The sequence below is a fragment of the Jatrophihabitans fulvus genome (assembly GCF_054781375.1).
Genome location: NZ_BAAGUN010000009.1, coordinates 1 through 57,150, shown reverse-complemented (window position 1 = coordinate 57,150; position 57,150 = coordinate 1). Strand labels below are relative to the sequence as shown.

At 73.4% G+C, this 57,150-nt stretch carries 55 protein-coding genes and 1 pseudogene (1 of these 56 only partly in view); 21 read left to right on the top strand and 35 right to left on the bottom strand.

Annotation, left to right across the window (positions count from 1 at the left end; translation table 11 throughout):
* Positions 1–1,188, top strand: partial view of an MFS transporter gene (locus ACYVP9_RS22930; RefSeq protein WP_460607311.1) — the 3' portion only. The gene continues 417 nt to the left of window position 1, outside the view; the window shows 1,188 of its 1,605 coding nt (coding positions 418–1,605); its start codon lies beyond the left edge, outside the window; the stop codon is at positions 1,186–1,188.
* 53 nt (positions 1,189–1,241) lie between these two features.
* On the opposite strand, the gene ACYVP9_RS22925 is transcribed toward ACYVP9_RS22930, so the two are convergent.
* From ACYVP9_RS22925 to ACYVP9_RS22880, 10 genes are all read right to left on the bottom strand, one after another.
* Positions 1,242–3,242 (bottom strand): S9 family peptidase, encoded by a 2,001-nt coding sequence (locus tag ACYVP9_RS22925; RefSeq protein ID WP_460607310.1) that lies wholly within the window; start codon positions 3,240–3,242, stop codon positions 1,242–1,244.
* Positions 3,239–5,392: an FUSC family protein gene (locus ACYVP9_RS22920; RefSeq protein ID WP_460607309.1), complete on the bottom strand. Its 2,154-nt coding sequence runs from the start codon at positions 5,390–5,392 to the stop codon at positions 3,239–3,241. The genes ACYVP9_RS22925 and ACYVP9_RS22920 overlap by 4 nt, the downstream gene beginning before the upstream one ends.
* 7 nt (positions 5,393–5,399) lie before the next feature.
* Entirely contained in the window at positions 5,400–6,512 is a 1,113-nt protein-coding gene (rlmN, locus tag ACYVP9_RS22915) for a 23S rRNA (adenine(2503)-C(2))-methyltransferase RlmN (RefSeq protein WP_460607308.1), read from the bottom strand.
* A complete protein-coding gene (locus ACYVP9_RS22910; protein ID WP_460607307.1) occupies positions 6,509–7,084 on the bottom strand; it encodes a hypothetical protein in 576 nt (191 codons plus the stop codon). Before ACYVP9_RS22910 ends, rlmN begins: the two co-directional genes overlap by 4 nt.
* Positions 7,081–8,088: a phosphatidate cytidylyltransferase gene (locus tag ACYVP9_RS22905; protein WP_460607306.1), complete on the bottom strand. Its 1,008-nt coding sequence runs from the start codon at positions 8,086–8,088 to the stop codon at positions 7,081–7,083. The genes ACYVP9_RS22910 and ACYVP9_RS22905 overlap by 4 nt, the downstream gene beginning before the upstream one ends.
* A 20-nt stretch (positions 8,089–8,108) precedes the next feature.
* Positions 8,109–8,666: a ribosome-recycling factor gene (gene frr, locus ACYVP9_RS22900; RefSeq protein WP_460607305.1), complete on the bottom strand. Its 558-nt coding sequence runs from the start codon at positions 8,664–8,666 to the stop codon at positions 8,109–8,111.
* Positions 8,667–8,698: 32 nt separating this feature from the next.
* Entirely contained in the window at positions 8,699–9,520 is an 822-nt protein-coding gene (gene pyrH / locus ACYVP9_RS22895) for a uridine monophosphate kinase (RefSeq protein ID WP_460607304.1), read from the bottom strand.
* 66 nt (positions 9,521–9,586) lie between these two features.
* Entirely contained in the window at positions 9,587–10,405 is an 819-nt protein-coding gene (gene tsf / locus ACYVP9_RS22890; protein WP_460607303.1) for a translation elongation factor Ts, read from the bottom strand.
* A 32-nt stretch (positions 10,406–10,437) separates the two neighbouring features.
* Positions 10,438–11,307: a small ribosomal subunit protein uS2 gene (rpsB, locus tag ACYVP9_RS22885; protein ID WP_460607302.1), complete on the bottom strand. Its 870-nt coding sequence runs from the start codon at positions 11,305–11,307 to the stop codon at positions 10,438–10,440.
* Between the two features lie 232 nt (positions 11,308–11,539).
* Complete coding sequence (locus ACYVP9_RS22880; protein ID WP_460607301.1) at positions 11,540–14,641, bottom strand: helix-turn-helix transcriptional regulator; 3,102 nt, start codon at positions 14,639–14,641, stop codon at positions 11,540–11,542.
* A 169-nt stretch (positions 14,642–14,810) separates the two neighbouring features.
* Here ACYVP9_RS22880 and ACYVP9_RS22875 point away from each other — a divergent pair, with 169 nt between their 5' ends.
* A complete protein-coding gene (locus ACYVP9_RS22875; RefSeq protein WP_460607300.1) occupies positions 14,811–15,371 on the top strand; it encodes a peptidoglycan DD-metalloendopeptidase family protein in 561 nt (186 codons plus the stop codon).
* 44 nt (positions 15,372–15,415) lie between these two features.
* Here the strand turns inward: ACYVP9_RS22875 and ACYVP9_RS22870 are convergent, their stop codons facing one another.
* From ACYVP9_RS22870 to ACYVP9_RS22795, 16 genes and pseudogenes are all read right to left on the bottom strand, one after another.
* Positions 15,416–16,426: a tyrosine recombinase XerC gene (locus ACYVP9_RS22870; protein ID WP_460607299.1), complete on the bottom strand. Its 1,011-nt coding sequence runs from the start codon at positions 16,424–16,426 to the stop codon at positions 15,416–15,418.
* Between the two features lie 627 nt (positions 16,427–17,053).
* Entirely contained in the window at positions 17,054–18,322 is a 1,269-nt protein-coding gene (locus tag ACYVP9_RS22865) for a DNA-processing protein DprA (protein WP_460607298.1), read from the bottom strand.
* On the bottom strand, positions 18,319–19,848 hold the full coding sequence (locus ACYVP9_RS22860) for a YifB family Mg chelatase-like AAA ATPase (protein ID WP_460607297.1): 1,530 nt from the start codon (positions 19,846–19,848) through the stop codon (positions 18,319–18,321). The genes ACYVP9_RS22865 and ACYVP9_RS22860 overlap by 4 nt, the downstream gene beginning before the upstream one ends.
* Before the next feature lie 13 nt (positions 19,849–19,861).
* Positions 19,862–20,233, bottom strand: a complete 372-nt coding sequence (locus ACYVP9_RS22855) for a YraN family protein (protein WP_460607296.1) — start codon at positions 20,231–20,233, stop codon at positions 19,862–19,864.
* 93 nt (positions 20,234–20,326) lie between these two features.
* Positions 20,327–20,623 carry a hypothetical protein gene (locus ACYVP9_RS22850; protein ID WP_460607357.1) on the bottom strand — a complete coding sequence of 99 codons (297 nt, stop codon included), beginning with the start codon at positions 20,621–20,623 and terminating at the stop codon, positions 20,327–20,329.
* A gap of 18 nt (positions 20,624–20,641) precedes the next feature.
* Positions 20,642–20,791 (bottom strand): annotated as a pseudogene (locus ACYVP9_RS22845) (transposase); the annotation flags it as partial.
* Positions 20,792–20,814: 23 nt separating this feature from the next.
* Positions 20,815–21,138, bottom strand: a complete 324-nt coding sequence (locus ACYVP9_RS22840) for a DUF2469 domain-containing protein (protein WP_460607295.1) — start codon at positions 21,136–21,138, stop codon at positions 20,815–20,817.
* 50 nt (positions 21,139–21,188) lie between these two features.
* Positions 21,189–21,920: a ribonuclease HII gene (locus ACYVP9_RS22835; RefSeq protein WP_460607353.1), complete on the bottom strand. Its 732-nt coding sequence runs from the start codon at positions 21,918–21,920 to the stop codon at positions 21,189–21,191.
* 60 nt (positions 21,921–21,980) lie between these two features.
* On the bottom strand, positions 21,981–23,069 hold the full coding sequence (lepB, locus tag ACYVP9_RS22830; protein WP_460607294.1) for a S26 family signal peptidase: 1,089 nt from the start codon (positions 23,067–23,069) through the stop codon (positions 21,981–21,983).
* Positions 23,070–23,126: 57 nt separating this feature from the next.
* Entirely contained in the window at positions 23,127–23,483 is a 357-nt protein-coding gene (gene rplS / locus ACYVP9_RS22825) for a 50S ribosomal protein L19 (RefSeq protein ID WP_460607293.1), read from the bottom strand.
* A 133-nt stretch (positions 23,484–23,616) separates the two neighbouring features.
* Positions 23,617–24,315: a tRNA (guanosine(37)-N1)-methyltransferase TrmD gene (trmD, locus tag ACYVP9_RS22820; protein ID WP_460607352.1), complete on the bottom strand. Its 699-nt coding sequence runs from the start codon at positions 24,313–24,315 to the stop codon at positions 23,617–23,619.
* 8 nt (positions 24,316–24,323) lie between these two features.
* Positions 24,324–24,848, bottom strand: coding sequence for a ribosome maturation factor RimM (gene rimM / locus ACYVP9_RS22815; protein ID WP_460607292.1), 525 nt, complete (start codon positions 24,846–24,848; stop codon positions 24,324–24,326).
* The gene (locus ACYVP9_RS22810) at positions 24,832–25,068 is read right to left on the bottom strand and encodes an RNA-binding protein (RefSeq protein WP_460607291.1); all 237 of its coding nucleotides are present in this window, start codon (positions 25,066–25,068) and stop codon (positions 24,832–24,834) included. Before ACYVP9_RS22810 ends, rimM begins: the two co-directional genes overlap by 17 nt.
* A gap of 1 nt (position 25,069) precedes the next feature.
* The gene (rpsP, locus tag ACYVP9_RS22805; protein ID WP_460607351.1) at positions 25,070–25,558 is read right to left on the bottom strand and encodes a 30S ribosomal protein S16; all 489 of its coding nucleotides are present in this window, start codon (positions 25,556–25,558) and stop codon (positions 25,070–25,072) included.
* A 146-nt stretch (positions 25,559–25,704) separates the two neighbouring features.
* A complete protein-coding gene (locus ACYVP9_RS22800; RefSeq protein ID WP_460607290.1) occupies positions 25,705–27,102 on the bottom strand; it encodes an MFS transporter in 1,398 nt (465 codons plus the stop codon).
* A 12-nt stretch (positions 27,103–27,114) separates the two neighbouring features.
* Positions 27,115–28,200 carry an amidohydrolase family protein gene (locus ACYVP9_RS22795; RefSeq protein ID WP_460607289.1) on the bottom strand — a complete coding sequence of 362 codons (1,086 nt, stop codon included), beginning with the start codon at positions 28,198–28,200 and terminating at the stop codon, positions 27,115–27,117.
* 46 nt (positions 28,201–28,246) lie between these two features.
* On the opposite strand from ACYVP9_RS22795, the gene ACYVP9_RS22790 reads away from it, so the two are divergent.
* A complete protein-coding gene (locus ACYVP9_RS22790) occupies positions 28,247–28,579 on the top strand; it encodes a TfoX/Sxy family protein (RefSeq protein WP_460607288.1) in 333 nt (110 codons plus the stop codon).
* Between the two features lie 15 nt (positions 28,580–28,594).
* Here ACYVP9_RS22790 and ACYVP9_RS22785 read toward each other — a convergent pair whose 3' ends face one another.
* A complete protein-coding gene (locus tag ACYVP9_RS22785; protein ID WP_460607287.1) occupies positions 28,595–29,380 on the bottom strand; it encodes a DeoR/GlpR family DNA-binding transcription regulator in 786 nt (261 codons plus the stop codon).
* 298 nt (positions 29,381–29,678) lie between these two features.
* Here ACYVP9_RS22785 and ACYVP9_RS22780 point away from each other — a divergent pair, with 298 nt between their 5' ends.
* From ACYVP9_RS22780 to ACYVP9_RS22755, 6 genes are read left to right on the top strand one after another with little or no spacing between them, the layout of a single operon-like run.
* Positions 29,679–30,362, top strand: coding sequence for an HAD family hydrolase (locus ACYVP9_RS22780; RefSeq protein WP_460607286.1), 684 nt, complete (start codon positions 29,679–29,681; stop codon positions 30,360–30,362).
* On the top strand, positions 30,359–31,579 hold the full coding sequence (locus ACYVP9_RS22775) for a sedoheptulose 7-phosphate cyclase (RefSeq protein ID WP_460607285.1): 1,221 nt from the start codon (positions 30,359–30,361) through the stop codon (positions 31,577–31,579). The genes ACYVP9_RS22780 and ACYVP9_RS22775 overlap by 4 nt, the downstream gene beginning before the upstream one ends.
* Positions 31,576–32,400: an O-methyltransferase gene (locus ACYVP9_RS22770; RefSeq protein WP_460607284.1), complete on the top strand. Its 825-nt coding sequence runs from the start codon at positions 31,576–31,578 to the stop codon at positions 32,398–32,400. Before ACYVP9_RS22775 ends, ACYVP9_RS22770 begins: the two co-directional genes overlap by 4 nt.
* Positions 32,397–33,176, top strand: a complete 780-nt coding sequence (locus tag ACYVP9_RS22765; protein WP_460607283.1) for a TauD/TfdA dioxygenase family protein — start codon at positions 32,397–32,399, stop codon at positions 33,174–33,176. Before ACYVP9_RS22770 ends, ACYVP9_RS22765 begins: the two co-directional genes overlap by 4 nt.
* Positions 33,173–34,501 (top strand): ATP-grasp domain-containing protein, encoded by a 1,329-nt coding sequence (locus ACYVP9_RS22760; protein WP_460607282.1) that lies wholly within the window; start codon positions 33,173–33,175, stop codon positions 34,499–34,501. Before ACYVP9_RS22765 ends, ACYVP9_RS22760 begins: the two co-directional genes overlap by 4 nt.
* A complete protein-coding gene (locus tag ACYVP9_RS22755; protein WP_460607281.1) occupies positions 34,501–35,544 on the top strand; it encodes a D-alanine--D-alanine ligase family protein in 1,044 nt (347 codons plus the stop codon). Before ACYVP9_RS22760 ends, ACYVP9_RS22755 begins: the two co-directional genes overlap by 1 nt.
* Here the strand turns inward: ACYVP9_RS22755 and ACYVP9_RS22750 are convergent.
* Both ACYVP9_RS22750 and thrS read right to left on the bottom strand, forming a co-directional pair.
* Positions 35,541–36,077, bottom strand: a complete 537-nt coding sequence (locus ACYVP9_RS22750; RefSeq protein ID WP_460607280.1) for an HIT family protein — start codon at positions 36,075–36,077, stop codon at positions 35,541–35,543. The genes ACYVP9_RS22755 and ACYVP9_RS22750 overlap by 4 nt on opposite strands.
* Entirely contained in the window at positions 36,074–38,095 is a 2,022-nt protein-coding gene (thrS, locus tag ACYVP9_RS22745; RefSeq protein ID WP_460607279.1) for a threonine--tRNA ligase, read from the bottom strand. Before thrS ends, ACYVP9_RS22750 begins: the two co-directional genes overlap by 4 nt.
* Between thrS and ACYVP9_RS22740 the strand changes: the two genes are divergently transcribed.
* From ACYVP9_RS22740 to ACYVP9_RS22730, 3 genes are read left to right on the top strand one after another with little or no spacing between them, the layout of a single operon-like run.
* Positions 37,985–39,373, top strand: coding sequence for a CapA family protein (locus tag ACYVP9_RS22740; protein ID WP_460607278.1), 1,389 nt, complete (start codon positions 37,985–37,987; stop codon positions 39,371–39,373). The two genes, thrS and ACYVP9_RS22740, sit on opposite strands and share 111 nt — an antisense overlap.
* A gap of 32 nt (positions 39,374–39,405) precedes the next feature.
* Positions 39,406–39,933 (top strand): gamma carbonic anhydrase family protein, encoded by a 528-nt coding sequence (locus ACYVP9_RS22735; RefSeq protein ID WP_460607277.1) that lies wholly within the window; start codon positions 39,406–39,408, stop codon positions 39,931–39,933.
* Positions 39,934–39,961: 28 nt separating this feature from the next.
* The gene (locus tag ACYVP9_RS22730; protein ID WP_460607276.1) at positions 39,962–40,792 is read left to right on the top strand and encodes a phospholipid scramblase-related protein; all 831 of its coding nucleotides are present in this window, start codon (positions 39,962–39,964) and stop codon (positions 40,790–40,792) included.
* Here ACYVP9_RS22730 and ACYVP9_RS22725 read toward each other — a convergent pair.
* The 3 genes from ACYVP9_RS22725 to ACYVP9_RS22715 are packed head-to-tail and all read right to left on the bottom strand — an operon-like array spanning position 40,764 to position 43,000.
* Positions 40,764–41,996: an RNA polymerase sigma factor gene (locus ACYVP9_RS22725; RefSeq protein WP_460607275.1), complete on the bottom strand. Its 1,233-nt coding sequence runs from the start codon at positions 41,994–41,996 to the stop codon at positions 40,764–40,766. The two genes, ACYVP9_RS22730 and ACYVP9_RS22725, sit on opposite strands and share 29 nt — an antisense overlap.
* Complete coding sequence (locus ACYVP9_RS22720) at positions 41,993–42,385, bottom strand: YciI family protein (protein ID WP_460607274.1); 393 nt, start codon at positions 42,383–42,385, stop codon at positions 41,993–41,995. Before ACYVP9_RS22720 ends, ACYVP9_RS22725 begins: the two co-directional genes overlap by 4 nt.
* A gap of 54 nt (positions 42,386–42,439) precedes the next feature.
* Entirely contained in the window at positions 42,440–43,000 is a 561-nt protein-coding gene (locus ACYVP9_RS22715; RefSeq protein ID WP_460607273.1) for a nucleotidyltransferase family protein, read from the bottom strand.
* A gap of 467 nt (positions 43,001–43,467) precedes the next feature.
* On the opposite strand from ACYVP9_RS22715, the gene ACYVP9_RS22710 reads away from it, so the two are divergent.
* The 8 genes from ACYVP9_RS22710 (at position 43,468) to ACYVP9_RS22675 (ending at position 51,964) form a co-directional block, all read left to right on the top strand.
* Complete coding sequence (locus tag ACYVP9_RS22710) at positions 43,468–44,328, top strand: AAA family ATPase (protein WP_460607272.1); 861 nt, start codon at positions 43,468–43,470, stop codon at positions 44,326–44,328.
* On the top strand, positions 44,325–45,452 hold the full coding sequence (locus tag ACYVP9_RS22705) for a vWA domain-containing protein (RefSeq protein WP_460607271.1): 1,128 nt from the start codon (positions 44,325–44,327) through the stop codon (positions 45,450–45,452). The genes ACYVP9_RS22710 and ACYVP9_RS22705 overlap by 4 nt, the downstream gene beginning before the upstream one ends.
* A 22-nt stretch (positions 45,453–45,474) precedes the next feature.
* Positions 45,475–46,092 (top strand): pyridoxamine 5'-phosphate oxidase family protein, encoded by a 618-nt coding sequence (locus tag ACYVP9_RS22700; RefSeq protein ID WP_460607270.1) that lies wholly within the window; start codon positions 45,475–45,477, stop codon positions 46,090–46,092.
* Positions 46,093–46,134: 42 nt separating this feature from the next.
* Positions 46,135–47,259, top strand: coding sequence for an XdhC family protein (locus tag ACYVP9_RS22695; RefSeq protein ID WP_460607269.1), 1,125 nt, complete (start codon positions 46,135–46,137; stop codon positions 47,257–47,259).
* An 86-nt stretch (positions 47,260–47,345) separates the two neighbouring features.
* Positions 47,346–47,819, top strand: a complete 474-nt coding sequence (locus ACYVP9_RS22690; RefSeq protein WP_460607268.1) for a (2Fe-2S)-binding protein — start codon at positions 47,346–47,348, stop codon at positions 47,817–47,819.
* The gene (locus ACYVP9_RS22685; protein ID WP_460607267.1) at positions 47,816–50,263 is read left to right on the top strand and encodes a xanthine dehydrogenase family protein molybdopterin-binding subunit; all 2,448 of its coding nucleotides are present in this window, start codon (positions 47,816–47,818) and stop codon (positions 50,261–50,263) included. Before ACYVP9_RS22690 ends, ACYVP9_RS22685 begins: the two co-directional genes overlap by 4 nt.
* Entirely contained in the window at positions 50,263–51,117 is an 855-nt protein-coding gene (locus tag ACYVP9_RS22680) for an FAD binding domain-containing protein (protein ID WP_460607266.1), read from the top strand. Before ACYVP9_RS22685 ends, ACYVP9_RS22680 begins: the two co-directional genes overlap by 1 nt.
* A 28-nt stretch (positions 51,118–51,145) precedes the next feature.
* Positions 51,146–51,964, top strand: a complete 819-nt coding sequence (locus ACYVP9_RS22675; protein WP_460607265.1) for an SRPBCC family protein — start codon at positions 51,146–51,148, stop codon at positions 51,962–51,964.
* 64 nt (positions 51,965–52,028) lie between these two features.
* Here ACYVP9_RS22675 and ACYVP9_RS22670 read toward each other — a convergent pair whose 3' ends face one another.
* The 3 genes from ACYVP9_RS22670 to ACYVP9_RS22660 are packed head-to-tail and all read right to left on the bottom strand — an operon-like array spanning position 52,029 to position 56,440.
* Positions 52,029–52,835: an HAD family hydrolase gene (locus ACYVP9_RS22670; RefSeq protein ID WP_460607264.1), complete on the bottom strand. Its 807-nt coding sequence runs from the start codon at positions 52,833–52,835 to the stop codon at positions 52,029–52,031.
* On the bottom strand, positions 52,832–55,216 hold the full coding sequence (locus tag ACYVP9_RS22665) for a phosphoribosyltransferase (RefSeq protein ID WP_460607263.1): 2,385 nt from the start codon (positions 55,214–55,216) through the stop codon (positions 52,832–52,834). Before ACYVP9_RS22665 ends, ACYVP9_RS22670 begins: the two co-directional genes overlap by 4 nt.
* Before the next feature lie 15 nt (positions 55,217–55,231).
* Positions 55,232–56,440 carry an HpcH/HpaI aldolase/citrate lyase family protein gene (locus tag ACYVP9_RS22660; RefSeq protein WP_460607262.1) on the bottom strand — a complete coding sequence of 403 codons (1,209 nt, stop codon included), beginning with the start codon at positions 56,438–56,440 and terminating at the stop codon, positions 55,232–55,234.
* Positions 56,441–56,507: 67 nt separating this feature from the next.
* Here ACYVP9_RS22660 and ACYVP9_RS22655 point away from each other — a divergent pair.
* Positions 56,508–57,150, top strand: a 643-nt coding sequence (locus ACYVP9_RS22655; protein ID WP_460607261.1) for a TerD family protein, incomplete at its 3' end; no start/stop codon positions are given.

Genomic DNA, 57,150 nt, shown 5'->3' with positions numbered 1-57,150 from the left:
CTGGCCTCGCTGGCCGGCGGGTTCGCCCAGTCGGAGGCCGAGTTGCTGCTCGCCCGCGCCGTCCAGGGCGTCGGCGGGGCGCTGGCCTCGCCCACCGCACTCGCGCTGCTCATGACCATGTTCCCCGGTGCCCGTGAGCGCACCCGGGCCATCGGTCTCTACACCGCGGTCTCCATCGGCGGCGCCGCGGTCGGCCTGGTGGCCGGCGGCATGCTCACCGAGTGGCTCTCCTGGCGGTGGGTGCTGTTCGTCAACGTGCCGATCGGTGCCGTGCTGCTGCTGTTCGCCCTCCCGTCGCTGCCCGAGACCCCGCGCAACCGGGGCCGCTTCGACCTCGTCGGTGCGCTGACGTCCACGCTGGGCATGGCCTCGCTGGTCTACGGGTTCGTGCACGCGGCGTCCGACGGCTGGTCCGACCCGACGACGCTGGCCGCGTTCGCCGCGGGCGTCGTGCTGATCGCCGGGTTCGTCGTCACCGAGACCCGCGCCGCGTCGCCCATCACCCCGCTGCGGCTGTTCGCCGACCGCACCCGCGCCACCGCCTACGTCGGACGGCTGCTGCTCGTCGCCGCCATGATGGGGATGTTCTTCTTCCTCACGCAGTTCCTGACCGGCGTGCTCGGGTACAGCGACCTGCGCACCGGGTTCGCGTTCCTGCCCATCCCGCTCACGGTGTTCGCGGCCTCGCAGTTCTCGGCCCGCGTGCTCGTCGAGAAGGTGGGCGTGCGCCGGCTCATCCTCATCGGGCTGAGCTTCTCGACCCTCGGCATGGTGTGGCTGACCCAGTTGCACGCCGACAGCGGCTATCCCTCGCTGGTCGCGCCGCTGATCACCTTCGCACTCGGCAACGGGCTGGCGTTCGTGCCGCTGACCACCGCCGCACTCGACGGGGTGGCCCCGCAGGACGCGGGCGCCGCATCCGGTCTCGTGAACGTGATGCAGCAGGTCGGCGGCTCGCTCGGCCTGGCCGTGCTCGTCACCGTCTTCGGCTCGGCCACCCGCGACGCCGCGCGAGACCTGCCGGCCGGCCTCAGCCCCGACGAGGCCGCACGGACGGTCTTCGTCCACGGTGCCGACACCGCGTTCTGGATGTCGGCCGCGTTCCTCGCCGCCACGTTGTTCCTCGTCGCGGTCGTGATGAAGCCGCGCGCGAAGCAGCCGCAACCGCAGTTGGCCCTCGCCGACTGAGCACTGCCCGTCCGGACGGGGCGCGACCTGCAGGTCGCGTCCCGTTCGCGCGTCTACAGCAGGTCGGTCGGAGTCCAGTGCCGGCCCAGGACGTGCTGGGCGCAGAAACCGAGCACGACGTCGTACCAGATCTCGGCGTTCGCGGGACTCAGCACCCAGTGGTTCTCGCCGGTCAGCTGCAGGAAGCGGTGCGGCAGCGTGGTGGGGTCGCCCGCCCACCGTTCGACGAGGTCCCACCACAGCCGCAGGGCCTCGCTGATCGGCACGCGGTAGTCGCGGTTGCCGTGGACGACCAGCATCGGGGACGTGATGTTCTCGCCGCTGTTGTGCGGCGAGTACTGCGCGTACCAGTCGGGGTGATCGGCGAGCCGTCCGAAGATGCCGGTCTTGAAGTCGGCGGCGTCGGTGGTCGCGTGCTGCTGGTCGAGCGCCCACAGTCCCGCGTGGGTGACGATCGCAGCGAACCGGTCGGTGTGCCCGGCGATCCAGTTCGTCATGTAACCGCCGAACGAGGCCCCGAGCAGGGCCACCCGCGCGGCGTCCGTGTCGGGACGGGCCAACACGTGGTCGAGCACCCCCTCGACCTCGCGCCAGACGACGTCGGCGCGGTACGGCCACGCCCGCTCGAGGCAGCCGTCGCCGTAGCCGGTCGACATCGCCGGGTCGGGCAGTACGACCGCCCACCCGTGTGCAACCGCGACCCACGGGTTCCAGCGCCAGCTCCACGCGTTGTAGGAGGCGAACGGGCCGCCGTGGATCCACTGCATCACCGGCACCGGCTCGTGCCCGGCACCCGCGGGTAGGAAGAGCCAACTGTGCACGGGCGTCCCGTCGACGTCGACCCAGAACTCCTCGACCTGCCCCGGCAACGGCGGCGTCGGCGCGGGTGTCGACAGCGGCGTCGCCTCGCCGCTTGCGGTGTCGATGCGCACCGGGAACGGCGCCTCGGTCATCGTCGTGCGCAACGCGTAGAGCGAACCGTCCGGGGACGGGCACAGGCTCGAGTGCACGGCGTCGGACGACAGTTCGCGCACTTCTGCGCTTTCTGCGTCGACCACGACGAGGCCGCCCCGGCCGTGGAGGTCTCCGCTCACGAACAGCGTCGACGAATCGGGCGACCACACCCACTCGGTGGGCATGAGGTCGCCGAGCGCGACGTCGGTCGCGGCACCGTCGAGCGTGTGCAGCTGCAACGTCACCCGTGGCGGGGCCTCGAAAGTGGCCTGCCGCTCCAGCGTGACGGCGACCCGCGACCCGTCCGGGGCGATCCGCGCGCCGGCGTACTCGTGCCCGTCCGGCGCGGTGCGCACGGTGTGCTGTCCGGACGCGAGGTCGACGAGCGCGTAGCAGTCCAGACGGCGGCCCCGCGGTGCCCGGCGGCGCCAGCTCGTCACGGCGGTCGCGCCGTCGGACGTGATCGAGTACGCCGCGGCCTCGAGCTCGGTGCTCGCCTCGGGCGCCAGGTCGACGTGCTCGCCTGCCACCGGGTCGAGCCGCAGCACGCGCGGCGAGCGGTCGCCGAGCTCGTGGTCCCACAACCTGATCGGCATGCCCGTGTGCAGGATCGCGGTGATGCCGCGGTCCTTGCGGACCTTGCGTCGCGCGGCGTCGTCGCCGTGCGGCGTGGTGTACGCGAGCCGGCTGCCGCTCGCGAGCACCGTGCCGGCGGACGACGCCACCACGGGGCCGCCCAGTCCTCCCGGGTGCCGCGTGACCACCCAGGGTTCGCCGGACGGGCCCAGCGCCCACAGCGCCGCGCCGTCCGCGGCGTCGTCCTCGGCCGGGTCCGGTCGCGACGAGGTGAACAGCAGCGTGCCGTCCGGCAGGAAGGCGGGCGACGACTCACCCTCGTCCGACCGGGTCAACCGCACCGGCGCACCGCCGTCCAGCGGGATCTCCCACAGCGCGGAGACGTACGAGGCCCCCTTCGCGTCGGGTTGCTGCCGGACGGCCACCAGGCGCGACCCGTCCGGGGAGAGGGCGAGCGAGGTCAACCGCGGCAGCGCGGTGTAGGCGGCGAGATCGGCGTACGCGTCGGACTGCGGCGGGGTCACCCCTCGACCGTAACCGGGGCGGTGTCACCGTCCGCGCGCTGGCGGCGCAGCTCCGCGGCGAGGGTGTCGAGCGCGTTGGTCACCCGGTCGGTCGACTCGTCGAGCACGGCCAGGGTCTCGGTGTCGACCCGGTCCGCGACCGCGGCGAGCGCCTCGTCCCGCACCGCCCGGAGCCGGCGCAGTGCGACCGGCCGTCCCCGCTCGACCCCGTCGGCCAGCGTGTCCAGACCGCTGCCCACCGCGGCCACGAAGCCCTCGAGCAGCGGCATCGCACCGGCCTCGCGCAGCGGGCGTCGGACGGTGTCGATCTCGAGCACCGCGTGCACGAGCCGGTGGCTGTTCGCGAGCACGGTGCGGCCCAACTCGACCGTTCGCGGCGCCGGTACCGGTTCGGCCACGGCGCGGTCCAGCGACGCCTGGGCGTTCGTCCGAGCGAGCCGGGCGGCGTGGCGGGCGGCCTGCAACCGGGCCCGGTCGGCATCGCTGCCGTCGGCGTCGGCGGCCAGCACGGCGTCGACGTAGTCGCGGTAGGCGCGCAGCAGGGCCGCGCACCGCGCGGGCAGGTACTGCCGTTCCCAGGCGGGCAGCACGAGCACCGCCAGCACCGCGATCGCGCCACCGGCCAGGGTGGCCACGGCGCGGGCGACGACGGTGTCCTGCGCGGGCACGCCCTGCACCTGCAGCAGGACGACGACCAGCGCCGACAGGCTGATCGCGGTCAGCCCGACGTTGCCGGGCCCGGCGAGCCGCATGCCGAACGCCGCCACGCCGATGAGGGCGACGTGCCACCAGTCGCCGCCAGGGACGAAGTGCACGAGCGCCGTCGCGACGAGCAGCCCCACGACCGTGCCCGCGGTGCGCATGACCCCGCGCTGCAGGGTGGCACCGAAGTCCGGGCGCAGCACGACCAGCAGGGTGAGCGCGACCCAGTAGCCGCGGTCGATGCCCAGCAGGCGGACCACCGCGTCACCACCGGCGACCACCACCGCCAGGCGCACCGCGTGCCGCAGCACCGCCGAGTCGGGGGTCAGGTTCGCGCGCACGACGTCGAGCGGGTCGCGCAGGTCGACGGTGTGGTCGCGCCGTCCCTCGATCGCGCCGGTGCCGGTGCTCTCGACGACGGCGCGCAGCTGACCGCCGAGCGCGCGCAACCTGGCCGCGGTCGCCCGGCGGGTGGGCACGCCGGGGGCGTCGGCGCTGTCGACCAACCGGGACTGCGTCGACGCGATGCCCGCACGGGCGCGCGACAGCACCTGCTCGTCCACCGAGCGGCCGGCGGTCAGGGCGTCGGCGAGCTCGTCGAGCACCCCGGCCGCGGTGGCGATGGCGCCACGGGTCAGGCCGGCCAGGATGGGATTGCCCTGGCCGGCCAGCCGTTCGGCGGACGCGACCAGCGCGATCAGTTCGCGGCGGATGCGATCGGCCTCGTCGAGCAGCACCCGGTAGGCCTCGACGCTGGGGCCGTGGTCGTGCCCGAGGCCGTAGAGCACGGCACGGGCGGCGGCCAGGCTGTCGCCCGCGGGTGGTCCGACGACGGTGCCGGGTTGCGCCCGCGCGGCGTGCGCGATGTCGCGGTAGAGGGCGGCGAGGGCGTCCCGCTCGGGACGGTGGCGTCCGAGCGGCCACGCGGCGACGGCGAGCAGCGTCTGTCCCGCACCGCCGGCGAGCACGAGCAATCCGATGTGCACCGCCGCCCCCGGCGGCTCGGGCAGGTGACCGAGCACGAGGGCCGACGCGGTCGTGGCGATGCCGAACTGCGTCGCGCTGGGGCCGGCGGACAGCAGCAGTCCCGCGCCGAGTGCGAGTACGAACAGCAGCACCACCGCGAGCCACGCGGTGCGCGAGCACAGCACGGCGAGCGTGCTGGTGGTCGCCGCCGCGGTCGCGACGCCGAGCATCCGAAGCATGCGCAGCCGGTACGGCCCCGGGCGGTCGGCGAACCCGGTCTGCAGCGCGCCGACGGTGGCCGCGAGCCCGAACCCGGCGTGACCGGCGACGGCGCCGATCGCGAGCGGCGCCGCGATGCCGACGGCGTTGCGGAACGCCACGACCGGGTCCGACTGGGTGCGGTCGAGCTTCAGCGCCTGCCGCAGCAGACCGCCGACGGACGTGCGCGCGAGTGTGGCCCGCGAACCGTCCGTGGTGGTCATCCGTGGGTCAGGGGGTGGCCGCGAGCTGCCCGCAGGCGCCGTCGATGTCACGGCCGCGGGTGTCGCGGACGGTCACCGACACGCCGCGCGAGCGCACCCGCTCGACGAAGGTGCGTTCGACCTGCTTGGGTGACGCGTCCCACGGCGAGCCGGGCGTCGGGTTCAGCGGGATCAGGTTCACGTGCGCGAGGCGGGAGGCGAGCAGGTCGCCGAGCAGATCGGCCCGCCACGGCTGGTCGTTGACGTCGCGGATCATCGCGTACTCGATGGAGTACCGGCGTCCCGTGCGCGCGGCGTACTCGTCGGCGGCGGCCAGCACCTCACCCACCTTCCAGCGGGTGTTCACGGGCACGAGGGTGTCGCGCAACTCGTCGTCCGGCGCGTGCAACGACACCGCGAGCGTCACGTCGAGGTCGGCCGCGGCGAGCTTGACGATGCCCGGAACGAGGCCCACGGTCGACACGGTGACGTTGCGGCGCGACAGGCCGAACCCGTCCGGCACCGGGTCGACGATCCGGTCCAGCGCCGTCCGCAGGCGGGAGAAGTTCGCCAGCGGCTCCCCCATGCCCATGAACACCACGTTCGACAGCCGTCCCGGCTCGCCGAGGCCGCCGTTCGCGGTCGTCGCGGCCGCGGCGCGGATCTGCTCGACGATCTCCGCCGCGGACAGGTTGCGCGTCAGCCCGCCCTGTCCGGTGGCGCAGAACGGGCATGCCATGCCGCAGCCGGCCTGGCTGCTGACGCACACCGTCACCCGTTCGCGGGAGTTCTCCCGCGCCGGGTACTTCATGAGGACGGACTCGACCAGCGCCCCGTCGTGCAACCGCCACAGCGTCTTGCGCGTGAGCCCGTCGTCGGTCTCGCTGCGCTTCACCTCGGTGAGCAGCGGCGGCAGCAACCCGGCGGCGACCGCGTCGCGGCTGCCCGCGGGCAGGTCGCTCATGCGGTGCGGGTCGGACTCGAAGCGGGCGTAGTACTGCCGGGCCAGCTGCTTGGCGCGAAACGGCGGCAGCCCGAGAGCGGCGACGGCCGCGGCACGCCCGGCGGCGTCGAGGTCGGCGAAGTGGGTCGGCGGCATGCCGCGCCGGGGCGCGTCGAACACGAGCGGGAGGGAAGTCATAGCGACTCCATTGTCCCAGGTTCGCCGGCCTCCCCCGACACCACGAGATCGACGCGTTCCCACGGCCGTTCCCGCGCGGCCCAGGCGAGCTCGGACGGGACCCAGTGGTCGCGCCACACCGCCTCGGCGTCCGCCCCGTCACGCTCGCGGGCCCGGCGCCGCCGCACCGGTTCGGACGCCTCCACCCAGACGGTGAGGTCCCAGGGGACGTCCGCCTCGCGCCGCGTCGCCGACACGCCCTCGATCACGACGATCGCGCCGGCGGGGACGACGGCGCTCCCGCGCGGGGCCGCCTCACCCCAGGACCACACCGCGTACCGCGCCGGCGCACCCGCCAGCAGCGGCGTGACGATCTCACGGCGCAGCCGGTTCCAGTCCCACTCGGTGATGCCCACGCCCTGCAGGTCGTCGAGGTGGACGACGCACGCCCGGGCGTGGGCCGCGGCGACGGCGTCGGCCAGGGTGGTCTTGCCGGCGGCGCCGAACCCGTCGACGGCGACGAAGCGCAGGCCGTCGGGCAGCGTGTGCACGGCCGCGATCACGTCCGCCGGACGGGCGCGCCGCGGGGTCACGCCGGGGCGAACAGCGACAGCAGCAGGTAGGCGACGGCCGCGCACGGCAGCAGCGAGTCGAGCCGGTCCATGAGGCCGCCGTGACCGGGCAGCAGCGTGCCCATGTCCTTGACACCGATGTCGCGCTTGATCATCGACTCGCCGAGATCGCCGAGCGTCGCGGTGACGACGATCGCGACGCCGAACAACAGCCCCTGCCACCACTGCTGGTGGAAGGTGAGGGTCAGGAACAGCACGCCCGCCGCCGAGCAGGCGATCACCGATCCGGCGAACCCCTCCCACGTCTTGGCCTTCGAGACGATCGGCGCGAGCGGATGGCGTCCGAACAGCACACCCGCCGCGTACCCGCCGGTGTCGCTGCACACGACCGTGGCGACGAAGGCGATGACGCGGGCGGCCCCGTCGTCCGGGTGGGCGAGCAGCACCGCGAACCCCGCGAGGGTCGGCACGTACAGCAGCACGAACGCCGACGCCGCGGTGTCGCGCGTGTAGCCGTGCGCCCCGTCGCCCAGGCGCCAGACGACCACGGCCAGCGCGGTGACGAGCACGGCGACGACGAGGCCGTTGGTGCCGCGCAACCAGGCCGCCGTCAGCAGTGCGATGGTGCCGACGAGCAGCGGGGTGAGGGTGATGCGGATGGTCGCGGCGCGCAGCGCCTTCCCGAGCTCCCACACCCCGTACAGGGCGGCAGCGCCGACGACGTAGGCGAAGGCCGGGCGGTAGAGGAACAGGCTGGCGACGATGAGCGCGCCCAGGCCCACGCCGACGCCGATCGCGGCGGGCAGGTTGCGGCCGGCCCGGGACTGCTTCGGCTCGGGCGCGAGGGTGCCGTCCGGGCCCGTCGGGCCGTCGACGACCGGGTCGTCGCCCAGCTCGGACGCGGTGACGCGGGACGCCGGCCGCGGGGCCGGACGCGCGGACTCCGTGGTCGGCACCGTCCCGGCGATGCGGCGGGCGCGGGCCGTCGGCGAGGCCGAGGGGGCGTCGGGGGTGTCGGCAGCCATGGTGGACCGCCGCTCGAGGCTCAGACCTCGAGCAGCTCGCTCTCCTTGGCCTTGACCGCGTCGTCGACGGTGCTCGTGTACTTCTGGGTCAGCTTGTCGAGCTCGCCTTCGGCGCGGTGCACGTCGTCCTCGCCGGACTCGCCGTCCTTGACGAGCTTGTCCAGCGCGTCCTTGGCGTGACGGCGGACGGAACGCAGCGACACCTTCGCGTCCTCGCCCTTGCTCTTGGCGACCTTGACGAGGTCGCGGCGACGCTCCTCGGTCAGCTGCGGGAACACGACGCGGATCAGGGTGCCGTCGTTGGTCGGGTTGACGCCGAGGTCGCTGTCGCGGATCGCCTTCTCGATGGCGTTCATCTGGCTGGCGTCGTAGGGCTTGATGACGGCCATGCGCGCCTCGGGCACGTTGACCGTGGCCATCTGCGGGATCGGGGTCGGCGCGCCGTAGTAGTCGACGACGATGCGGGCGAACGCATTGGCGTTCGCGCGGCCGGTGCGGACGCCGGCGAGGTCGTCGCGGGCGACGTGGACGGCCTTCTCCATCTTCTCCTCGGCCTCGAAGAGGATCTCGTCGATCACGGCTGGTCCTTTCGAACGAACGGGGTCGGGATTCAGGCCCCGACGCGGGTGCCGATGGGCTCGCCGTGCACGGCGCGGGCGATGTTCCCGTCGGCGAGCGAGAACACGACGATGGGCAGGTTGTTGTCGCGGCACATCGCGAAGGCGCTGGCGTCGGCGACCTTCAGCCCGCGGTTGAGCACCTCGTCGTAGCTGATCTCGGTGAACTTGGTGGCGTCCGGGTGGATGTTGGGGTCGGCGTCGTAGACGCCGTCGACACCGTTCTTGCCCATCAGCAGCACCTCGCAGCTGATCTCGAGGGCGCGCTGGACCGCGACGGTGTCGGTCGAGAAGTACGGCATGCCGGCGCCCGCGCCGAAGATGACGACGCGGCCCTTCTCGAGGTGCCGCTCGGCGCGGCGCGGGATGTAGGGCTCGGCGACCTGGCCCATCGTGATGGCCGTCTGCACCCGGGTGGGCACGCCCGCCTTCTCCAGGAAGTCCTGCAGCGCCAGGCAGTTCATGACCGTGCCGAGCATGCCCATGTAGTCGGCGCGATCGCGTTCCATGCCGCGCTGCGACAGCTCGGCGCCGCGGAAGAAGTTGCCGCCGCCCACGACGATCGCGACCTGGGTGCCCTCGGCCACGACCTCGGCGATCTGGCGGGCGATGGACGCGACGACGTTCGGGTCGACGCCGATCGAGCCGCCGCCGAACACCTCGCCGGACAGCTTGAGCAGCACCCGGTGGTACCAGCCGCGGGGAGCGTCCGCCGGTTCGGTCGACGCTCCGGTCGGTGCGTCCGTCGATGTGTCGGTCGATGTGTCGGTCGGTGCCGCTGTCGACGACGAAGGGGCCGCCCCGGTCTCGCTCATCCGTGCGGCCCCTCTCGTCGTCGTGCAGTCGTTCGTCAACCTACCTGCGCGGTGTGCGCAGGTGGGTCAGGCGCCCACCTCGAAGTGCGCGAACTTCGTGACGGTGACGCCCGCGTCGTCGAGCAGCGCCTTGACCGACTTCTTGTTGTCGATCACGGACGCCTGCTCGAGCAGGACGTTGTTCTTGTAGTAGCCGTTGACCGTGCCCTCGATGATCTTGGGCAGGGCCTGCTCCGGCTTGCCCTCCTCGCGGGCCTTGGCCTCGGCGACGCGCTTCTCGGTCTCGACCACGTCGGCCGGGACCTCGTCGCGGGTCAGGTAGCCCGGACGCATCGCGGCGACCTGCATCGCGGCGGTGCGGGCGGCGTCGGCGTCCCCGCCCTCGTACTGGACGAGCACGCCGACCTGCGGCGGCAGGTCCTTGGCCTTGCGGTGCAGGTAGGTCGCGACCTGGCCCTCGAGCTTCGCGGCGCGGCGCAGTTCGAGCTTCTCGCCGATGACGGCGGCCAGGCCCTCGACGGCCTCGCCGACGGTCTTGCCGTCCGCAAGCTTCTCGGCCCTGAGGCCGTCGACGTCCGTGGCGGACGAGGCGGCGAAGGCCTTGACGATGCTGGCGGCCAGCGCCTGGAACTGCTCGTTCTTCGCGACGAAGTCGGTCTCGGACGCGAGCTCGACCATGGCGCCGTCCTCGGCGGCCACGAGGCCGTTGCTGGCGGTGCGCTCGGCACCGCGCTTGGCGGCCTTGGCCTCACCCTTGACGCGCAGGACCTCGAGGGCGGCGTCGTAGCCGCCGTCGGCCTCGTCGAGCGCCTTCTTGCACTCCATCATCCCGGCGCCGGTGGCGTCGCGGAGCTTCTTGACGTCTGCGGCGGTGTAGTTCGCCATCTCTTCTTCCCGTTGGTCGGTCGTGGGGTGGGTCAGGAGGACGCGGGCGCGGTGGTGCCGGCCTCGGCGGTGCCCGCGGCGGTGGCGTCTGCGCCGGCGGGCTGCAGCAGGTCGCGCTCCCACTCCGGCATCGGCTCGTCGGCACCCGTGGCCGCGGTGGCGCCGGCGGCACCGGCGTCGGGCTTCTCGTCCCGGCCGGCGTTCGCGGCGGCGGCCGAGCGGGCCACGAGACCCTCGGCGACGGCGTCGGCGACGACGCGGGTCAGCAGCGCGGCGCTGCGGATGGCGTCGTCGTTGCCCGGGATCTTGTAGTCGACCTCGTCGGGGTCGCAGTTGGTGTCGAGGATCGCGACGACCGGGATGCCCAGCTTGCGGGCCTCGCCGACGGCGATGTGCTCCTTCTTGGTGTCGACGATCCACACCGCGCTCGGCACCTTGGTCATCTCGCGGATGCCGCCGAGGGAACGCTCCAGCTTCGCCATCTCGCGCTCGAGCATGAGCTGTTCCTTCTTGGTGGCCACGCCCTGCCAGCCCTCCTGCTGGCGCGACTCCAGGTCCTTCATGCGCTGCAGGCGCTTGAAGACGGTCTGGAAGTTGGTCAGCATGCCGCCCAGCCAGCGCTGGTTCACGTAGGGCATGCCGACGCGGGTGGCCTGCTCGGCGATCGACTCCTGGGCCTGCTTCTTCGTGCCGACGAACAGCACGGTGCCGCCGTGGGCGACCGTCTCCTTGACGAACTCGAACGCGCGGTCGACGTAGGTCAGGGTCTGGTGCAGGTCGATGATGTACAGACCGTTGCGCTCGGTGAGGATGAATCGCTTCATCTTCGGGTTCCAGCGACGGGTCTGGTGGCCGAAGTGGACGCCCGACTCGAGCATCTCCTTCATCGTGACGACGGGCATGCCGACGCACTCCTGATTCTGTTGTGCGCGCGCGGGCGTGCCCGCTGCGCGCGGCCTCGGTTGTTGCGGGACGTGTCGGGTGACGCGCCCGCCCTGGTGCCCGGTGTCGCGACGCGGGAGGCCACGACGGATCGTGGACCGAGGACCGGCCGCCGATCTCCCTCTTGCGTTCGGGAGAAGGACACGCGAAGTCAGCCCGACATGCGGGCTGCGGCGTCAACTGTACCCGCACTCAGGGTGCGGGCTGGAACCCGTCCCGCCGCGCGAGCGCGGCCGCTTCCGCGCGGCTGCGGACACCGAGCTTGCCGAGGATGTTCGAGACGTGGACGCTCGCCGTCTTCTCGCTGATGTACAGCTTGGCCGCGATCTGGCGGTTCGTGCGGCCGTCGACCAGCTCGGCGAGCACGCTGCGCTCGCGGTCGGTGAGCGCACCGAAGCCGGTGGCGTCGGCGGTGGCGCGCCCGCGCCCGACCGAGGACAGCTCGGCCAGCGTCGCCAGCAACGGCGTCGCCCCCAGGCGGGTGGCGACCTCGCGGGCCCGAGCGGCCGGTTCTGCGGCGCCGGCGGTGTCGCCGGTGGCCCGCAGCGCCTCGGCAAGCCGGGCCTGCGCGCGCGCGAGCTGGTAGGCGTAACCGAAGTCGAACGCCTCGACGGTCGCCCGCCAGGCGGCGACCAGCTCCGCGGCCGCAGGCGGCCGCTGCCCGGTGAGCCAGCGCAGGCGCAACACCTCGGCCTCGAGGCGCGCCGACCAGGCGAGACCCTCGCGGCCGAGTTGCCGAGCGACCGGCAGGCCCTCGGCGGCGGACCGGCGCCCGTCGGCCAGCAGCTGCTCGCCCGCGGCGGCGAGCTCGGCGTGCCGGGTGGCCGGGGCGGTCGCCGCGGCGGCGGAGATCGCGGCGACGCCCAGCGCGCTGAGCTGGATGCGGCCGAGGAACCACGGCTCGAGCCACAGCCGGCCGAGCTCGCGGACGGTGTCGGCGATCATGCCGAGCGCCAGCTCGGCGTCGCCCTGCTGCTCGTGGATCTCGAGCCCGGCGTACGCCGCGTACAGCCCGATGCGGCCCTCCTTGAACCAGTGGGGTTCGAGGGTGGGCAGTTCGGCGAGCACGCCCGGGTCGCCCCGCCCGGCGCGGACGGCGAGGGCGGTCGAACGCAGGATCGCCTCGGCCACCGCGGGCGGGTGCTCACCGCGGGTGTCGAGCATGGCCAGCGCCTCGTCCCACTCGCCACGGACGTACTGCAGCGTGCCGGTCATCGCTCGTGCGTGGACGCCGTAGAGCTCCCACTCGCGGCCGGTCTCGACCGCGCGCCGGTGGGTCAGGACGAACGCGTGCTCGGCGTCGTCGAGCCGGCACAACTCGTAGTGCAGGCTCGCGAGCGAGAACCGGCTGCGTACCTCGGACCAGTGGTCGCCCGCGGCCTGCGCCTGTTCGGCGGCAGCGGCGAGGAGGCGGGCGGCCTCGTCGGGCTCGCTGCGGCGCCGCTCGAGCGCGGCCAGGGTCACGCGGGCCTCGGTGATGGCCCGGCGCGAGGCGACCGCGGTGGCCTCGGACACGGCCTCCTGCAGCGTCTTCTCGGCGTCCGCCTCGCGGCCGAGGCCGTACAGGACGCGGCCGCGCTGGGCGAGCAGCCGGGCCCGCAGGGGCGAGGGCGGGCCGTCGGCGATCGCGGCCAGCGCCTGGGCGGACGTGTTCAGGACGTCCTCGCCGTACTCCTGGGCGGTCACGGCGCGCACCGAGGCGTAGAGCAGCATCGCGCGGTCCTCGGCGGGCGCGTCGGGGGGCAGCGCGGCCAGCGCACGCTCGGCCAGCCGGACGGCCCGGCCGGTGAGCCCGCTGGCCTCGGCGGCCTCGACGGCGGCCAGGATCACGCCGGGACCGTCGTCGGGCTCCTCGGGCAGGCGGGGCGCGAGCTCGAGCGCGGCCTCGAAGTGCTGCAGGGCCTCGCGCGGCGCCGCGAGCGCCAGCGCCTCGGCGCCGGCCGCGACGCTGGCGGCGTAGGCGGTGGGCAGGTCGTGCGACGCGGCGGCGTGCCGGGCGAGCTCGGCGGCGCGGTGCTCGGGGTCGGCGGCGAGCGCGGCGGCGTAGGCGGCGTGCAGCCGGACGCGCTCGCCGGGCAACAGGTCGTCGTAGACGGCCTCGGCCAGCAGCGCGTGCCGGAACGTGTAACCGCGGCCGCTGCTCGTCAACTGCAGCACGTAGCGGTCGATGGCCTCGCGCAGGGCGCCGTCGAGGGCCGCCGCGGGCATGCCCGCGGCGGCGGCGAGCATGTCGTGCGAGACCCGCCGGCCGGCGACGGCGGCGACGCGGACGACCTGCCGGGCCTCGTCGGACAGCCGGTCGAGACGCACCAGCAGCAGGTCGGTGAGCTGCCAGGGCAGACCCTCGCGGGAGGCGCCGTCGTCGGCCTGGACGATCGCCGACAACAGCTCCTCGGCGAAGAAGGCGTTGCCGTCGGCGCGCCGGACGATGTCGTCGAGATCGCGCTCGTCGACCTCGGCGACCATCGCGCGCACGAAGGTGCGGACGTCCTCGGACGCCATGGGGTCGAGCGCGACGCGGCTGACCGCGGGCAACCGGGCCCACTCGGCGAGGGTGCGCCGCAGCGGATGGCGCCGATGCAGGTCGTCGGACCGGTAGCTGGCCACGATGGCGAGGCGGTCGCCGTCGAGCCGGGTGAACAGGAAGCCGAGCAGGTCGCGGGTCGCCTGGTCGGCCCAGTGCGCGTCCTCGACGACGAGCGCGACCGGCTGCGTGGCGGCCAGGTGCGCGAGCGCCCCGCGGACGGCGTCGAACAGCTCGCCGCGATCGACGCGGTCGTCGCCGTCGGCCGCGCCGGCACGGCCGCCGCCGTGGTGCGGGAGCAGGCGGACGAGCGCCGGGAAGCGGTCGCCCAGCTCGGCCACCAGCTCGGGCTGCTCGTCGGCCAGCCGGCCGAAGGCCTCGCTGAACGGCAGATAGGGCGGCGGGGTGTCGCCGAGATCGACGCAGTGGCCGATGAGGCTGCGGAACCCCAGGTCGGCCGCGACCCCGACGAGCTCGGCGAGCAGCCGCGTCTTGCCCACCCCGGCGTCGCCACCGACGATCAGCCCGGCCGCACGGCCGTCGGCCGCGGCGCGCAGCGCGGCGCTCAGGTCGGCGAGCTCGGCGGCCCGTCCGACCAGTGGGATGCTCTGGCGCGGCACCCCGTCATCCTCTCGCGTGCCGCCGACAACGCGGGCAGGGTCGGCACCGGGGCCGGGCAACAGTGTCGACAGCAGTGTCGACAGCGGTGTCGACAGCGGTGTCGACAGCGGTGTCGACGTCGCGTCGAGGTCGGGTCCGATGAGGGTCATGGCCGCCAGCCTGCGCGTCTGAGGGTGGGCGGTGCATGGGGAATTCGCCCTACTGCGGTCGCGGCCGGGCGTCAACGCGGACCGGCGGCGGCCTGTGGACGACCGCCGTCCGTCCCCAGGGCCCGCGCGATCCCACCGGACGGTCGGACCGCCGCGGCACTCTCGCCGGATGACCCGGATCCGGTTGCCGCGCCGTGGTGCCCGGTGCCGGATCGCCGTGCTCGTCGCCGTCGCGGCGGTCGCGTCCGGCCCCGCGGCAGCCGCTCCCCCGACGCGTGACCGCGGGGCGCCGGCTGCCGGATCCCGGCGGCCACCGTCCGCCGTCACCTACGTGCCCCCGGTCGCGCCGCCGACGGTGGTGCGGCCGTTCGACCCACCCGCGGGTCCGTACGGCCCGGGGCACCGCGGCGTCGACCTCGCCACCCGCCGGGGGGCGGTGGTCGTCGCGGCAGCCGCCGGCACGGTCACCTTCGCCGGCGCGGTGGCCGGACGGGGCGTGGTGGTCGTCGCCCACGCCGACGGCATCCGCACCGAGTACGAGCCGGTGCGCCCGTCCGTCCGGGCCGGGACGCCGGTCGCGCGCGGCCAGCCGGTGGGCGTGGTGACGGGTTCGCACCGGGGCTGTCCGGCCGGGTGCGTGCACTGGGGTGCCCGGCGGGGCGAGGTGTACCTCGACCCCCTGGAGCTGCTGCGGCCGTTGGGGCCGGTACGGCTGCTGCCGTGGCCGTGAAGCGCTGCGGGGCGACGCGCTGCGGGGGTGGCGGCGGGACGGGTTCAGGCGCGCGGGTGGGCCTGGGTGTAGGTGCGCCGCAGCCGCTCGACCGAGACGTGCGTGTAGAGCTGCGTGGTGGCGAGGTCGGCGTGGCCGAGCAGCTCCTGCACGGTGCGCAGGTCGGCCCCGCCCTCGAGCAGGTGTGTGGCGGCGCTGTGCCGCAGTCCGTGCGGCCCGATGTCGGGGGCACCGGGCACCCCTGCGACCCGTTCGTGCACGACCCGGCGGGCGGCGCGCGCGTCGAGCCGCCGGCCGCGGACGCCCAGCAGCAGCGCGGGGCCCGAGGGTCCGGCCGCCAGCACCGGCCGCCCGCGCTCGAGCCAGTCGGCCAGCGCGTCGTCGGCTGCGAGTCCGAACGGGACGGTGCGCTGCTTGTTGCCCTTGCCCAGCACCCGCAGCACCCGGCGGCGTCGATCGACGTCGTCGACGTCGAGGCCCACGAGTTCGGACACGCGGATACCGGTGGCGTAGAGCAGTTCGAGCACGAGCTGGTCGCGCAGCCCGACCGCTGCCTGCTGCTCCCCCTCGCCGGTGCCGGCGTCGGCGTCGGCGCCGGTGCCGGTGCCGGCACCGGGAACAGCGCCGGCACCGCTGTCGGGGCGGGCGAGCAGCTGTTCGGCCTCGTCGGCCCGCAGCACCGGGGGAAGCGTGCGCGCGGTGCGGGGGCTGACCAGCAACTGTCCCGGGTCGTGCTCGACGAGGCCGGCGCGGTGCGCCCACGCCGAGAAGGTGCGCAGTGACGCCGAGCGCCGGGCAACCGTCGCGCGGGACGCACCGCGGTCGCGCAGTACCGCGAGCCACCCGCGCAGCGATCCCAGCGCGATGTCGGCGGGGCGGCGGCCGCCGAGGCGGGCGAGATGATCGAGATAGCCGACGACGTCGCCGACGTAGGCGCGGACGGTGTGGGCGGACCGGTTGCGCTCGAGCAGCAGGTGACGTTCGAAGTCGTCGACCGCGGCCCCCAGCGCGGGCGGCAGGGCCTCTCGCGAGGCGGCGACGGGGGTCTCGCTCACGACCCGACCGTCCGCGACGGCGGGCGGTGGGTCAAGGCGCCACGCGGAGGACCCCGGCAGATCGCCGCGGGCGGTCCGCGGTGGCGGGGCCCGCGGCCGGGTCCGGTCGGGGTGGGGTTCGACCGGACCCAGCCACGGGGGTCAGGGAGGGCCGCCCGAGTGGGGCGCCGACGGGGCCGGAGGAGAACCACGTCTGCGTGTCGGACGATCCTGGCACTGTCGGGGCGGCCTGGCCGCCGTGATGATTTGTCCGTTCTGCGGGGAGTGTAACCAGATCGCCCACTTCGGGGACAGACGCTCGCGGCGGTCAGCCGCCGTCGCCGGCGCCTCCCTGATGGTGCTGACCCGGCGCCCCGCAGGAATGCGGCACATCGTGTCGCACTGATTGTGACTCTCCGTGACCGCATCCCCCAAGGGACCTGGGTCCCGCACTGCGAGGACGAAAGCGCACCCGCCGCGAGGGACGGTCCGTGGGCACCTGGACCCCACGTGTCGTCCGCCGGACACACGACATGCCGCCACCCGTCCGGCCGTCGGGTCACCGGCACCGCACCCGTCGGCGCGCCGACTGCCCGGTCGCGTGATGTGGCGGTGCGGTCGCGAATTCACGAGGTGTCCACGCGGCCCTCAACCCGTGATGCGGTAGCCGTCGGGAACCTGCTCGACCAGGCCGGCGACCTCGAGCTGGGGCAGCGCGACCAGCACCTCCCGGGCGGTGAGCCCGGACGCGACGACGAGCTCGTCCGGGTGCACCGCGCGGTCGGCGGGGAACCCGTCGAACACGCAGCGTGACCGTTCGTCGACGGTGTCGAGCGCGCGGCGTCGCCGTTCGGCCCGTGCCCGCCGGGTGCCGGAGGATCGTGAGTCGCGGCCGGCGGGCGGACGCCCGGCGCCCTCGCCCGGCGGTTGCGACACCACACCGGGGCTGCTGCCGGCGCCGATGACCTCGAGCACGTCACCTGCGCCGGTCACCAGCACGGCGGGAGCCTGCGCGTCGCGCAGGGCGTCGTGGCAGCCGACCGACAGGGCGGACTCGATCGAGCCCGGCACCGCCATGATCGGGCGGCCGATGCGGCGCGCGTGGTTCAGCGTGTTCGCCGTCCCCGAACGCCGGCCGGCCTCGACCACCACCGTGCCGGCACCGAGCGCGGCGATGAGCCGGTTGCGTTTCAGGAAGCGGTGTCGCGCGGGCGGCGTACCCGGCGGGTGCTCGGACACGAGCAGGCCGCGGTCGGCGACGGCCCCGAAGAGGCGGTCGTGACCGGTCGGATAGGTGATGTCGAGACCACCCGGCGACACCAGCACCGTGTCGCCCCGCACCGCGAGCGCGCCCAGGTGCGCCTCGCGGTCGATGCCCAGCGCGCCGCCGGACACGACGGTCACGCCGCACCCGGCGAGCTCGGAGGCCAACCGCCGCGCCACCGCGGTGCCGTAGGAGGTCGCCGCGCGCGAGCCGACGATCGACACCGACCGGGTGCCGAGAGCGGCGAGGTCGCCCGGCCCGCGGACCCACAGTGCCAGCGGCGGCACCGGTTCGCCGACCTCGCGGTACTTGTGCGGTTCGGCGTCGAGCGTCACGAGACGGCGCACGCCGGCGTGCTCGAGCGCGGCGAGGCCGAAGTGCGGCCACTCGGGCGACTCGGGCACGACGAGGCGCGCACCGACCTCGGCCGCACGCGCCAGCACGGTGGCCGGCTCGACGAGCGCGTACCGGGCCTCCGTCGCTCCCGCGACCCCCGGTGCCAGGCGGTCCCGGCCGCGGATGCGGGCCGCGGCCGCGACCGGGCCCACCTCGCGCACGAGCGACCACACCGCCGGCGAGGCGGGTTCGGCGACGGTGTTCAGGTAGGCCCGCGCGAGCAGGACGGGTTCGTCGACAACCGCTGCTCGGCTCATGCCGCCGCCTCGGCCCGGTCGCCGACGCGCAGCGCGAGCGCCTCGGCCACGTGGCTGCCGTCGGGTACCGCGGCTGCGTCGAGATCGGCGACGGTCCAGGCCGTCCGCAGGACGCGGTCGAAACCGCGGGCGCTGAGGCGGCCGTCGCTCAGGGCGCGCTCGGCGCTCAGCAGCGCCGAGCGGGGCGGGAGCCAGTCGGACGACCGCAGCGCGGCACCGGGGGCGTCGGCGTTCACCGACCAGGGCAGGCCCGCCCACCGCTGCCGGGCCCGTCGACGGGCTGCGGCCACCCGCGCGGCCACCGTGACGGTGTCGACGCGCGGTTCGAGCTCGTCGAAGAACGCCGTGTGCGGCACCGGGTCGACCGTCACCCGGAGGTCGACACGGTCCATGAGCGGTCCGGACATCCGTTGCCGGTAGCGCAGGTGCGCCCGGCTCGAGCACTGGCACTGCGGTCCGGGCTGGGAACACGCACACGGGTTGGCCGCGAGCACGAGCTGGAACCGGGCGGGGTACGACGCGGTGCCGCCGCTGCGTGGCAGGGTCACCCGTCCGGACTCGAGCGGCTGGCGCAGCGCGTCGAGCACCGTCGGGGCGAACTCCGGCGCCTCGTCGAGGAAGAGCACCCCGCGGTGGGCCAGGCTCGCGGCGCCCGGACGGGCCACGCCGGACCCGCCGCCGACGAGCGCGGCGGCCGACGTGGTGTGGTGCGGCGCCTGGAACGGCGGGCGGCGCACGAGGGCCGCGTGCTCGCCGAGCAGGCCGGCGATGGAGTGCACCGCGGACACCTCGAGCGACGCGGCGTCGTCGAGCGGGGGCAGCAGGCCGGGCAACCGCTCGGCGAGCATGGTCTTGCCGGCACCGGGCGCGCCGACCAGGTGCAGGTGGTGCCCGCCGGCGGCCGCGATCTCGAGCGCGCGCTTGGCCGTGGCCTGCCCGGCGACATCGGCGAGGTCGGGGCCGGCACCCGTGCCGGGCACCGGCACGGACTCGGCCGCGGGCAGCGAGGGGCCCTCACCGCGCAGCCAGCGGACGATCTGGCCCAGGTCGTCGGCGGCGCGGACGTCGACGCCGTCGACGAGGGCGGCCTCGGCGGCGTTCTCGGCCGCCACGACCACCCGGCGGACGCCCGCCGCCTGCGCGGCCACGACCGAGGGCAGCACCCCGCGCACCGGACGGACGGCTCCGTCGAGCCCGAGCCCGCCGATCCAGGCCACGCCGCCGACGGCGTCGGCCGGGACCTCCCGGTCGGCGGCGAGCACCGCGAGACCGATCGCCAGGTCGTACCGTGCGCCGGACTTGGGCACGTCCGCGGGCAGCAGCGCGACGGTGACGCGCTGCTGGGGCCAGCGGACCCCCGAGTTGTGGACCGCCGCCCGCAGCCGGTCGCGCGACTCGACCACGCTCTTGTCGGCGCGGCCGGTGAAGGACGTGCCGGGCAGCCCGGCGGAGATGTCGCACTCGACCTCGACCAGCAGGCCCTGGATGCCGTCGAGCGTGACGGCGAGCGTGCGCGCGAAACCCATCAGGACACCCCCATCAGAACGCGCCGGTCAGGTGCTCGACGGTGACCCCGGACCCGTCGCGCGGCCGCAGGACCGCGACGACGTCGAAGCGCACGACGGCGGCGCGGGCGACCCGTTCGTCGCGGTGCGCCTCGAGCCACGCGCCCGCGAGCCGCCGCAGGCGGGCGATCTTGCGAGGGTCGACCGCGGCAGCGGGCACGCCGAACGCGGCGGACGAGCGCGTCTTCACCTCGACGAAGACGAGCGCCTCCCCGTCGCGGGCGACGAGGTCGAGCTCGCCGTGCCGGCACCGCCAGTTGCGCGCGACGATCTCGTAACCGGCGGCGGCCAGGTGCTCGGTGGCCACCTGCTCACCGAAGCGGCCGACCGCATCCTTGACTCGCATGGGTGCCACGGTGCCGGGCCGGCGGCCGGGCGCGCGGGCGCAGCCGTCCGCCTGTGGACGACGGACAACCGGTGGGGTGACAAACCACAGGCGTCAGCGGTAGTCGGCGCTGGGCCCGGTCGGCGGCGTCCGCGACGCGTCCGGCAGCCGGCGGCGCGACGCCACCGGTATCTCGACGACGGCGAGCAGGGCCCGCAGGACGGCGTCCGCGGGCGCGCCGGGCGGTGCCTCGACCCGCCTGCGGGTGGCCCGCACCCGGCGGGCGGCCTCGGTGGTGACGCCGAGCCGCCGGGCGAGCTCGGACGTGCCGAGGTCAGCGGGCATCGCCGCCGCGGCGACCCAGGTCGACAGCGGCAGCCGCGTGCCGGCCAGCAGCGTCCCCGTCAGCACGGAGAACTGCCGGCGGCAGGCGTTGCAGCGCCAGAGCCGTCTGGGCGTGGGAGCACCCGTGCGGGTTCGGCGGGAGCCGCCGGCCGCGGCGAGGAAGACGCACCGACCGCGCTCGCCGCAGTGCGGGCAGGCCGGGGGCGCACCGTCCCACCGCAGCCGCTCGAACAGCTCCCAGACGTCCGCGGGTGGACTCAGCGCTCGAACCCGTCCTTGCCCGGCAGCTCGAGGTCGGGCTTGTCGAGCTCCTCGATGTTGACGTCCTTGAACGTCACCACCCGCACGGTCTTCACGAACCGCGCCGGCCGGTACATGTCCCACACCCACGCATCGCGCATGGTGAGCTCGAAGTAGATCTCGCCGTCGGTGTTGCGGGGCTGCAGGTCGACGTCGTTGGTGAGGTAGAACCGGCGCTCGGTCTCGACGACGTAGCTGAACTGCGCCGCGATGTCCTTGTACTCGCGATAGAGCTGCAGCTCCATGTCGGTCTCGTAGTTCTCGAGATCGTCAGTGCTCATCGGTGCTCATCGGCTCTCATCGGCTCATCGGTCCGTCCTCGTCAGTCGTCTCACGCGACCCCGGCGGCGGGTTCGTCCGCACCGGGGTCGTCCACATTCTCACCCACGGCATCGTCCGGCAGCACGCCGCTGCCCGCGATTCCCATGGCCCGACGGACGTTCACGTAACGCCGCCGGTGCTGGGGGCACGGACCGAGCCGGGTGAGGGCCTCGGAGTGCGCCGCGGTGATGTACCCCTTGTGCCGGTCGAACTCGTAGTCCGGCCACTGCTCGTGCAGCCCGGCCATGATGCGGTCGCGCGTGACCTTGGCCAGGATCGAGGCGGCTGCGATGCAGGCGATCGTCGCGTCGCCCTTCCACACCGCCGTGTTCGGCATGCCCAGCCCCGGAACCGGGAACCCGTCGGTCAGCGCGTAGTCGGCGCGCGGGACGAGCGTCCCGATGGCGCGGCGCATGCCGGCGAGGTTCGCGACGTGCAGGCCGTACGCGTCGATCTCGGCCGCCGGGACGACGACGACCGAGTAGGCGAGCGCGCGGCGCGTGACGCGGGCGAACAGCTTCTCCCGGACGGCCGCGGTCAGCACCTTCGAGTCGTCGAGGCCGTCGATGCGCCGTCCAGGGGGCAGGATGCACGCGGCGACGACCAGCGGGCCGGCGCAGGCGCCGCGGCCGGCCTCGTCCGCGCCGGCGACGAGCCCGTACCCGGCGCGGCCGAGCGCCGATTCGTACCCGCCGAGCGGGCCGTCGCGGCGCACGACGAGCCGGGGCGGACGGAACGTCAGGCCGCCGGGCTCGGGACGCGCGCGGCGGCGGGTGGGGCGGGGTGCGGCCACGGCCACCGCCTACCGGCGCCGCCGGCGGCGCACGAGCAGCACCGGCACGACCGTGGCCAGCGGCGCGACCGCGGGCAGTGCCGGGCCGGCGACCGCGGCAGCGGTCTCGAACGTGGACGGGGTGCCGAGGGTGGTCCACCGCGACGGCGGCCAGGCGATCACGATGGCCTTGCCGATGACGTTGTCGACGGGCACTGTGCTGGACGTCGCGTCGCAGTTGCGATCGTCCGCCGTGCCCTCCTCGTCCGGCGAGCAGTGGTAGCGCGAGTCGGCCGAGTCGGTGCGGTGATCGCCCATCACCCAGAGCCGGTCCTTCGGCACGGTGACCGGACCGAACGGGTCCTGCCGGTTGCCGCCGGGGGCGTAGACGTACGGCTCGTCCAGCGTGCGGTAGGGCCCGTCCTTGCCGGACGTGGAGATCATGACGTGGCCCTGGCCGTCGCCCTTGACGGTCTGCCCGCCAACCGCGATGACCCGCTTGACCAGCACCTGGCCGTCGGGCGGCACGAACCCGATCAGCTGGCCGAAACCGCGCACCGCCCGCACGACCGGGTTGCTCGGCGGGACGCTGGTGTCCTCGGTGTCCCAGCCCTTCGGTGCGTCGAAGACGACGATGTCGCCGGGTTCGGGATCGCGGATGAGGCTGTAGACCGGCTTGTTGACGAGGATGCGGTCACCGCTGCAGCCGGGGCAGCCGTGCAGCGTCCGCTCCATCGAGTCGGACGGGATGTAGAAGGGCTGGATCACGAACGTCTTGACGACGATGGCGATGCCGATCGCGATGGCGACGAGCAGCGGCAGTTCCCACCACGGCGCCTTGCGACGCGGCTGCTCGGCCTTGAGCCGCTTCTTGCGCTGCCGCCGCGACTCGACGGACGCAGCCGCGCCCGTGTCGGGTGCGGTGCCGTCGGGTGCGGTGCCGTCGGCTTGGGACCCGGCGCTGGCGCGTCCGTCGGACGGCGTCGCGGCCGTGTCACCGCCTGCCTCGGAGCCGGAGGGGGCACCGGACGACGGGGCCTGGGACGACGGGGCCTGCTGCGGTGCCGGCGGGTCCTCGGACGGGCGTTCACCGCGTCCGGCCTCGCGATCGTCCGTCACTCGCCCTTACCTGCTCGCTCGGCTACCGGTGTGGACCGCGGCGGACCGCGGCCGGGTTCAGCGCGAGACGGTCTCGCGCTTCTCCTTGATCTTGGCAGCCTTGCCGCGCAGGTCGCGCAGGTAGTAGAGCTTGGCGCGGCGGACGTCGCCGCGGGTGACGACCTCGATCTTGTCGATGACCGGGGTGTGCACCGGGAAGGTGCGCTCGACACCGACGCCGAAGCTGACCTTGCGGACGGTGAAGGTCTCGCGGATGCCGCCGCCCTGGCGACGGATGACGACGCCCTGGAAGACCTGGATGCGGGAGCGGCTGCCCTCGATGACCCGGACGTGCACCTTCAGCGAGTCGCCGGGACGGAAGTCCGGGACGTCGTCGCGCAGGGAAGCGGCATCGAGGGTGTCCAGGGTGTTCATGTCGAAGTCATCGCTCTCGTCGGCTTGCATGGTCTCGGGTCGGCCCCGGCGCGCGCATCGGGCACCACTGGGCAACCCCACGATGATGCCACACCGCCCGGGACGACCCGAAATCCCCGTGCGGCGGGGGCGCTCAGCCCAGCAGGTCCGGGCGTCGCGCGGCGGTGCGGCGCAGGCCCTGCTCCCGCCGCCACGCGGTGATGGCGGCGTGGTGGCCCGACAGCAGCACCGGCGGCACGTCGAGACCGCGCCACGACGCCGGTTTGGTGTAGGCGGGCGCCTCGAGCAGCCCGTCCGCACCTTCGGCGAAGGAATCGTCGACGGCCGAGCGCGCGTTGCCGAGCACGCCCGGCAGCAGCCGTCCGACGGCCTCGGCGATGACGAGCACCGCCACCTCCCCCCCGGCGAGCACGTAGTCGCCGATGGAGACCTCCTCGACCGGCATGCGCCGGGCGGCGTACTCGGCGACCCGGGCGTCGATGCCCTCGTAGCGGCCGCAGGCGAACAGCAACCACGGTTCGCGCGCCCAGCGGGCGGCGGTGGCCTGGGTGAAGGGTCGCCCGGCGGGGCTGGGGACGATCAGCCGCGGCTGCGGACGGGCGTCCGGGGGCGCGACCGCGTCGAGCGCGCGCGCCCACGGCTCGGGCTTCATGACCATGCCCGGTCCCCCGCCGTACGGGGTGTCGTCGACGGTGCGGTGCACGTCGTCGGTCCAGGTGCGCAGGTCGTGCACTCCGAGCTGGACCTGGCCGCGCGCGATCGCCCGTCCGATCAGGGACTCGTGCAGCGGGGCGAGATAGCCCGGGAAGATCGTGACGACGTCGAGCCGCAGATCGGGGCTCACAGGTCGAACAGGCCGGGCGGCGGGTCGATGGTGACGTGCCCCCCGCGGACGTCGACCTCGGGGACGACCGCGGCGACGAACGGCACGAGCCGCTCGGTGCCGGCGACGTCGAGCACGAGGTAGGTGGCGCCGCCGGCGTGCAGCACGTCGGTGACGGGCCCGAGCTCGTCCCCGGCGACGGTGCGGACGGCGAGACCGACGAGGTCGGTGTCGTAGAACTCGTCGGGGTCCTCGAGCTGCGGGCGGTCGGACGCGGCGATGAGCAGGCGCACGCCCCGCAGGGCCTCGCCGTCCTCACGTCGCTCGCACCCCTCGAAGCGGACGACCTGCTTGCCGCTCGAGACGGCGTGCTCGGCGACGGTGAGGGGCCCCGCGTCGCCGGGTTCGGTGGCGAGCACCGAACCCGGCGCGAAGCGTTCCTCGGGGGCGTCGGTCCACGGTTCGACGAACACGTGGCCCTTCACGCCGCGGGCGGGTCCGACCCGCCCGACCGCGATGAGCTCGTTACCGCCGGTCGACATCGACGACGTCGACGCGGATGCCCTTGCCGCCGACCCCGGTGACGACCTGCCGCAGCGCCTTGGCGGTGCGGCCGTTGCGGCCGATCACGCGGCCGAGGTCCTCGGGGTTGACGCGGATCTCCAGCCGGCGTCCCCGCCGGTTGTCGACCAGGTCGACCCGGACGTCGTCGGGGTGGTCGACGATGCCGCGCACGAGGTGCTCGAGAGCCTCCTCGAGCACGTCAGCCCGCCGACTCGTCGGCCGGCTTCTCCGCGGCCGGGGCCTCGGTCGAGGCGGACGCCTCGGCGCCCTCGGCCGGAGCGTCGGCAGCCTTCTTGGCGGCCTTCTTCTTCGGGGTGGTCGCGGCGCCACCGGCGTCGGTGGTGTCGCCGCCGGCCTCGGCCAGCGCGGCGTTGAACAGCGCCTGCTTGTCGGGCTTCTCGGCCGCCATGCGCATGGGCGGCGGCGCGTCCTGGCCCTTGAACTTCTGCCAGTCGCCGGTGACCTTGAGGATCGCGGTGACGGCGTCGGTGGGCTGCGCGCCCACGCCGAGCCAGTAGGCGGCGCGCTCGCCGTCGACCTTGATGACCGACGGGTCGCTCTTCGGGTGGTACTCGCCGATCGTCTCGATGGACCGGCCGTCGCGCTTGTTGCGCGAGTCGGCGACGACGATTCGGTAGTGCGGCTCACGCATCTTGCCCAGACGCATCAGCTTGATCTTGGTGGCCACGGTGGTGGTTGCTCCTGAGGTGACGTACGGGTGGGCGTGCCGGAACCGGGTGGGGATCACACCGGGTCCGGATCGTCCGGATGGACTGGCTGTTCGCGGTGAGAGGGGCCGCGACCGGCCGGTACTCAACGCGCCATTGTGCCAGATCAGCCGGGGGCCGCCGTCGGCTCGGTCGTGACCGCGGTCCCGCCGGGGGTCTCGACGCCGCTGTCGGCCCAGCCGTCGCCCCACCCGGGCGCCGCGAGGTCGAAGCGGCGGCGGACGACCGGCACGGGTACGCGCCGTCCCTCGTCCTGGCGCTGCAGCGCCCCGGCCCGCACCCGCAGCCACCACACGGTGCAGCGCACCACCCCGAACGCCTGGACGGCGACCGCCACCAGCAGCGCGTAACGCAACGAGTGGGCGTCGGTGCCGCCCTGCAGGTCGAGAACCCAGCCGATACCGAGCGCGATCAGCACCGTCGAGAGGAATCCACCCACGTTGACCACGCCCGACGCCGTCCCCAGCGCGTGGGTGTGGTTGTAGTCGCGGGCGATCGAGAAGGCGACCATCGAGGCCGGCCCACCGAGCATGGCGACGACGAACAGCGCGACGACGTAGGCGGTGGGCGGACGGTCGCCGAGCGCAGCGACGAGGACGACGAGACCGGCCACCGAGACGGTGCTGGTGGCGATGGCGATGAGCGCGCGGGCGGACGGGTGGCGGGCGATCACGGCGCCCACGACGGGTCCGGCGACGGCGCTCGCGATCACGCCCGCCATCAGCACCACCCCGGCGCCCGCGGTGGTGAACCCGCAGACCTCGACGAGGTACGGCGTGCCCCACAGCACGGCGATCGCGGTGCCCGTCGACATCGCGGTGAAGTGCACCCAGAACCCCAGCCGGGTGCCCGGCAGCGCCCACGCCGTGCGCACCCGCCGGGCGACGCCCCCGACACCCGTCCGCAGCGCCTGCACCGAACGGACGGCACGGGGCGGCGGGGTCGAGTCGGCCATGAGCACCCGGACGGCCACCCCGAGGGTGAGCGACAGCGCGCCGGCGACGGCGAACGTCGGCTCCCAGCCGACGTCGTCGAGCAGCAGCGCGAGCGGCAGGGTTGCGACCACGTTGCCGGCCATGCCCATCGTCGCGGTGAGCGAGACGACGACGGGGTAGCGGCGGGGGCTGAAGTGCGTCGCGGCGAAGCGCAGGACGCTGACGAAGGTGAGCGCGTCGCCGCTGCCGAGCAGGGCGCGGGCGAGCAGCGCCAGCGGGTAGCTGTGGACGGTCGCGAACAGCAGTTGCGCCGATCCCATGAGCAGCGCGGCGACGGTGAGCACGCGGCGTGGACCGTGGCGGTCGACGAGGATGCCCGTGGGCACCTGCATCGCCGCGTAGACGCCCAGCTGCAGGAAGATGAAACCCGACAGCTGGGCCGGGCTGATGTCGAAGCGCCGCTCGGCCTGCAGGCCGGCGATGCCCAGCGAGGTGCGGTGCAGCACCGCGAGCAGGTACACGCTCGCGGCGAGCAGCCAGCCGGCGACCGCCGGGCGCGAGGACGACATTGCGTCCCCAGCTTAGGAGACGACGGCCCCTCGCAGGACTGTCGTGACCGGTGCGTGGATCGCCGAGAGGTCGGACCGGGGGTCGCTGCCGTAGACGACGAGGTCGGCCGGGGCCCCCTCGTCCAGCCCGGGCAGGCCCAGCCACTCCCGCGCCCGCCAGGACGCCAGGGCGATGACCTCGGCCTGCGGGATGCCCGCGCCCACCAGCGCGCGGATCTCGTCGCGGACGAGGCCGTGCGGCAACGATCCGCCGGCGTCGGTGCCGGTGAAGACGGGGATGCCCGCCTCCCACGCGGTGCGGACGCGCTCGCGAGACGTCGCGTACAGCGAGCGCATGTGCGCGGCGTACGCCGGGAACTTCGCCTCGCCGCCGAGGGCGATCTGCGGGAAGTTGTCGATGTTGATCAGAGTCGGCACGACGGCGGCGCCCGCCTGCTTCACCGCGTCGAAGAGGTCCTCGGTGAGCCCGGTGCCGTGCTCGATGGAGTCGATGCCGGCGGCGATCAGCCCCGGCAGGGCGTCCTCGCCGAACACGTGGGCCGCAACCCGCGCCCCCAGCTCGTGCGCCCGGGCGATGCCCGCGGCGAGCGCGTCGTCCGGGAACGTCGGGGCCAGGTCGCCCACCTCGCGGTCGATCCAGTCGGCGGCGATCTTGACCCAGGTGCCGTCGCCCTCGGCGACCTGCCGCTCGACCTCGGCGACGAGGCCGTCCGGTTCGACCTCGACACCGAGCCCGCGGATGTAGCGCTTCGTGCGGGCGATGTGCCGGCCGGCCCGCACGAGGCGGGGCAGGTCGTCGCGCGCCTGCATCCAGCTGTTGTCGACCGGCGAGCCCGCGTCGCGCAGCAGCAGCGCACCGGCGTTGCGGTTGCGCAGCGCCTGCTGCTCCTGGATCTCCTGCTCCGGGTTGTGACCGGCCGGCGAGAGCCCGATGTGACAGTGCGCGTCGACGAAGCCGGGCGTGATCCAGCCGCGGTCGGCGATCGTCTGCACGTCCCGGTCGCCGGACGGGCGGGTGAAGGTCAACCGGCCGTCGACGACCCAGGCGTCGCGCTCGGTCTCGTCGGGCAGGAACACGCCGTGCAGGTGCAGCACCATGCGCCGGACGCTACTGCCCGGGCCGCGGCGCTGACATGATCGGCCCGTGTCCTACGACGCCGACGACGCCGAGCGGGTGCGCGCGCTCGCGCACCGCCTTCCGGGGGTGTCCGAGCAGCGGATGTTCGGTGGACTCGCGTTCCTCGTCGGCGGCCACATGGCGGTCACGGTGAGCGGACGGGGCGGGCTCATGGTGCGCTGCGAGCGCGACGCCACCGACGCGCTGCTGGCCGAGCCGGGTGCGGCCCCGATGGTGATGTCCGGGCGCGAGGTGCGCGGCTGGGTGCGGGTCGACGCGACCGCGCTCGACGACGCGGCGTTCGAGACCTGGGTGCGGCGCGGCCTCGACCACGCCGCCGGCCTGCCGCCCAAGGGCTGACCCTGCCGGCCGGCGTCAGCGGGCGACGACGACCTGTGGCCCCGCCGCGCCGATCTCGGCCACCAGCCCGGGATCGGCGGCGGCGTCGGTGACGAGGGTGTCGACCTGACCGAGCTCGGCGAGCACGGTGGGCCCACGCCGCCCGAGCTTGCTCGAGTCGGCCAGCACCATGAGCCCGTCCGTGTGCTTGAGCATGCCGTGGTGGTAGCCGGCCTGGGTGACCTTGGCGCCGGTGACGCCGATGTCGGGGTGCACGCCATGGGCGCCCGCGACGATCAGCTGCATGTGCAGGTCGCGCATGCCGTGCTCGGTGAGCGGGCCCATCAACGTCATCTGGTGGCGGTGCAGGTACCCCCCGACGACGACGAGCGTGATGTCGGGTGCGTCGCGCAGGGCGTACGCGATCTCGAGACCGTTCGTGACGACGGTGAGCCGGCGCCCGTGCAGCAGCGGCACGAGATGCGCGGTCGTCGATCCCGACAGCAGCATGATCGTCGTGTCGTCGGAGATGCGCTCGGCCGCCGCCGCCGCGATGCGCGTCTTGGCCTCGGCCATGTCGGGGCCGTCGTCGGCGGACGTGCCCGCGTCGTCGCGCGCAGGCCGGCCGCGCTCGTCGGGGACGTCGGGCACGTACGCCCCGCCATGCGCCCGGCGCAGCTGCCCCTGGCGCTCGAGCTCGGTGAGATCACGTCGCACCGTCCACTCGCTGACGTGGAGCGCCTCGGCGAGCATGCCCACCTGGGCGCTGCCGTGCCGGCGCACGTGCTCCAGCAGCTGGCGCCGGCGGTCGGGGACGAGCACGGGATCACACGCTCTCGCATCGGCGACGGAACGCGGGCGCGCCGCACCGGTCGGGGTACTCGGTCGACCGAGTCTCACCACTTCTGCACGTTGCTAAACGCCTGCGTGACCAGATTGGTCCGTCGTTGCCAGTTCCTGCCCGTCTGTGCTCGAATCGAAGGACGACCGCGACGGCGGACCGCGCCCGGTGCACCGCCGGGCACCCACCGACGGGCGCACCGTCGCCCACCGTCCCGGACCGCTCCAGCTGCGTGGAGACCCCCGCGCGGAACGCTGCCTCCCAGGGAGAACCAACCCCATGCCGGCCATCCTGTTCGGTTCCATCTCGACCATCTCCGACACGTCCGAACTGCAGCGCGATGCGTTCAACCGCGCCTTCCAGGAGCACGGTCTCGACTGGCACTGGGAACGCGACGAGTACCGCGACATGCTCACCGGCAACGGCGGCAAGGAGCGCATCTCCTCCTTCGCCGAGCGCGCGGGCGTGCAAGTCGACGCCGCCGCCGTCCACGAGACCAAGTCGACGCTGTTCCAGCGCTCGTTGCAGCCGGGTGCGGTGACGCCGCGCGCGGGCGTGCGCGACCTCGTCGCCGACGCCAAGGCCGCGGGCTGGAAGATCGGCATCGTCACCACCACCGCCCGCGGCAACGTCGACGCCCTGCTCGAGTCCCTGACGAGCGAGGCCGAGCGCCAGGACTTCGCCGTCGTGATCGCCCGTGAGGACGTCGACAGCCCGAAGCCCGATCCCGAGGTCTACGCCAAGGCGCTCGCCGAGCTCGGCGAGCCGGCCGAGCAGGTCGTCGCGATCGAGGACAACCTCGGCGGCGTCGAGTCGGCCCGGGCGGCCGGTCTCGCCGTCGTCGCGTTCCCGAACGAGAACACCGCCCTGCACGACTTCGGCGACACCCCGAGGGTGGCCCGGCTGAGCTTCGCCGAACTGGCCGGGCTGGCCGGCGGTGCCGACACCGGCGCCGCGCGATGACCGCCACCGTGCCCGAGGTGGCGCCGCAGCCGACCCTCACGGTGAACGACACCGCGTTCCACGTGCGGGCCTACGAGCCCATCGAGTACTCGCTGGAGTACGTCGACGGCGTGTTCGACCCCCGCAACGAGCGGCTGGCCGAGCTGTACCGGGCGTGGGGCCGCTGCCTGATGGTCGTCGACAGCACGGTCCACGAGCTGTACGGCGAGCAGGCGCAGGCCTACTTCGCCCACCACGGCATCGAGCTGACGACCTTCCCGGTCGTCATCGCCGAGACCGACAAGACGATGCGCACGGCCGAGACCGTCATCGACGCGTTCGGTGAGTTCGGGCTCGTCCGCAAGGAGCCGGTGCTCGTCGTCGGCGGCGGGCTGACGACCGACGTCGTCGGGTTCGCGTGCTCGATGTTCCGCCGCTCGACGAACTACGTCCGCATCCCCACGACCCTGATCGGCCTCATCGACGCCAGCGTCGCGATCAAGGTGGCCGTCAACCACGGCAAGGCCAAGAACCGGTTGGGGGCGTTCCACGCGTCGCAGCAGGTGCTGCTCGACTTCTCCTTCCTCGCGACGCTGCCGGTCGAGCAGGTGCGCAACGGCATGGCCGAGCTGATCAAGATCTCGACCGTCGGCAACGCCGAGATCTTCCAGTTGCTCGAGAAGCACGGCGAGGACCTGCTGGAGACGCGTTTCGGTCACCTCGACGGCACGCCGGAGCTGCGCGAGATCGCGCACAAGGTCACGTACGAGGGCATCCGGACGATGCTCGAGCTCGAGGTGCCGAACCTGCACGAGCTCGACCTCGACCGGGTGATCGCCTTCGGCCACACGTGGAGCCCGAAGCTCGAGCTCACCCCGCCGCAGCCGTACTTCCACGGTCACGCGATCAACATCGACATGGCGCTGTCGACCACGATCGCCGAACGCCGCGGCTACATCAGCGACACGCAGCGCGACCGCGTGTTCCACCTCATGAGCAGCCTGGGGCTCTCGCTCGACAGCCCGTACCTCACCACCGAGCTGCTGACGGACGCCACGACAGCGATCGTCCAGACGCGCGACGGCCTGCTGCGGGCGGCCGTGCCACGGCCGATCGGCACCTGCGACTTCGTCAACGACCTGACGCCGCAGGAGCTGTCTGAAGCCCTGGACGCCCACCGCGAGCGTGTGCGCAGCTACCCCCGCGAGGGCGTCGGCCTGGACCCGTTCCGCACGTGAGCGTCCCGGCAGGGGTGCGGCCGCCGCGCCCGGTGACCCCGGCGTCGATCCTGGCCGCGCGTCTCGCCGAGCTGGCCGGACGGGCCCACGCACTCGAGGACTCGCCCGCGTGGTTGCGCGAGGAGCTCGACCGCCTCGCCGACCTCGCGGGCGGCCTCGAGCCGTACCTGCATCGCATGACGACACCGGCGTCGGACGCGCTGCGCGCGCTGGAATACGGCACGACCGCAGTCGACTGGGACGCCCGGCGCAGCCCGCTCGGGCTCGAACAGGAGATGCTGTCGGGTCACGTCGAGGGCCGGCTGCTGCAGGTGCTCGTGCGGGCCACGGGGGCCCGGTGCGTGCTCGAGATCGGCACGTTCACCGGGTACGCGACGCTGGCGATGGCCGAGGCGATCGGTGACGGGCGTGTCGTCACCCTCGAGATCGACGCGGACGTCGCCGATCAGGCGCGGGCGGCGTTCGACCGGTCCGGGCTCGGCGGGCGCATCGAGGTGCGGGTCGGTCCCGCGCTCGACACCCTGTGCGCACTGGCCGACGCCGGCGAGCGCTTCGACCTGGTGTTCGTCGACGCCGACAAGGCGGGATACGCCGACTACGTGCGCACGCTGCTCGACACCGGCCTGCTCGCGCCGCGCGGGCTGCTCTGCATCGACAACACGCTCATGCAGGGTCAGCCCTGGGCCGGTCCCGCCACACCGAACGGTTCGGCCATCGCCGCCTTCAACGAGTTCCTGGCCGACGAGCCCCGGCTGCAGCAGGTCGTCGTGCCGCTGCGCGACGGCGTCACCCTGGCCTGCCGGACGGAGACCCCCGCATGAGGACCACCCCGCTCGACCCCGTCGGTGTGCTGGTGGAGGATCTCCCCGCCGAGCTCGACGACGCCGCCGTCGCCCAGGTCAGGGGCCTGCTCGCCGACCACGGCGTGATGGTGGTGCGCGACCGTCCGCTCGACGACGACGCGTTCCTCGCGCTGCTGCGCCGCTTCGGCGAGCCGGTCTTCACGGTGGGCGAGACACCAGTGCCCGGCCACCCGGATCTCAACGTGATCACCAACGCCGGGCGGACGACTCCCCCGCGCAGCGTGTTCCACGTCGACACCAGCTACGTGTCGCGGCCTCCTGCGTACACCGCGCTGCGGGCGGTCACCGTGCCCGAGCAGGGCGGCCAGACGCTGTTCACGAACCAGTACCGCGCCTACGACACGCTGCCGGACGGCGTGCGGGAGAAGCTCGAGGGGCGCACCGTCCGCCACGAGGTCACCGGCGTCGACCCCGGTGACGAGCAGGAGCACGCGGCCGACCACCCGGTCTTCCGTCCGCATCCCGTCTCCGGACGCACGGCGCTCTATCTCTCGACACCGCAGCGGTGCACCGCAGTGAGCGGCCTGCCCGACGACGAGGCACGCGCGGTGATCGAGCAGCTGTACGCCCACTCGACCCGCGAGGACAACGTGCTGCGGCACGAGTGGCGACCGGACGACCTCGTCATGTGGGACAACGGCTGCGTGCTGCACAAGGCCGACCACTCCGGTGTCGTCGGCGAGCGGACGATGCACCGCGGCATGGTCGACGGGTACGCCGCGCTCCCGTCATGACCCCCGTTCGAGCGGTGCGCGACACCGCGAGGACGCTGGCAGCGCTGGCCGGCCTGACGGCGACGCTGCCCGTCGACCTCGCGATCACGGCCTGGGCGCTGGCGCGCGGCGGACGGCCCCACCGTGTGAGCGCCGAACGCCCCCGCACGGTGCTGGTCAGCGGCGGCAAGATGACCAAGGCCCTCGCGCTGTGCCGCGCCTTCCACGCCGCAGGTCATCGGGTGGTGCTCGTCGAGACGGCGAAGTACCGCCTGACCGGGCACCGGTTCTCCCGCGCGGTCGACGCGTTCCACGTCGTCCCGTCGCCCACCGACCCGGGTTACGCGCAGGCGCTGCTCGACGTCGTGCGGGACGAGGGCGTCGACGTGTACGTGCCGGTGTGCAGCCCGGTCGCCAGCCGGTACGACGCGCTGGCCGCCGAGACGCTCGCGGGGCACTGCGAGGTCGTGCACGGCGATCTCGCCACCGTCGACATGCTCGACGACAAGTACGCGTTCACGACGACCGCCACCGCACAGGGCCTGTCGGCCCCGGCCGCATATCGCATCACGGACGCCGAGCAGCTCAGCGGGTTCGACTTTCCTACCGACGAGCAGCCGTTCGTGCTCAAGAACATCGCCTACGACCCGGTCAACCGGCTCGACCTCACCCCGCTGCCCCGCCCGACGCGGGAGCAGACCACGGCGTTCGCCGCGTCGAAACCGATCTCGCCGGACAACCCCTGGGTGCTGCAGTCGTTCGTCCGCGGCACGGAGTACTGCACGCACAGCACCGTCCGCGACGGGCGGGTCGTCGTGCACGTGTGCTGCGAGTCGTCGGCGTTCCAGGTGAACTACGAGCACGTCGACCGTCCCGAGATCGAGAAGTGGGTGCACGCGTTCGTCGAGCCGCTCGGCGTCACCGGCCAGGTCAGCTTCGACTTCATCGTCGACGGCGCCGGACGCGTGCTGGCCATCGAGTGCAACCCCCGCACGCACTCGGCGATCACCCTGTTCCACCACCGCGGCGCCGAGCTCGCGCAGGCGTACCTGGGCGAGCGCCCGGACGACGCACCACCGCTCGTGCCGGGACCGGACGCACGCCCGACCTACTGGACCTATCACGAGCTGTGGCGCGCGCTGCGGCACCCGTCGACGGCCCGGCAGCGCTGGCGCGTCGTGCGCGCGGGCCGGGACGCGGTGTTCGACCCGGCCGACCCGCTGCCCTACCTGCTGCTGCACCACCTGCAGATCCCGTCGCTGCTGCTGCGCAACCTGGTGCGCGGCAAGCCGTGGACCCGCATCGACTTCAACATCGGCAAGCTCGTCGAACCCGGTGGCGACTGATGTCCCGTCCGTTGCGCGTACTGCATCTGGTGGGCTCGCCCACCAGCGAGTTCTGGGCCGAGCTCTCGCGGCTCTACGCCGCCGACTGCCTCGACGCGGTCGCCGACCCCGAGCGGTACGAGACGGTCGTGGCGCACGTCGACCCGGACGGGTCGTGGCGCTTCCCGGCCGACCTCTCCCCCGCCGCCCGCGCCGCCGCCGAACCGCTGTCGCTCGCCGGCGGGCTGCGCCGCATCCGCGCGCTCGCACCCGACGTAGCCGTGCCGCAGTTGTTCTGCCGGGCCGGGATGACCACCTACCGCGACCTGCTCGACTCGGTCGGGGTGCCGTTCGCCGGCAACCCCGGCGACGTCATGGCGCTGGGCGCCGACAAGCCGCGGGCGCGCGACGCCGTGGCCGCGGCCGGGGTGCCCGTGCCGGCCGGCGTCGTCCTCGGCCCGGACGCCGGGGCGGCGCTGCCGCCGTTCCTCGAGCTGCCCGTCGTGGTCAAGCCGGCCGACGCCGACAACTCCAGCGGCGTCACGCTCGTGACGACCGACGCCGAGCTGCCCGAGGCGGTGCGGGCCGCGCGCGCCGAGAGCGACCGGGTGCTGATCGAGCGGTTCGTGCCCCTGGGACGCGAGGTGCGCTGCGGCGTCCTCGAGCGCGACGGCGAGTTGGTGGTGCTGCCGATGGAGGAGTACGCCGTCGACGCCGAGCGCAAGCCGATCCGGGACGCGGCCGACAAGCTGCGGCGCGACGGCGGCGGTGAGCTCGGCCTCGTCGCCAAGACCGCGGAGTACTCGTGGATCGTCACGAGCGACGACCCCGCCACCGCACGGGTGGCCGAGGCCGCCCGCACCGCCCACCGCGCGCTGGGGTGCCGCCACTACAGCCTGTTCGACTTCCGCATCGACCCCGACGGCGAACCGTGGTTCCTCGAGGCGAGCCTGTACTGCTCGTTCGCGCGCACCAGCGTCATCGCCGTCATGGCCGCCGCGGCGGGCATCCCCGTCGATGCCTTGTTCGCGGACCTGGTGGGGCTCGCCCTCGCGGACGACTAGCCCCAGGCGTCGGCGAGCTGACGGCGGGCGTCGGACAGCAGCTGCGGCAGCACCCGGGTCTGCCCGATCACGGGCATGAAGTTGGAATCTCCACCCCACCGCGGCACGACGTGCTGGTGCAGGTGCGCGGCGATGCCCGCACCTGCCACCGGACCCTGGTTGATGCCGAGGTTGAACCCGTGCGGCGCCATGACCTCGCGGATCACCAGCATCGCCCGCTGCGTGAACCGGGCCAGCTCGGCGGTCTCGTCGCCGGTCAACTCGGGGTATCCCGCGACGTGCCGGTACGGCACGACCATCAGGTGCCCGGAGTTGTACGGGTACAGGTTCAGCACCGCGTACACCTGGTCACCGCGGGCGACGATCAGCCCGTCCTCGTCCGACCGCTTCGGGGCGGCGCAGAACGGGCAGTCGTCACCGGCATCGCCGTGGTCGGGCTTGTTCTCGCCCTGGATGTAGGCCATGCGGTGCGGTGTCCACAGCCGCTCGTAACCGTCGGGGACGCCCGCGAACCCGTCGGCGCGCTCGCTCACGAGGGCTCGTAGTGCTCGGCCGTCGGCGAGGCGTTCTCGCGGCGTTCGACCGTCGCCACGATCTCGTCGACCGCCTGCGCCACCGAGATGCCGTTGCGTTGCGTGCCGTCGCGGTAGCGGAACGACACGGCGTCGGCCTCGGCGTCGGTGCCGCCGGCGATGAGCATGAAGGGAACCTTCTGCTTCTGCGCGGTGCGGATCTTCTTCTGCATGCGGTCGTCGGACGCGTCGACCTCGACCCGGATGCCGCGGCCCTTGAGCCGCGCGGCGACCGCGTAGAGGTAGTCGACCTGGTCCTCGGACACCGGGATGCCCACCACCTGCACCGGCGCGAGCCATGCCGGGAACGCGCCCGCGTAGTGCTCGGTGAGCACGCCGATGAAGCGCTCGATCGACCCGAACTTGGCCGAGTGGATCATCACCGGGCGCTGCCGCGACCCGTCGGGCGCCTGGTACTCGAGCTCGAAGCCGCGGGGCTGGTTGAAGTCGTACTGGATGGTCGACATCTGCCAGGTGCGCCCGATGGCGTCGCGGGTCTGCACGGAGATCTTGGGACCGTAGTAGGCGGCGCCGCCCGGATCGGGTACGAGCTCGAGCCCCGACTCGACGGCCACCTGCCGCAGCACCTCGGTCGCGTTCTCCCACTCGTCGTCGTCGCCGATGAACTTGTCCGGCTTCGAGTCGTCCCGGGTCGACAGCTCGAGGTAGAAGTCGTCCAGGCCGAAGTCGCGGAAGAGGCCGAGACAGAAGTCGAGCAGGTGCTTGATCTCGGCGGGCGCCTGGTCGGGCGTCACGTAGCTGTGCGAGTCGTCCTGCGCGAAGCCACGCACGCGGGTCAGGCCGTGGATGACGCCGGACTTCTCGTAGCGGTAGACGTGGCCGAACTCGAACAGCCGCAGCGGCAGCTCGCGATAGGACCGGCCCCGCGACTTGTAGATCAGGTTGTGCATCGGGCAGTTCATGGCCTTGATGCGGTAGTCACCACCGTCGACCGGGACCGGAGGAAACAACCCGTCGCCGTAGTACGGCAGGTGTCCGGACGTGTAGAAGAGCTGCTCCTTGGCGATGTGCGGGGTGCCGACGTACTCGAAACCCTCTTCGAGGTGACGGCGGCGGACGTAGTCCTCCATCTCCCGCTTGATCACCCCGCCCTTCGGGTGGAACACCGGCAGGCCCGAACCGATCTCGTCCGGGAAGCTGAACAGGTCGAGCTCGACGCCCAGCTTGCGGTGGTCGCGCTTGGCGGCCTCCTCGAGCCGGTACAGGTACGCCTTGAGGTCGTCGCGGTTGGCCCACGCGGTGCCGTAGATGCGCTGCAGCTGCGGGTTCTTCTCGTCCCCGCGCCAGTACGCCGCGGCACTGCGCATGATCTTGAACGCCGGGATGCGGCGGGTCGAGGGCAGGTGCGGGCCTCGGCAGAGGTCGGTCCAGACGCGCTCGCCGGTCTTCGCGTCGAGGTTGTCGTACATGGTGAGGCCGCCGTCGCCGACCTCGGTGGCCTCCTCGCCCGAGGCGTTCGACTTCAGGCCGACGAGTTCGAGCTTGAACCGTTCGTGAGCGAGCTCGTGCCGCGCGTCGTCGTCGCTGATCTCGCGGCGGGCGAAACGCTGGTTGGCCTTGACGATCTCCTGCGCGCGCTTCTCGATCGCGGTGAGGTCCTCGGGGGTGAACGGCCGCTCGGGCAGGAAGTCGTAGTAGAAGCCGTCCTCGATGGGCGGCCCGATGCCGAGCGCGGTGCCCGGGAACAGGTCCTGCACGGCCTGCGCGGTGACGTGGGCGGCCGAGTGCCGCAGCACCGCCAGACCGTCGGGCGAGTCGGCGGCGACCGGCTCGACCTCGACGTCGGTCGCGGGCGCCCAGTCGAGGTCGCGCAGCTGACCGTCGGCGTCGCGGACGACGACCGCGCCGTGCGGGCCGCTGAGCTCGACCCCCGCCTCGTGCAACGCGTCGTAGGCCGTCGTGCCCGCGGCCACCGGGACGCTCGGTGCGGGAGCGGGCGGACGGACGCTGGCGGACACGGGGTCTCCTCGGATCAGGGGTCGGTACCGGATGTCGGCACCGATGTGGATGCTAGTGCGGTGATCCCGAGCGACCGACGGCATATCACCCGGAGAGCTGCTGTCGCGGCGGCCGCCCTGGTGGGGTGTCTGCTCGCCGGGTGCACGAGCGGTAGCGGTTCGACGAGCCCTTCGGACGCGACCGGCCGCCCGCCGTCGGCAGGCACGACCGCAGGCACGACCGCAGGCACGACCGCGGGCACGACCGCGGGCACGACCGCAGGCGCGACGACCGGGGCCGCCCCGTCCACGTCGTCGTCTCCGGACCCGACAGGGGCACCCACCGTCGCCCGGCAACCGGGCCGGTTCACCGTCGCGCTGGCCGGGGACGTGCACTTCTCGGGACGGGTCGCGCAGCGGCTGGCCCGCGATCCGGCGACCGTGTTCGGCGAGGCGCAACCGGGGCTGGCGTCCGCCGACCTGACGATGGTCAACCTCGAGACCGCCGTGACGACCGGCGGCACCGCCCAGGACAAGGCGTTCACCTTCCGGGCACCGCCGTCCGCCCTGACGGCCCTGCGCGAATCGGGCGTCGACGTGGCCACGATGGCCAACAACCACGGGGCCGACTTCGGCGAGGAGGGGCTGCAGGACACGCTGCGCGCGATCCGCACCTCCCGCTTCCCCGTCATCGGTGTCGGACGGGACGCGGCCGCCGCGTTCGCGCCGTACCGGACGACGATCGCCGGCACGAAGCTGGCGATCTTCGCCGCCGACCAGGTCGACGACGAGACGACGCTGCGACTGTTCAGCGCGGGCGCCGGCAAGCCCGGCGTGGCGAACGCCTACGAACCACGCCTGGTGCGCGACGTGCGGCGCGCGGTGCGCGCGGGGTGGACGGTGGTCGTCTACCTGCACTGGGGCGTCGAGCTCGAGACGTGCCCGTCCGACCTGCAACGGGGGTTGGCCGACCGGCTCGCGGACGCCGGGGCCTCGGCGGTCGTCGGCACGCACGCGCACGTGTTGCAGGGCGCCGGCTGGCGTCCGGACGGGACGTATGTCGCCTACGGCCTCGGCAACTACCTGTGGTGGGAGTCGTTCGGCAACGAGCAGGACGACAACGGCGTGCTCACGCTCACCTTCGACCACGGCAAGGTGGTGCGCGCCCGGTTCGCGGTGTCACACCTCGACGACCGCGGCGTGCCGGTGCCCGCGACCGGGGCGCAGAAGCGCCGCATCGACGACGAGTGGGCGCGCGACCGGCGGTGCGCGGGGCTGGCCGTGCGTCCGCCCGGGTGACGACCCTCCGGGCTGCCCGGCAGGATGCAGGCATGAACCTCTTCGAGTACGAGGGCGCGGCCCCGTCGATCGCCGAGGACGCGTGGATCGCGCCGACGGCGACGATCATCGGCGACGTGACGATCGAGGCGGGCGCCTCGGTCTGGTACGGCGCGGTGCTGCGCGGCGACGACGGTCCGATCGTCGTGCGGGAGCGGGCCAACATCCAGGACAACGCGGTGATCCACACGACGCCCGACACCACCACCGAGATCGGCGTGGGCGCCACCGTCGCGCACCTCGTGCTGGTGCACGGTGCCGTGCTCGAGGAGAACGCGCTCGTGGGCAACGGCAGCACCGTGCTCGACGGTGCCCGCGTCGGGGCGGGTTCGATGGTGGCGGCCGGGTCGCTGGTGACGCCGGGGACGCAGATCCCGCCGGGGGTGATCGCGCTCGGCTCCCCCGCCAAGGTCAAGGGCGACATCGCCGGCACCCCGGCGGAGTTCTGGGTGCAGATGAACCCGACGTATTACCCCCAGCTCGCGCAACGCCACCGTGCCGGCATCCGCCGCCTCACCTGATCGTCGGTTCCCACCTAGGATCACGCGCATGACGCAGTCGCAGACTCCGCCCGGCTGGTACGCCGACCCCTCGGGCAAGCACGAGCAGCGCTACTTCGACGGCACCCAGTGGACCGAGCACGTGCATTCGCACGGCCGCCAGAGCATCGACCCGCCCGGCGTGCCCGGGCACGTCCCCACCGTGCAGCGCGACCCGAACAAGGTCCGCGGCGACGTGCAGCGCGCGGGATACGCCGGCGAGGCGGGCTGGCAGGGCGGCGGCTCGCTGTTCACCGAGCCGGTCCTGGTCATCAACCAGAAGGCCAAGCTGATCGAGGTCAACAACGAGTACGCGATCTACGACGCGAACGCCCGCCAGATCGGCGCCGTCCGTCAGGTCGGGCAGAGCGCCCTGAAGAAGGCCGCGCGCATCCTGACCTCCTACGACCAGTACATGACGCACAAGCTCCAGGTCGTCGACGCCAACGGCACCCCGGTGCTGGCGATCACCCGTCCGGCGAAGCTCATCAAGTCCCGCGTCATCGTCGAGGACCCCGCCGGCCGCGAGATCGGCCAGATCGTCCAGCAGAACGCGTTCGGCAAGATCCGCTTCGGACTCGAGTCGGGCGGACACCAGTACGGCATGATCCAGGGCGAGAACTGGCGGGCGTGGAACTTCGCGATCCTCGACCACCAGAACGTCGAGGTCGCCCGCATCACCAAGACGTGGGAGGGCCTGGCGAAGACGATGTTCACCACGGCCGACAACTACGTGGTGCAGATCCACCGTCCGCTCGAGGACCCGCTGCGCTCGCTCGTCGTCGCGGCCGGCGTGGCCGTCGACACCGCCCTCAAGCAGGACGCCCGCGGCTTCGGCTGAGCCGCTCGCGTCTCCGGTTCAGGTAGCGCTGCTCGGGCGCGCTCGCCGTCAGGCGCGCGGCCGCCGCGTACTCGGTGTCGGCCTCGTCCGCCCGTCCGGCGAGTTCGAGCAGATGTGCGCGAACCGCGGGCAGGCGATGGTTGCGCCGCAGCGCCGGGTCCGTCCGCAGCGGTTCGAGCAGGGTCAGGCCGGCGCCGGGACCCTCGACCATCGCCTCGGCGACGGCCCGGTTCAGCGTCACCGCCGGCCCCGGCGCGATGCGGTCGAGCATGCGGTACAGCTCGCGGATCTGCGGCCAGTCGGTGTCCGCCCAGTGGCGTGCCTCGGCGTGCACGGCCGCGACCGCGGCCTGAAGTTGGAACGGCCCGACGGGCCCGCGCGGCAGCGTCCGCTCGACGATCGCGATGCCCTCGGCCACGGCGGACGCGTCCCAGCGCGACCGGTCCTGCTCGGCGAGCGGCACGAGATCGCCCGCGGCGTCGACGCGCGCCGGAGTGCGGGCACGGGTGAGCACCTGCAACGCGAGCAGCCCGGCCGCCTCGTCGTGCGCCGGCAGGGCGTCGACGAGCATCCGGGTCAGCCTGATCGCCTCGTCCGCCAGCGAGACGTCGACCAGCCGTTCACCGGCCGACGCCGCGTAGCCCTCGTTGAAGATCAGGTAGAGGACGTCGAGAGTGGCGGCGACGCGGCCGGCGAGATCGGCGGCGCCCACCGGCGCGACGGTCGTGTCGTGCCCGCGCAGCAGGGTCTTGGCCCGGCTGATCCGCTGAGCCATCGTCGCCTCGGGCACGAGGTGGGCGGCGGCGATCTGGCGGGTGGTGAGGCCGCCGACCGCCCGCAGGGTCAGTGCGACCTGGGCGGGACGGGGCAGCGCGGGGTGACAGCACAGCAGCAGCAGGTGGAGGCTGTCGTCCCGCTCGGACACCGGTCCCGGCGGCGGGGCGTCGACGTCCGCACGTTCGCGCAGCTCGCGCGCGGTGTCGCTGCGGCGGTGGTCGACGAGCCGTCGCGACGCCACCCGGAGCAACCAGCCGCGGGGACTGTCCGGGATTCCCTGCTCCGGCCACTGCCGCGACGCCGCCAGCAGCGCCTCCTGCACGGCGTCCTCGCAGGCGCCGATGTCACCGTAGCGGCGTACGAGCGCGCCGAGGACGTGCGGCGTCTCGCGGCGCCACACGTCCTCGAACGGGCTCCTGGTCGTCACTCCTGATCGGCACCGCCGGGCCACATCGTCGGCCGGAGTTCGGCGACGTCGCCGGGGCTGGCGAACCGCCGGGCGATCTCATCGGCCCGCTCCGGGCTCTCGACGTCGAGGAGGAAGAAGCCGGCGAGGTGCTCCTTCGTCTCGGAGTACGGACCGTCCGTGACGGCGGGGCCACCGTCCCAGCGGTACAGCCGGGCCGCCGCGGGGTCGCCGAGCGCCTCGCCACCCAGCAGTTCGCCCCGCTCGGTCAGCTCGGTCAGCAGCGCCTCGAAGTCGCGTTCCATCGCCGCGCGCTCCTCGGCCGGCAGCTGCTGGAACTCGGCGTTGTGGTCACCGGTGGGGTGGCCCCACGGCTGCGGGTTGGAGTGGATCAGGACGACGTACTTCACGGTGGTCTCCTCTCGCGACGGCGCTCGCCGTCTCAGCAGGGACGTCGGAGCCGGTCAGGTGTTCTCGACACCGGACCAGCGGGCGAGGTCCTCGGGAGTGTCCAGGTCGGACGGGTCTCCCGCGACCGGGACCTCGTCGACCAGCTCCGGACGCCGTCGCAGCAGCGCGCGGGCGCCCTCGTCGGGCCCGGCGAGCTCGAGGGCGGCGCGCCAGAGGCCGGGCGACATGACGGTGGGGTGGCCGCGCCGTCCGCCGAACGACGCGACGGCGACCCGGCCGGGTGTCCAGCCTGCGAGGACGGCGGCGACGGCGTCCGCGCCGATCCCGGGCGTGTCGACGAGCAGGACGGCGAGGGCATCCGCGTCGGCGGCCACCTCGACCGCGAGTTCCAGCGATGACCGCTGCCCCCGGGACGGGTCGGGATTGACCACCGGCACGGCGCCGTCGACCGCCGTCCCGTCCCGGACCACCGCGAGCACCGGATCGCACCCGCCCCCGCGCAGCGCGGCGACCGCGCGGTCGAGCAGCCGGACGCCGCCGACCACGACCTCCGCCTTGGGCCTGCCCATCCGGCGTCCGCCGCCGGCGGCGAGCACCACGCCCGCGATACGCACCCGCCCATCCTGCCCGGGCCGCGCCGAGCAGCGGTGTCCTCGTCCGAGAACAATTGAGACCCCTTCACGAGACCCCTTCACGAGACCCCTTCACGAGACCCGTTCAGGCTGGACTTCGACGAGCAGGTCCGGCTCCGGGCGCGATCTTCATGGCCCGACGGCGGCACGGCGACGCCGGCTCCTCATCGTCGGCGGCCCTCTCGTGAAGCCCTCTCTTGAAGCCCTCTCGTGAAGCCCTCTCGTGAAGCCCTCTCGTGAAGCCCTCTCAATTGTTTTCACGGGACAGGTGTCTTCACGGGACAGGTCTTTCACGGGACAGGTCCAGCTCGGGGACGACACCTCCGGCCCGGTGACGCCGACGTCGCCCGACGTCCGGACCGCGCTTCCCGCCGGGGCCCGTCCGCCGACCGTGCACCCTGACCCCCCGGGCAGTGGCCGCGAACTGCGCCGTCGTGTTCGCTAGGGGCATGCCCGAGTTCAGCTCGCCGTCCGACGTCGCCGCCGCGCTGGACGGTGCCGGTTACCTGCCCGATGCGGGGCTGGCGACGGCCGCCTTCCTCGCGATGCGGATGGGACGTCCGCTGTTCTGCGAGGGCGACCCCGGCGTCGGCAAGACGGCGCTGGCGCACGCGTTGGCGGCGATCACCGAGTCACCCCTGGTGCGGTTGCAGTGCTACGAGGGCATCGACGCCGCACAGGCCCTGTACGACTGGGACTTTCCCCGCCAGGTGCTGCACCTGCGCGCCGCGGGCGACGACGCCCGGACCGCCGAGGCCGATCTGTACGACCGCCGGTTCCTGGTGGCGCGGCCGATCCTGCAGGCGCTCGAGACGTCACCCTCGACACTGCTCATCGACGAGATCGACCGCGCGGACGACGAGTTCGAGGCGTTCCTGCTCGAGGTGCTGGCGGAGAACTCGGTGACGATCCCCGAGCTGGGCACCGTGACCGCGGAGCGTCCGCCGCTGGTCGTCATCACGTCCAATCGCACCCGCGAGGTGCACGACGCGCTGAAGCGGCGCTGCCTCTACCACTGGGTGGCCCACCCCGAGTTCGGACGCGAGGTGGCCATCCTGCGCCGCCGCGTACCGGAGGCGTCCGAGCAGCTGGCCGAGCAGGTGGCGCGTGCCGTCGCGGCGCTGCGCGAGCAGAATCTGCTCAAGCCGCCCGGCATCGCCGAGACCATCGACTGGACGCAGGCCCTGCACGTACTGGGTGCGACGAACCTCGACACCGCCACCGCCGAGGAGACGCTCGGCGCCGTGCTCAAGTACCACGAGGACATTGCGCGGGTGCGCGCGAACCTGGACGCGATCCTGTCGAAATGACGAGCGCCGGCCCTCTTGCCGACCCGGTCGTCACCATGGCCGGGTTCGCCCGCGTGTTGCGCGCGAACGGCGTCGCCGCCGACGCCACCCGGCTGGCAGGAGCGCTGGAGGCCCTCACACACGTCGACGTCCGGGACGCCGAACAGGTCTACTGGACGGGCCGGCTCACGCTGTGCGCCGAGCCGGACGACCTGCCGACGTACGACGCCGTGTTCGACATGTGGTTCCGCGGCCGCACTCCCCCGCTGCCCGGCCCACGCCCGGGAGGCACGCCGGGGCAGGTGCTGCAGCTGCGCCCGCTCGGCGGCGCCACCGACACGGGCGCCGACGTCGAGCAGGACGACGAACAACTGCGCGCCGCCGCGAGCGACAGCGAGATCCTGCGGCACCGCGACGTCGCCACGATGACCGACGCCGAGCGCGCCGAGGTGCTGCAGCTCGTTGCCCTGCTCGCGCCGCGCATCGGCCGGCGCGTCACCCGCCGCACCCGGCCACGTGGTCGGGACGGCATCGACGTGCGTCACACCGTCCGCCGCATGCTGCGTGACGGCGGCGAGCTATCGCACCTGGCCCGGCACCGTCCGCGCACCAAACCCCGCCGGCTGGTCCTGCTGCTCGACGTCAGCGGCTCGATGTCGCCGTACGCCGACGTGCTGCTGCGCTTCGCCCACGCCGCGGTGCGCGTGGCGCCGGCCAACACCGAGGTGTTCACCATCGGCACCCGGCTCACCCGCATCACCCGTCCGCTGCGGCTGCGCGATCCCGACCAGGCGTTGCGGGCGGCGGGCGCGGCCATCCCCGACTGGAGCGGCGGCACCCGCATCGGCGAGGCACTGCGCGCCTTCCTGGACCTGTGGGGACAGCGCGGCACCGCCCGTCGGGCGGTCGTCGTGCTCGCCTCGGACGGCTGGGAGCGCGGCGACGCGTCGCTGCTCGGCGAGCAGAGCGCACGCCTGCAGCGGCTCGCCCACACGTTCGTCTGGGTCAACCCCCATCGCGGCAAGGACGGCTTCGCCCCCGTCACCGCGGGCATGAGCGCCGCCCTGCCCCATCTCGACCAGCTCGTCGCCGGCCACACCCTGGAGGCTCTGGAGGACCTCGCCGACGTCATCGCGTCCTGCTAGCGGCCGGTGCAACCATCGGGGGGTGACGACGCGCCGCATCACGTCCGAGGACGAACTCACCGCCCTCGTGGGTGAACCACTGCCCCGGGTCAGGGACAAGGTCCGCAGCCGCCTCGACGACGTCGACCGCACCTGGCTCGCCGCGTCGCCGTTCTGCCTCGTGGCCACGGCCGACACGTCCGGCCGCTGCGACGTCTCGCCCAAGGGCGACCCGGCCGGCCTCCTCCACGTGCTCGACGACGTGACCGTCGTCGTGCCCGAGCGGCCCGGCAACCGCCGCGTCGACGGGTTCCGCAACGTGCTCGCGAACCCGCACGTGGGCCTGTTGTCCCTCGTCCCGGGACGCGGCGACACGCTGCGCGTCAACGGCACTGCCGAGCTGGTCGCGGACGCGCCGTGGTTCGACGGATTGGTCGTCGAGGGCCACCGTCCGCTGCTCGCGCTGGTCGTGCACGTCGAGGAGGTCTTCTTCCACTGCGCGAAGGCGTTCCTGCGCAGCCGGTTGTGGCAACCCGACAGCTGGGCGCCCGACGCCGTGCCCTCACGCGCCGCGATCGCGCAGCGGCTCGAGCGGCCGGACGACAGCCTCGAGGAGCTCGAGCGCTACTACGGTCCCGCCTACGCACAGGGCCTGTACTAGTCGTCAGGTCCGCCGGCGTGCGCGCGTGATTACCGTGGTCCCATGCGTGACGTGCTGCAGGACCTCGTCGCCTGGTGGCGGGCCGGCGAGACGGTCGGCATGGGCACCGTCGTGCACACGTGGAGTTCGGCTCCTCGTCCGCCGGGGGCCGCGATGCTCGTCGGCCCCGACGGCAGCGCCGTGGGCAGCGTGTCCGGCGGGTGCGTCGAGGGCGCGGTCTACGAACTGGGCGAGCGGGCCCGCGACTCGGGCACGCCGGTGTTCCAGCGCTACGGCGTCAGCGACGACGACGCCTTCACGGTCGGGCTGACCTGTGGCGGCATCATCGACGTCTTCGTCGAGCCGGTGAGCCGCGAGACGTTCCCCGAGCTGGGCGACATCGCCGAGGACATCGAGGCCGGGCGTCCGGTGGCCGTGGCCACCGTGATCAGCGGCGAGCACATCGGACGGCGCCTGGTGGTGCGCCCGGACTCGGCCTCCGGCAGCCTCGGCAGCGAGCGGCTCGACGCCGCCGTCCGCGACGACACCGTCGGCCTGCTCGAGCAGGGCACGACCGGCGTCGTCCGTTACGGGCCGGACGGTGAGCGGCGCGGCGACGACATCGAGGTGTTCGTGGCCTCGTTCGCCCCCAAGCCGCGCATGATCGTCTTCGGCGCCATCGACTTCGCGGCCGCCGTCGCGCGGGTCGGCAGCTTCCTCGGCTACCGCGTCACCGTGTGCGACGCCCGTCCGACGTTCGCGACCCCGAAGCGGTTCCCGGACGCCGACGAGGTCGTGGTCGAGTGGCCGCACCGGTACCTGGCCGCCACCGCGACCGACAGCCGGACGGTCGTCTGCGTGCTCACCCACGACCCGAAGTTCGACGTGCCGCTGCTCGAGGTCGCCCTGCGCCGCCCGCTGGCCTACCTCGGTGCCATGGGGTCGAGGCGGACGAACGACGACCGCGCGGCCCGGCTCAAGGAACTCGGGTTCACCGACGACGACCTGGCCCGACTGCACGCCCCGATCGGTCTGGACATCGGCGGCCGCACGCCCGAGGAGACCGCGGTGTCGGTCGCCGCCGAGATCATCGGATCCCGGTGGGGCGGCAGCGGGGCGCAGTTGCGGCAGGTATCGGGCCCGATCCACCGCAATTCAGGACTCGTGGACGGCCCGGCCGCGAACTAGCCGAACAGCCAGGCGCCGGACTCCTCGTAATCGTCGTCACACCCCGATAGTTTCGGGGACGTCGGACACGGTCCAGTGGAGGCTCGATGACCAAGATCAACGTCACTGTCGACGGCGTGAACTACGCGGACGACGTCCAACCGCGCACGTTGCTCGTGCACTACCTGCGCGAACAGCTGGGCAAGGTCGGCACGGTGGTCGGCTGCGACACCAGCAACTGCGGCGCCTGCACCGTCGAACTCGACGGCCAGAGCGTCAAGAGCTGCACGGTGCTGGCCGTCCAGGCCGACGGCAGCGAGGTCACCACCATCGAGGGCCTGCAGGCCGAGGACGGGACGCTCGACCCGATGCAGCAGGCCTTTCACGAGAACCACGGTCTGCAGTGCGGGTTCTGCACGCCCGGCATGATCATGGCCTGCCGCGACCTGCTGAAGAACAACGCGAACCCGTCGGAGCAGGAGATCCGCGAGGGCATCGAGGGCAACCTCTGCCGCTGCACGGGCTACCAGAACATCGTCAAGTCCGTGCAGGCCGCGGCGCAGCAGGGAGTGAAGGCATGACGGCAGTCGAGGAACGCTCCGCCCAGATCGGGCAGTCGCGCCGGCGCAAGGAGGACCACCACCTCATCACCGGGCGCACCACCTGGACCGACAACATGACGGTCCCGGGCATGGTGCACCTGGCGATCCTGCGCAGCCCGATGGCGCACGCCAAGATCACGAACATCGACGTGTCCGAGGCCAAGAGCCGTCCGGGCGTCATCGCGGTGTTCTCGGGCCAGGACTTCGCCGAGACCCAGGGCAACCTGCCCTGCGCCTGGCCGGTCACGCCCGACATGGTGAACCCGGGCGCCCCGGCGCTCGCCGTCACGCAGGTCAACCACGTCGGCGAGGCCGTCGCCGTCGTCGCCGCCCGCACGAAGGCCGAGGCCCAGGACGCGCTCGAGGCCATCGACGTCGACTACGAGCCGCTGCCGGCCGTCCTCGACATGGAGGAGGCGGTCAAGGACGGCGCGACGCTCGTCCACCCGAACACCGAGTCGAACAAGAGCTACACCTGGGCCTTCGAGTCCGGGGAGGCCGGCACCGGCACGCCGATCCAGCAGGCGCTGGACGAGGCCGAGGTCACGGTGTCCCGCCGGTTCATCCAGCAGCGCCTGATCCCGGCGTTCATGGAGCCGCGCTCGACCCTGGTGCAGCCCGTCGGCGACGGCATCCTGGTGCACTCGGCGACCCAGATCCCGCACATCCTGCGCACCATGCTCGCGCTGACGCTCGGCATCGACGAGCACAAGGTGCGCGTCGTCGCGCCCGACGTCGGCGGCGGCTTCGGCGGCAAGATCCCGGTCACGCCCGAGGAGGTCATCACCGTCCTCGTCGCCCGCAAGCTGGGCAAGCCGGCCAAGTACACCGAGTCCCGCTCCGAGTCGCTGATGAGCGCCCACCACGGCCGTGACCAGATCCAGGACATCACGATCACGGCCAAGCGCGACGGCACCGTCACCGGCCTGGACGTGCACCTGCTCGCCGACATGGGCGCCTACCTGCGCCTCGTGGGTCCCGGCGTGCCGATCCTCGGCGCGTTCATGTTCCCCGGCATCTACAAGTTCCCGTCCTACCGGTTCGTGTGCGACGGCATCTTCACGACCAAGACGCCGACGGACGCCTACCGGGGCGCCGGCCGTCCCGAGGCGACGTTCGCCATCGAGCGGATCATGGACGAGCTCGCCGTCGAGCTCGGCATGGACCCGATGGAGCTGCGCCGCAAGAACTGGATCAAGCACGAGGAGTTCCCGTACACGATGGTCAGCTCGCTGACCTACGACTCGGGCAACTACGAGGCCGCCACCGACAAGGCGCTCGAACTCATCGGCTGGGACGAGTTGCGCCGCGAGCAGGCCGAACGCCGTGAGCGCAAGGACCCGGTGCAGCTGGGCCTCGGCATCTCGACGTTCACCGAGATGTGCGGCCTCGCCCCGTCGCGCGTGCTCGGCTCGCTCGACTACGGCGCCGGCGGCTGGGAGTCCGCGCACATCCGCATGCTGGCCACCGGCAAGGTCGAGGTCGTCACGGGCGCCAGCCCGCACGGCCAGGGCCACGAGACGGCGTTCAGCCAGATCGTCGCCGACCAGCTCGGGGTGGCGTTCGAGGACGTCGAGGTCATCCACGGCGACACCCAGTCGTCGCCCAAGGGTCTCGACACCTACGGTTCGCGTTCGCTGGCCGTCGGTGGCATCGCGATCGTCAAGGCGGCCGAGAAGGTCATCGCCAAGGCGAAGGTGATCGCGGCCCACCTGATGGAGGCCAACGAGGACGATCTGGAGTTCAGCAACGGCTCGTTCTCGGTGAAGGGGTCGCCGGGCACGTCCATGGCGATCGGCGAGATCGCGTTCGCCGCGTTCATGGCGCACAACCTGCCCGACGGCATCGAGCCCTCGCTCGACTCCGACGCCGTGTACGACCCGGAGAACTTCAGCTACCCGCACGGCACGCACCTGTGCGCCATGGAGATCGACACCGAGACGGGCGAGGCGACGATCCGCAAGTACGTCTGCGTCGACGACATCGGCACCCCGATCAATCCGCTCATCATCGAGGGCCAGGTGCACGGCGGGCTCGCGCAGGGCATCGCTCAGGCACTCTTCGAGGAGGCCGTCTTCGACGACGACGGCAACCTGACGACGGGCACCTTCGTCGACTACACGCTGCCGTCCGCGGCCGACCTGCCGTCGTTCGTCACCGACCGCACCGAGACCAAGGCGACGTCCAACCCGCTCGGCGTCAAGGGCGTCGGCGAGGCCGGCACGATCGCGTCCACCCCGGCCGTGATCAACGCGATCGTCGACGCGCTGCGGCCCTTCGGCGTGAACGACATCCGCATGCCGGCCACCCCCGAGCGGGTGTGGCGGGCCATTCACGGCTCGGAGCACGCCGACCGCGCCGGTGAGGGCACCAACGCCTACGGCGGAGCGAGTACCACCACCTCGGACGGAGGCAACGGCTGATGATTCCCGTCGAATTCGAGTACACCCGCGCGAATTCCGTCGGCGAGGCCGTCTCGGCCCTGCAGTCGGCCGGCGAGGACGCCAAGGTGCTGGGCGGCGGCCAGTCGCTCATCCCCATCCTGCGGCTGCGCCTGGCGTACCCGACGCACGTCATCGACGTCAGCAAGGTCGACGAGATGCGCGGCGTCCGCGACGACGGCGACGCCATCGTCATCGGCGCGGCCACGACGCACCACGACGTGATGCACGACCCGCTGGTGGCCGAGCACGCGCCGCTGATCGCCCAGGCGACGGAGACCGTCGCCGACCCGCAGGTGCGCCACCGCGGCACCTTCGGCGGCGCCCTCGCGCACGCCGACCCGGCGGGCGACCTGGGCGCCGTGGCGCTGGCCCTCGGCGTGCAGTTCAACGCCGCGGGTCCGGGCGGCGAGCGGTCGATCGGCGCGGACGAGTTCTTCCAGGACTACCTCACGACGGCGCTGTCCGAGGACGAGATCCTGACCTCGATCCGCGTGCCCAAGCTGGGTGCCGGCTGGTCGTCGCACTACGAGAAGTTCAACCGCGTCGCGCAGGCGTGGTCGATCGTGGCCGTCGCCGCCCTCGTGAAGCGCGAGAACGGGTCGATCAGCGAGGCGCGCATCGGGCTCACCAACATGGGCTCGACGCCGCTGCGCGCGAAGGCGGTCGAGTCGGCGCTCGCTGGCTCCGACGTCTCGCCCGAGGCCATCGGTGCCGCGGCCGAGCACGCGGCCGAGGGCACGAACGCGCCGTCCGACCTCAACGGCAAGTCCGACTACCGTGAGCACCTCGCCCGGGTGCTGACGAAGCGCGCCGTGCTCAACGCGGTCGGCTGACCACCCCTCACCGAACGGAGACCCCAGCGTGAAACTCGAGCACTCCTTCACCGTGCCGACGGGCATCGACGACGCGTGGAAGATCCTGCTCGACATCGAGCGCATCGGCCCCTGCATGCCGGGCGCGTCGGTCGACTCCGTCACCGGTGACGACTTCACCGGCAGCGTGAAGGTCAAGCTCGGACCGATCGGGCTGACCTACAAGGGCAAGGCCAGTTTCGTGGAGAAGAACGAGGCGGCGCACCGTGCCGTGATCGACGCCCGGGGCAAGGACGCCCGGGGCAACGGCACGGCGTCCGCCAAGGTCACCGCGACGCTGTCCGAGCGAGGCGGCGAGACGCACGTCAAGGTCGACACCGACCTCGACATCACCGGCAAGCCGGCGCAGTTCGGCCGGGGCGTCATGGTCGACGTCGGCAACAAGTTGATCGGCATCTTCGCCGACAACCTGGCCGAGGAGATCCGCGGCAACGGCGCCGCGGACACCGCCGAGGCACCCGCGGCGGCACCCGCGGCGGCACCTGCCGCCGCGCCCGCCGAGGAGGCGTCGACCGGACGGCACCCCGAACCGCAGCCGACCGCCCCGGGCCCGGCGGAGCCCGCCGCCGCGGCGGCCGCGGCGGCTGCGGCGGCTGCGGCCCCGGCAGGAGCACCGACCGCGGCGCCGGTGGCGGCCGCCCCGGTGGCCTCGGCGAACGGGGCGACCACGGCGAAGCGTCCGCAGCGTGAGGTCGAGCCGATCAATCTGATCGAGTCCGCGGGCCCGGCCGTCGCCAAGCGGCTCGCCCCGCCGATCGCGGCGCTGCTCGCGATCGTGCTGTTCGTCGTGTGGCGCCGCCATAGGTGACGTCCGCACGTCTCGACGCCGCGTCGGCCCCCGGGTCGGCGCGGCGTCGTCGTGTCCGGCGCGGTCAGCCGACGGGCACCAGCGAGGCCGCGAACCAGGCGACGATCTCCTCGCCCGCGTCGATGCCCACGGCTCCGGTGACCTCGACCCCGCCGGGGACGGCGTCGGCCTCTACCAGCTCGCCGTGCCGTGCCGCGATCGCCGCGTCGGCGGCGGACAGCAGATCGCTGTCGAGCAGCGAGTCGCCGGCCGCGAGCACCCGTCCGGCCTCGAGTCGCGCGGCGACCTCCGCCACGGCAGCGCTCTTCGTCAGCCCGCGCGGCACCCAGTAGAGCTTGCGCCCCTGCAGCGAGACCCGCCAGCCATGGGCGTCCGCCCAGGCCGTCTGCTCGTCGACGAACCCGTCGGGCAGCGCCGCCCGGTCGAGGACGGCGTAGACGAACAGCTCGCTGGCGACACGGACGAGCGTGGTCCACTCGGGTGCACAGACCTGCAGCGCGTGCGCGTGCACGTCGTCGACGGGCAACCCTCCGCGTAGCCGCTGCGCCACCACGCGGCCCCAGTCGGGATCGGGTTCGCCGTCGACCAGCAGGATGCCGCCGTTGGCCGCCACCGCGTACCGGCCCGCACCGGGCAACCGCACCCGCGCGAGCTGCTCGGGCGTGCGGGTGGTGGTCGGCACGACGGGGACGCGGTCGCCCAGCCGGGCGAGGCGCGCGGCGGCGTTCGCGGTCATGAACGCGGAGTCGGCACCCTGGTAGACCTCGACCGCCGCGACCGCGTCCGCCTCGCCGCCCCAGCGCGCGATCGCGCGACGCGAGTAGATGAGCGTCAGGTCGAGATCGCTCGCGATCATCGCGGGGACGCTCACGATGCGGCCCGTCCGTCGGAGCCGGTGGCGCCGCGGGTGAAGCGGGGGTGGATGAGCCCGACGCAGCTGTACGTCAGACCCTCGACCTCGACGACGGGGACGCCGCGCTGCTCGGCGAGCAGCCGCACGTGGGCGAGGTCGGCGGCGGCGTCGGGCCGCACGAGCACCTGCCAGGGCACGCGCCGCAGCAGCACCCGCGTCGTCTCCCCCACGCCGGGCTTGACCAGCGTGACGTCGCCGATGCCGTACTGCTCGCTGATGCGCTCGATCTCGGCCCAGCCCGCCCAGGTCGGCGTTCGGTCGGACTTCTGCAGCACCGGCCAGTCGGCGTCCACGTCACCGGCGACGGCCTCGAACCGCTGGGAGATCGCGTCGAGGAACCGGCGCGAGACGTCCGCGTCCGCCAGCTCGCGGTAGAACTTCGCGCCGTGGAACTGTCCGGGCGCGAGGATGCGGTCGTTGAGCACCGTGCGCGACACGAGCCCGGACACCGTCGAGTTCAGGCAGGCGGACGGCACGAGGAAGTCGTCGCGGGTGCCGAAGGTCGTGACGCAGCCACCGGGATCGGCGAGCACCGCGAGCGCGGAGTCGAAGGCGACCCCGAGCTCCCGGTTGGCGTCCGCCACCGCGGCGTCGAGCTCGCGGGTGATCGCGCCCTTGCCCGTCCACCCGTCGACGAACACGACGTCCGCCGGGTCGTGGTGCTCGGCGAGCCAGCGCAGCGCGACGGTGTCGATGCCGCGCCCGCGCACGATGCTGATCGTGTGGTGCGGCAGGTCGATGTCGTGCCGGAAGCGTGCCCACCGGCGCATGAGCACGCCCACCGGAGTGCCGGCGCGGGCCAGTGAGGCGAGCACCGGACGGCGGCCGTCACCGCCCCGCTCGGCCAGGACCAGCTCGGTGACGACGCCGACGGCGTGGGCGATGCGCCCGGCGGTCGCTGCGAGCGCGTCGTCGAACAACCGCAGGTACGACGCGTCGGGCTGGTACTCGACCGGCAGCGACTCGGCGTAGTGCGCGCCTCCCGACTGGATGGCCTCCTCGCGCTCCTCGGTCGGCGCCTCCAGCCGGACGTCCGAGAGGTCGGTGAGCAGCCACGTGACCTCGTCCGCGGCGTAGCTGCCGAAGTCGGGCCCGTGCAGCGACTCGGGCAACGGGTGCCGGGTCGGCACGACCACGAGGTGCACGTGGTTCGCCAGGCCGGCCAGCTCGGTGAGCAGGCCCGAACGCAGGGCCGCGGAGTCGCCGTCGGTGTCGACGACCACGACGACGTCGCTCCACCGGTGCGGCCGCGCGACGTTGTAGGCGAAGCGCGGTCCCGGGCCGTCGAGCGCGGGGTCGTGGCTGCCGAAGGTGATCGCCGTGCGGATCGGGTACCCGTCCTCGTCGATCGCCAGCACCGGTGACCGCGTGGTCGACGACAGGCGGACGGGGACACCCCGCTCGGCGAGCTCGACACCGATCAGCGTCGGGGCGTACATGAGCTCCTCGGTGGCGAGCACCAGCACGTCGTCGCCGAGCTCCGGCGCGAGACGCTCGGCCACGCCGGCCGCGGCCGTCCGCATGGCGCGGGTGCCGTCGGGAGTGATGCCGTGACGCCCGCCGTCCGCCACCGCCGCGGGCCACCCGCCGTGCTGCAGGACCGGCGGTACGGAGGTCCCGCGCGACTGCGGCACCGGTGCGGCGGCGACGAGGTCGGCGGCGGCCGCCGCGAACCCGTCCGGCAGCTCGATGCTGCCGGCCGACAGCGCGACGACGTCGAGTCGCACTCCGAGGCTGTCGGCGAACGACACGAACGCGGCGCGGTCGTCGGCCGAGCGCAGGTCGACCAACGCGGCGACCACGTAGTGCGGGTGGGGCGCGAGCGCGTGCAGCGCGGCGACGGTGTTGCGCGCCGTCCGTCCGGTCGAGAGCTCGTCGTCGACGAGCACGACGACGTCGGCGCCCAGCAGGTCGTCCGGGTGCTCGGGCAGCAACTGGTGACTCGAGGCGTGGCTGTGCTCCTCCTCGAACCCGGCGAGGTCACGGGCGGTGGCGACGGCACGGCGCGTGGAGTGCAGGTAGCCGGCGTGCAGTGCCTCGGCCACGCAGTGTCCGAGGCCGGTGGCCGTCTCGGCGTACCCGAGCACGGCCGCAGGCTGCGCGCCGATGACGGCCGCGACGGCGGCGCCCAGCTCGAGGCCACGGTCGTGCAGCTCGCGGGGGTCGACGGGCACGTGCTTGCCCAGCACGCGCGACACCAGCAGGTGGGCCCGCTTCGGGTTGCGGCGCAGGGCGAGCTGCACGAGCTCGTCGAGCGGACGGGCGGCGTCGGGCGCGGTGACCAGGCGCGCGCCCAGCCGGCGCGTGACCCAGCCCGGGTCGTCGGCTGCGGGATTCACACCGGAGAGCTTGGCCTACGGGTGCAGCCCGGCGTCGAGGAGGTCGACGAACGACGTCTCCTCGCGGGCCACGCCGAACGCGTGGGCACGCAGCATCGTGCGCGCGGCCCAGGCCGTGTGCGGCTTGCTCTCGTTCATCTTGTTGCGGTAGCGCGAGGCTGACGCGCCGCCGGCGGCGCCGGTGGCGAGCACGTCGCAGGCGTCGATCCACTCCTCGTGCGCGACCACCGACAGCGCGTGCACGGCAGCGACGTGGGTGGGGTGGATGACCGTCTTGCCGGTGATGCCGTTGGCCCGGTCGAGGACGATCTCGCGGATGAGGCCGTCGAGGTCCTTCGCGATGATCTCGGCGCGCAGCGCGCGATCGGCGTGGGCGGCGAACGGCGACTCGCGCAGCAACGGCTTGAACATGCGCTCGGGCGCGGAGAAGTACTCCCACACCGCCCCGGTCACCGGGTAGGGCGCGCCCGGGCCGTCGACCCGTCCGAACACGTTGACGACGGCCGACAGCACGTCGGCGACCACGCGGACGTCCCACACGGTGAGGTCGCGCGCGCGCCGCAGGCCGTACGCCGACGACAGGTCGGTGGCACCGATACGCACCGCCGGCACGAGGTCGCGGTGCTTGTCGACGAGCCGCCGGGCGCCGAGCAGGCTGTCGACGCGGGTCTCGATGTGCGCGAGCGCGGCGGTCTCGAGCACGGGCATGACCAGCAGGCGGTGACCGGTCGCGACACCGGCCGCGACGACCGCCTCGAGGAACGGTCCACCGGTGTCCTCGTCGAACTTCGGCACGACGAAGCCGGTGAGCACCGGCAGCGCGTCGCCGAGTTCGGCGACGATCATCGGGATCTGGCGCTCGTGCCGCACCCGGACGAAGATCATCGGCAGGGCCCTGCCGTCCTCGCCGTCCTCGCCGTCCTCGCCGTCCGCCGCGTTCTCACCGCGGGCGAGCAGGCGCAGCTGCGCGATGGCATTGCGTTCGGCGGCGTCGAGCTCGTGATCGGGGACGGAGTCCTCGAGGCACACCACGATGCTGGTGACCCCGCTCGCCGCCCGGCGCCGGATGTCCTGCGCCAGCTGCGGACGGGTCGCCGGGCAGTACAGCGTCGCGCCGAGGCCGACCCCCACCTGTTCGGGGTCGTCCAGGGGCGAGAACGGCTGCGGCGGACGCAGGAACAGGCGGTCGCAGGCGTCCTCGTCCAGGTAGGCGAAGTGGCGCATCCGCGGATGATGCCACGCGTATGTGACATCGGCGTTCCGTCCCGGGACGCTCTGGCACGATCCGACCATGACCGTCATGCAGATGGGCAGCAACATCCCGCTCCCGGCCGAGAGGCTGGTCGCGACCGTGCGCTGGACGGCGACGCCGGGCGGCCCGGACGTGGACGCGTGCGCGCTGCTGGTGCAGGGGTCCGGACGGGTGGACAGCGACGCGGACTTCGTCTTCTACAACCAGCCGCGACACCCGTCCGGATCCGTGCAGCTGGCGGGGCGGCTCCCGGCGTCGCCGGACGGACGCACCGGTGACCGGGTCGAGCTCGACACCGCCGCCCTGCCCGCCGGCGTGGAGCGGATCGTCGTCGTCGCAGCCGCCTCCGGGGGCTCCTTCGGGCAGGTGTCCGGGCTCGAACTGGCGGTCGCCGACGCCACCACCGGCGCGGAGCTCGCGATCTTCGCGATGCGGGCCGCCGAGGAGACCGCGCTGCTGTGCGGCGAGATCTACCGGCGTGGCGGTGCCTGGAAGTTCCGCGCCGTCGGGCAGGGGTACGCCTCCGGCCTCGCCGGGCTGGCCGGCGACTTCGGGATCTCGACGGACGGCGGCGCCGACGCACGGCCCGCACCGCCCGCACCGCCCGCACCGCCCGCACCGCCCGCACCGCCCGCACCGCCCGCACCGCCCGCACCGCCCGGCGCGCCCGCCGCGTGCTGCG

Coding starts and splice junctions, on each gene's coding strand:
- ACYVP9_RS22920 (WP_460607309.1), bottom strand. CDS start 5,392: ATGACCACCACGGACGGTTCGCGGGCCACACTCGCGCGCACGTCCGTC.
- rlmN (WP_460607308.1), bottom strand. CDS start 6,512: ATGACTTCCCTCCCGCTCGTGTTCGACGCGCCCCGGCGCGGCATGCCG.
- ACYVP9_RS22905 (WP_460607306.1), bottom strand. CDS start 8,088: ATGGCTGCCGACACCCCCGACGCCCCCTCGGCCTCGCCGACGGCCCGC.
- pyrH (WP_460607304.1), bottom strand. CDS start 9,520: ATGAGCGAGACCGGGGCGGCCCCTTCGTCGTCGACAGCGGCACCGACC.
- tsf (WP_460607303.1), bottom strand. CDS start 10,405: ATGGCGAACTACACCGCCGCAGACGTCAAGAAGCTCCGCGACGCCACC.
- rpsB (WP_460607302.1), bottom strand. CDS start 11,307: ATGCCCGTCGTCACGATGAAGGAGATGCTCGAGTCGGGCGTCCACTTC.
- ACYVP9_RS22880 (WP_460607301.1), bottom strand. CDS start 14,641: ATGACCCTCATCGGACCCGACCTCGACGCGACGTCGACACCGCTGTCG.
- ACYVP9_RS22875 (WP_460607300.1), top strand. CDS start 14,811: ATGACCCGGATCCGGTTGCCGCGCCGTGGTGCCCGGTGCCGGATCGCC.
- ACYVP9_RS22865 (WP_460607298.1), bottom strand. CDS start 18,322: ATGAGCCGAGCAGCGGTTGTCGACGAACCCGTCCTGCTCGCGCGGGCC.
- ACYVP9_RS22860 (WP_460607297.1), bottom strand. CDS start 19,848: ATGGGTTTCGCGCGCACGCTCGCCGTCACGCTCGACGGCATCCAGGGC.
- ACYVP9_RS22855 (WP_460607296.1), bottom strand. CDS start 20,233: ATGCGAGTCAAGGATGCGGTCGGCCGCTTCGGTGAGCAGGTGGCCACC.
- ACYVP9_RS22840 (WP_460607295.1), bottom strand. CDS start 21,138: ATGAGCACTGACGATCTCGAGAACTACGAGACCGACATGGAGCTGCAG.
- rplS (WP_460607293.1), bottom strand. CDS start 23,483: ATGAACACCCTGGACACCCTCGATGCCGCTTCCCTGCGCGACGACGTC.
- rimM (WP_460607292.1), bottom strand. CDS start 24,848: ATGTCGACCGGCGGTAACGAGCTCATCGCGGTCGGGCGGGTCGGACCC.
- ACYVP9_RS22800 (WP_460607290.1), bottom strand. CDS start 27,102: ATGTCGTCCTCGCGCCCGGCGGTCGCCGGCTGGCTGCTCGCCGCGAGC.
- ACYVP9_RS22795 (WP_460607289.1), bottom strand. CDS start 28,200: ATGGTGCTGCACCTGCACGGCGTGTTCCTGCCCGACGAGACCGAGCGC.
- ACYVP9_RS22780 (WP_460607286.1), top strand. CDS start 29,679: ATGCCGGCCATCCTGTTCGGTTCCATCTCGACCATCTCCGACACGTCC.
- ACYVP9_RS22775 (WP_460607285.1), top strand. CDS start 30,359: ATGACCGCCACCGTGCCCGAGGTGGCGCCGCAGCCGACCCTCACGGTG.
- ACYVP9_RS22765 (WP_460607283.1), top strand. CDS start 32,397: ATGAGGACCACCCCGCTCGACCCCGTCGGTGTGCTGGTGGAGGATCTC.
- ACYVP9_RS22760 (WP_460607282.1), top strand. CDS start 33,173: ATGACCCCCGTTCGAGCGGTGCGCGACACCGCGAGGACGCTGGCAGCG.
- ACYVP9_RS22755 (WP_460607281.1), top strand. CDS start 34,501: ATGTCCCGTCCGTTGCGCGTACTGCATCTGGTGGGCTCGCCCACCAGC.
- ACYVP9_RS22735 (WP_460607277.1), top strand. CDS start 39,406: ATGAACCTCTTCGAGTACGAGGGCGCGGCCCCGTCGATCGCCGAGGAC.
- ACYVP9_RS22730 (WP_460607276.1), top strand. CDS start 39,962: ATGACGCAGTCGCAGACTCCGCCCGGCTGGTACGCCGACCCCTCGGGC.
- ACYVP9_RS22710 (WP_460607272.1), top strand. CDS start 43,468: ATGCCCGAGTTCAGCTCGCCGTCCGACGTCGCCGCCGCGCTGGACGGT.
- ACYVP9_RS22705 (WP_460607271.1), top strand. CDS start 44,325: ATGACGAGCGCCGGCCCTCTTGCCGACCCGGTCGTCACCATGGCCGGG.
- ACYVP9_RS22695 (WP_460607269.1), top strand. CDS start 46,135: ATGCGTGACGTGCTGCAGGACCTCGTCGCCTGGTGGCGGGCCGGCGAG.
- ACYVP9_RS22690 (WP_460607268.1), top strand. CDS start 47,346: ATGACCAAGATCAACGTCACTGTCGACGGCGTGAACTACGCGGACGAC.
- ACYVP9_RS22685 (WP_460607267.1), top strand. CDS start 47,816: ATGACGGCAGTCGAGGAACGCTCCGCCCAGATCGGGCAGTCGCGCCGG.
- ACYVP9_RS22680 (WP_460607266.1), top strand. CDS start 50,263: ATGATTCCCGTCGAATTCGAGTACACCCGCGCGAATTCCGTCGGCGAG.
- ACYVP9_RS22660 (WP_460607262.1), bottom strand. CDS start 56,440: ATGCGCCACTTCGCCTACCTGGACGAGGACGCCTGCGACCGCCTGTTC.